The sequence below is a fragment of the Streptosporangium sp. OZ121 genome, from assembly GCF_051918885.1.
In the GTDB taxonomy this organism is placed as follows: domain Bacteria; phylum Actinomycetota; class Actinomycetes; order Streptosporangiales; family Streptosporangiaceae; genus Streptosporangium.
On record NZ_JBPXMC010000046.1, the window covers coordinates 1 to 49284 of the forward strand.

45 protein-coding genes and 4 pseudogenes are annotated in these 49284 nt (G+C 70.6%); 27 read left to right on the plus strand and 22 right to left on the minus strand.

The features are described from left to right. Window positions 1-1125: IS607 family element RNA-guided endonuclease TnpB (gene tnpB / locus ACTOQ1_RS40635; RefSeq protein WP_440073677.1), on the minus strand; the 1125-nt coding region annotated here is incomplete at its 3' end. 619 nt (window positions 1126-1744) lie between these two features. Between tnpB and ACTOQ1_RS40640 the strand changes: the two genes are divergently transcribed. Then, window positions 1745-2305, plus strand: a complete 561-nt coding sequence (locus ACTOQ1_RS40640; RefSeq protein ID WP_440073679.1) for a YciI family protein — start codon at window positions 1745-1747, stop codon at window positions 2303-2305. A gap of 119 nt (window positions 2306-2424) precedes the next feature. Here ACTOQ1_RS40640 and ACTOQ1_RS40645 read toward each other — a convergent pair whose 3' ends face one another. After that, entirely contained in the window at window positions 2425-3225 is an 801-nt protein-coding gene (locus tag ACTOQ1_RS40645) for an IclR family transcriptional regulator (RefSeq protein ID WP_440073680.1), read from the minus strand. Between the two features lie 130 nt (window positions 3226-3355). Between ACTOQ1_RS40645 and betA the strand changes: the two genes are divergently transcribed. Beyond that, the gene (betA, locus tag ACTOQ1_RS40650; RefSeq protein WP_440073681.1) at window positions 3356-5002 is read left to right on the plus strand and encodes a choline dehydrogenase; all 1647 of its coding nucleotides are present in this window, start codon (window positions 3356-3358) and stop codon (window positions 5000-5002) included. A 128-nt stretch (window positions 5003-5130) separates the two neighbouring features. Here the strand turns inward: betA and ACTOQ1_RS40655 are convergent, their stop codons facing one another. Beyond that, complete coding sequence (locus ACTOQ1_RS40655) at window positions 5131-5484, minus strand: MerR family transcriptional regulator (protein ID WP_440073682.1); 354 nt, start codon at window positions 5482-5484, stop codon at window positions 5131-5133. Window positions 5485-5544: 60 nt separating this feature from the next. Between ACTOQ1_RS40655 and ACTOQ1_RS40660 the strand changes: the two genes are divergently transcribed. Further along, complete coding sequence (locus ACTOQ1_RS40660; RefSeq protein ID WP_440073684.1) at window positions 5545-6327, plus strand: alpha/beta fold hydrolase; 783 nt, start codon at window positions 5545-5547, stop codon at window positions 6325-6327. A gap of 51 nt (window positions 6328-6378) precedes the next feature. Continuing rightward, window positions 6379-6630, plus strand: coding sequence for a sigma factor-like helix-turn-helix DNA-binding protein (locus ACTOQ1_RS40665; protein ID WP_440073730.1), 252 nt, complete (start codon window positions 6379-6381; stop codon window positions 6628-6630). A 41-nt stretch (window positions 6631-6671) separates the two neighbouring features. On the opposite strand, the gene ACTOQ1_RS40670 is transcribed toward ACTOQ1_RS40665, so the two are convergent. From ACTOQ1_RS40670 to ACTOQ1_RS40690, 5 genes are all read right to left on the minus strand, one after another. Further along, on the minus strand, window positions 6672-7097 hold the full coding sequence (locus tag ACTOQ1_RS40670) for a tautomerase family protein (RefSeq protein ID WP_440073685.1): 426 nt from the start codon (window positions 7095-7097) through the stop codon (window positions 6672-6674). Between the two features lie 142 nt (window positions 7098-7239). After that, window positions 7240-8670, minus strand: a complete 1431-nt coding sequence (locus ACTOQ1_RS40675; RefSeq protein ID WP_440073686.1) for a vanadium-dependent haloperoxidase — start codon at window positions 8668-8670, stop codon at window positions 7240-7242. Window positions 8671-8908: 238 nt separating this feature from the next. Continuing rightward, on the minus strand, window positions 8909-9544 hold the full coding sequence (locus tag ACTOQ1_RS40680; RefSeq protein WP_440073688.1) for a pyridoxamine 5'-phosphate oxidase family protein: 636 nt from the start codon (window positions 9542-9544) through the stop codon (window positions 8909-8911). Window positions 9545-9581: 37 nt separating this feature from the next. Beyond that, on the minus strand, window positions 9582-10103 hold the full coding sequence (locus tag ACTOQ1_RS40685; RefSeq protein ID WP_440073689.1) for an HPP family protein: 522 nt from the start codon (window positions 10101-10103) through the stop codon (window positions 9582-9584). A gap of 184 nt (window positions 10104-10287) precedes the next feature. Then, a complete protein-coding gene (locus ACTOQ1_RS40690) occupies window positions 10288-10830 on the minus strand; it encodes a carboxymuconolactone decarboxylase family protein (RefSeq protein WP_440073690.1) in 543 nt (180 codons plus the stop codon). Window positions 10831-10943: 113 nt separating this feature from the next. On the opposite strand from ACTOQ1_RS40690, the gene ACTOQ1_RS40695 reads away from it, so the two are divergent. After that, window positions 10944-11576 (plus strand): CGNR zinc finger domain-containing protein, encoded by a 633-nt coding sequence (locus tag ACTOQ1_RS40695; RefSeq protein ID WP_440073692.1) that lies wholly within the window; start codon window positions 10944-10946, stop codon window positions 11574-11576. Between the two features lie 73 nt (window positions 11577-11649). Here ACTOQ1_RS40695 and ACTOQ1_RS40700 read toward each other — a convergent pair whose 3' ends face one another. Next, entirely contained in the window at window positions 11650-12216 is a 567-nt protein-coding gene (locus ACTOQ1_RS40700; protein ID WP_440073693.1) for a DoxX family membrane protein, read from the minus strand. Between the two features lie 1113 nt (window positions 12217-13329). Between ACTOQ1_RS40700 and ACTOQ1_RS40705 the strand changes: the two are divergent. From ACTOQ1_RS40705 to ACTOQ1_RS40735, 7 genes and pseudogenes are all read left to right on the plus strand, one after another. Further along, window positions 13330-13509: pseudogene (locus tag ACTOQ1_RS40705) on the plus strand (helix-turn-helix domain-containing protein); the annotation flags it as partial. Between the two features lie 48 nt (window positions 13510-13557). Further along, window positions 13558-14292 (plus strand): substrate-binding domain-containing protein, encoded by a 735-nt coding sequence (locus tag ACTOQ1_RS40710; protein ID WP_440073732.1) that lies wholly within the window; start codon window positions 13558-13560, stop codon window positions 14290-14292. A 227-nt stretch (window positions 14293-14519) separates the two neighbouring features. Next, the gene (locus tag ACTOQ1_RS40715) at window positions 14520-14936 is read left to right on the plus strand and encodes a cupin domain-containing protein (protein WP_440073694.1); all 417 of its coding nucleotides are present in this window, start codon (window positions 14520-14522) and stop codon (window positions 14934-14936) included. Window positions 14937-14997: 61 nt separating this feature from the next. Continuing rightward, complete coding sequence (locus ACTOQ1_RS40720) at window positions 14998-15480, plus strand: cobalamin B12-binding domain-containing protein (RefSeq protein WP_440073695.1); 483 nt, start codon at window positions 14998-15000, stop codon at window positions 15478-15480. Next, window positions 15477-16805, plus strand: a complete 1329-nt coding sequence (locus ACTOQ1_RS40725; RefSeq protein WP_440073696.1) for a methylaspartate mutase — start codon at window positions 15477-15479, stop codon at window positions 16803-16805. The genes ACTOQ1_RS40720 and ACTOQ1_RS40725 overlap by 4 nt, the downstream gene beginning before the upstream one ends. A 55-nt stretch (window positions 16806-16860) precedes the next feature. Continuing rightward, window positions 16861-18843, plus strand: a complete 1983-nt coding sequence (locus ACTOQ1_RS40730) for an FAD/NAD(P)-binding protein (RefSeq protein WP_440073697.1) — start codon at window positions 16861-16863, stop codon at window positions 18841-18843. Then, window positions 18840-20495, plus strand: a complete 1656-nt coding sequence (locus ACTOQ1_RS40735; RefSeq protein WP_440073698.1) for an AMP-binding protein — start codon at window positions 18840-18842, stop codon at window positions 20493-20495. The genes ACTOQ1_RS40730 and ACTOQ1_RS40735 overlap by 4 nt, the downstream gene beginning before the upstream one ends. A gap of 251 nt (window positions 20496-20746) precedes the next feature. On the opposite strand, the pseudogene ACTOQ1_RS40740 reads toward ACTOQ1_RS40735, so the two are convergent. Beyond that, window positions 20747-20872, minus strand: a pseudogene (locus ACTOQ1_RS40740) (fasciclin domain-containing protein); the annotation flags it as partial. Further along, entirely contained in the window at window positions 20811-21770 is a 960-nt protein-coding gene (locus ACTOQ1_RS40745) for an RNA polymerase subunit sigma-70 (protein ID WP_440073699.1), read from the minus strand. The pseudogene ACTOQ1_RS40740 and the gene ACTOQ1_RS40745, both read right to left, overlap by 62 nt. Before the next feature lie 223 nt (window positions 21771-21993). On the opposite strand from ACTOQ1_RS40745, the gene ACTOQ1_RS40750 reads away from it, so the two are divergent. The 7 genes from ACTOQ1_RS40750 to ACTOQ1_RS40780 all read left to right on the plus strand — a co-directional run bounded on the left by ACTOQ1_RS40750 (window position 21994) and on the right by ACTOQ1_RS40780 (window position 30505). Further along, window positions 21994-22563: a dihydrofolate reductase family protein gene (locus ACTOQ1_RS40750; RefSeq protein WP_440073701.1), complete on the plus strand. Its 570-nt coding sequence runs from the start codon at window positions 21994-21996 to the stop codon at window positions 22561-22563. 162 nt (window positions 22564-22725) lie between these two features. Continuing rightward, complete coding sequence (locus ACTOQ1_RS40755) at window positions 22726-23529, plus strand: IclR family transcriptional regulator (RefSeq protein WP_440073702.1); 804 nt, start codon at window positions 22726-22728, stop codon at window positions 23527-23529. 86 nt (window positions 23530-23615) lie between these two features. Continuing rightward, the gene (locus ACTOQ1_RS40760) at window positions 23616-25073 is read left to right on the plus strand and encodes an aldehyde dehydrogenase family protein (protein WP_440073703.1); all 1458 of its coding nucleotides are present in this window, start codon (window positions 23616-23618) and stop codon (window positions 25071-25073) included. A 40-nt stretch (window positions 25074-25113) separates the two neighbouring features. Next, window positions 25114-26412: a quaternary amine ABC transporter ATP-binding protein gene (locus ACTOQ1_RS40765; RefSeq protein WP_440073704.1), complete on the plus strand. Its 1299-nt coding sequence runs from the start codon at window positions 25114-25116 to the stop codon at window positions 26410-26412. Further along, window positions 26412-28406 carry an ABC transporter permease gene (locus ACTOQ1_RS40770; protein WP_440073705.1) on the plus strand — a complete coding sequence of 665 codons (1995 nt, stop codon included), beginning with the start codon at window positions 26412-26414 and terminating at the stop codon, window positions 28404-28406. The genes ACTOQ1_RS40765 and ACTOQ1_RS40770 overlap by 1 nt, the downstream gene beginning before the upstream one ends. Before the next feature lie 133 nt (window positions 28407-28539). Continuing rightward, the gene (locus ACTOQ1_RS40775; protein WP_362694387.1) at window positions 28540-29535 is read left to right on the plus strand and encodes an ABC transporter substrate-binding protein; all 996 of its coding nucleotides are present in this window, start codon (window positions 28540-28542) and stop codon (window positions 29533-29535) included. A gap of 622 nt (window positions 29536-30157) precedes the next feature. Beyond that, entirely contained in the window at window positions 30158-30505 is a 348-nt protein-coding gene (locus ACTOQ1_RS40780; protein ID WP_440073706.1) for a hypothetical protein, read from the plus strand. Between the two features lie 195 nt (window positions 30506-30700). Here ACTOQ1_RS40780 and ACTOQ1_RS40785 read toward each other — a convergent pair whose 3' ends face one another. After that, window positions 30701-31201 carry a hypothetical protein gene (locus tag ACTOQ1_RS40785; RefSeq protein WP_440073707.1) on the minus strand — a complete coding sequence of 167 codons (501 nt, stop codon included), beginning with the start codon at window positions 31199-31201 and terminating at the stop codon, window positions 30701-30703. Window positions 31202-31418: 217 nt separating this feature from the next. Here ACTOQ1_RS40785 and ACTOQ1_RS40790 point away from each other — a divergent pair, with 217 nt between their 5' ends. The 6 genes and pseudogenes from ACTOQ1_RS40790 to ACTOQ1_RS40815 form a co-directional block, all read left to right on the plus strand. Beyond that, a complete protein-coding gene (locus ACTOQ1_RS40790) occupies window positions 31419-31541 on the plus strand; it encodes a hypothetical protein (protein WP_440073708.1) in 123 nt (40 codons plus the stop codon). Window positions 31542-31671: 130 nt separating this feature from the next. Beyond that, window positions 31672-34098: a GcvT family protein gene (locus ACTOQ1_RS40795; RefSeq protein ID WP_440073709.1), complete on the plus strand. Its 2427-nt coding sequence runs from the start codon at window positions 31672-31674 to the stop codon at window positions 34096-34098. A gap of 129 nt (window positions 34099-34227) precedes the next feature. Next, complete coding sequence (locus ACTOQ1_RS40800; RefSeq protein ID WP_440073710.1) at window positions 34228-35448, plus strand: sarcosine oxidase subunit beta family protein; 1221 nt, start codon at window positions 34228-34230, stop codon at window positions 35446-35448. A gap of 13 nt (window positions 35449-35461) precedes the next feature. Next, on the plus strand, window positions 35462-35740 hold the full coding sequence (locus ACTOQ1_RS40805) for a sarcosine oxidase subunit delta (RefSeq protein WP_440073711.1): 279 nt from the start codon (window positions 35462-35464) through the stop codon (window positions 35738-35740). A 181-nt stretch (window positions 35741-35921) separates the two neighbouring features. Continuing rightward, window positions 35922-38978, plus strand: a pseudogene (locus ACTOQ1_RS40810) (2Fe-2S iron-sulfur cluster-binding protein); the annotation flags it as partial. Window positions 38979-39323: 345 nt separating this feature from the next. Then, a pseudogene (locus ACTOQ1_RS40815) lies at window positions 39324-39707 on the plus strand (sarcosine oxidase subunit gamma); the annotation flags it as partial. 84 nt (window positions 39708-39791) lie between these two features. Here the strand turns inward: ACTOQ1_RS40815 and ACTOQ1_RS40820 are convergent. From ACTOQ1_RS40820 to ACTOQ1_RS40840, 5 genes are all read right to left on the minus strand, one after another. Next, complete coding sequence (locus ACTOQ1_RS40820) at window positions 39792-41231, minus strand: MFS transporter (protein WP_440073713.1); 1440 nt, start codon at window positions 41229-41231, stop codon at window positions 39792-39794. 569 nt (window positions 41232-41800) lie between these two features. Continuing rightward, on the minus strand, window positions 41801-42142 hold the full coding sequence (locus ACTOQ1_RS40825) for a VOC family protein (RefSeq protein ID WP_440073715.1): 342 nt from the start codon (window positions 42140-42142) through the stop codon (window positions 41801-41803). A gap of 252 nt (window positions 42143-42394) precedes the next feature. Continuing rightward, window positions 42395-43210 (minus strand): S1 family peptidase, encoded by an 816-nt coding sequence (locus tag ACTOQ1_RS40830; protein WP_440073716.1) that lies wholly within the window; start codon window positions 43208-43210, stop codon window positions 42395-42397. A 148-nt stretch (window positions 43211-43358) separates the two neighbouring features. Next, the gene (locus tag ACTOQ1_RS40835) at window positions 43359-43493 is read right to left on the minus strand and encodes a hypothetical protein (protein ID WP_440073717.1); all 135 of its coding nucleotides are present in this window, start codon (window positions 43491-43493) and stop codon (window positions 43359-43361) included. A gap of 155 nt (window positions 43494-43648) precedes the next feature. Further along, window positions 43649-44101 carry a winged helix-turn-helix transcriptional regulator gene (locus tag ACTOQ1_RS40840; protein WP_440073718.1) on the minus strand — a complete coding sequence of 151 codons (453 nt, stop codon included), beginning with the start codon at window positions 44099-44101 and terminating at the stop codon, window positions 43649-43651. Between the two features lie 78 nt (window positions 44102-44179). Here ACTOQ1_RS40840 and ACTOQ1_RS40845 point away from each other — a divergent pair, with 78 nt between their 5' ends. Together ACTOQ1_RS40845 and ACTOQ1_RS40850 are read left to right on the plus strand one after the other, a co-directional pair. Beyond that, entirely contained in the window at window positions 44180-44335 is a 156-nt protein-coding gene (locus tag ACTOQ1_RS40845; protein ID WP_440073720.1) for a hypothetical protein, read from the plus strand. After that, window positions 44304-45587: a molybdopterin dinucleotide binding domain-containing protein gene (locus ACTOQ1_RS40850; RefSeq protein WP_440073721.1), complete on the plus strand. Its 1284-nt coding sequence runs from the start codon at window positions 44304-44306 to the stop codon at window positions 45585-45587. Before ACTOQ1_RS40845 ends, ACTOQ1_RS40850 begins: the two co-directional genes overlap by 32 nt. Window positions 45588-45745: 158 nt before the next feature. On the opposite strand, the gene ACTOQ1_RS40855 is transcribed toward ACTOQ1_RS40850, so the two are convergent. The 5 genes from ACTOQ1_RS40855 to ACTOQ1_RS40875 all read right to left on the minus strand — a co-directional run bounded on the left by ACTOQ1_RS40855 (window position 45746) and on the right by ACTOQ1_RS40875 (window position 49207). Beyond that, window positions 45746-47029: a M28 family metallopeptidase gene (locus tag ACTOQ1_RS40855; protein ID WP_440073722.1), complete on the minus strand. Its 1284-nt coding sequence runs from the start codon at window positions 47027-47029 to the stop codon at window positions 45746-45748. Further along, window positions 47026-47277: a hypothetical protein gene (locus ACTOQ1_RS40860; protein WP_440073724.1), complete on the minus strand. Its 252-nt coding sequence runs from the start codon at window positions 47275-47277 to the stop codon at window positions 47026-47028. The genes ACTOQ1_RS40855 and ACTOQ1_RS40860 overlap by 4 nt, the downstream gene beginning before the upstream one ends. A gap of 156 nt (window positions 47278-47433) precedes the next feature. Beyond that, window positions 47434-47556 carry a hypothetical protein gene (locus tag ACTOQ1_RS40865; protein WP_440073726.1) on the minus strand — a complete coding sequence of 41 codons (123 nt, stop codon included), beginning with the start codon at window positions 47554-47556 and terminating at the stop codon, window positions 47434-47436. Window positions 47557-47603: 47 nt separating this feature from the next. Then, entirely contained in the window at window positions 47604-47945 is a 342-nt protein-coding gene (locus tag ACTOQ1_RS40870; RefSeq protein ID WP_440073727.1) for a metalloregulator ArsR/SmtB family transcription factor, read from the minus strand. 32 nt (window positions 47946-47977) lie between these two features. Then, window positions 47978-49207 carry an MFS transporter gene (locus tag ACTOQ1_RS40875; protein ID WP_440073728.1) on the minus strand — a complete coding sequence of 410 codons (1230 nt, stop codon included), beginning with the start codon at window positions 49205-49207 and terminating at the stop codon, window positions 47978-47980. Window positions 49208-49284 lie beyond the last annotated feature (77 nt).

Genomic DNA, 49284 nt, shown 5'->3' on the forward strand with positions numbered 1-49284 from the left:
GGACAGGGCGAGCTTGGCTGTCACCGCGCCGCAACCCGAACAGGTCTTACTGGAGGGATACCACCGGTCGGCGACGACGAGCCTGCCGCCGTTCCATGCGGTTTTGCAGGACAGTTGCCGCCGCACCTCGGCCATGGCGACGTCGGAGACGGCGCGGGCCAGGCGACGGTTACGGACCATCCCGGAGATGGCGAGGTCTTCGACCACCACCGTGCCCCAGGTGGCCGCCAGGCGGGTGGTGAGCTGGTGGAGGCCGTCGCGCCGCTGGTTGGCCACCCGGGCGTGTGCCGTGCCCAGCGCGGCCTTGGTCTTGGCCCAGCGGGCGGAGGCCTCGCGCCTGCTACCGTCCGGGGCGCGGGGGCCGACGCGGCGGGCGAGCTGCTTGTTCAACCGGCGCAGCCGCCTGAGCGCCGAGCGGTGATGCCTGGGGTTGGCGACGACCTCGCCGCTGGACAGCACCGCGAGGTCTTTAACCCCCAGGTCGACGCCGACGACGGCGTCCGGCCGGGCCGGGGCGCGGTCGGGGCGGTCGAGCTCGCAGGTGAACGCGACGAACCACCGCCCTCCCTCGCATCGGACGGTGGCCGACAGGATCCGCCCCGTGCCGCGCTCCAGGTGGCGGGCGAGTTTCCGGGTGGATTCGTGGGTGCGGATGGTGCCCAGGCGGGGCAGCGTCACGTGGCGGCGGTCGGCCTCCACCCGGATCGCGCCGGTGGTCAACCGGCACGAAGGGGTGGTGCGGTGCTTGGACCTGAACCGGGGAAACCCCATCTTCTTGCCCGCCCGCGTGCCGTTGCGGGAGGCCGCCCAGTTCTTCAACGCCCGCGCCAGGTTGTCCAGGCCGCTGGTGTAGGCCTCTTTGGAGTGCTCGGCCCACCACGGCGCGATGTCGCCCTTGGCGGTGTTCCACGCCCGGCGCAGGCCGTACAGCGACCACGCCACCTCGGTCAGGTGTTCATCGGGCACCCCGTAGGACTGCTCGGCCGCACGCTGGTCCATCGCGGCCTTGACGTGGGCCAGGCCCCAGTTGAAGGCGAATCGCGCCGCGCCGCAGTGGGAGGCGAGCAGGCGCGCCTGCTCGGGGGTGGGGTCCAGGGCGTAGCGGTAGGCCTGGTGGACCCGCATCAACCCTCCCTCTCACGCTACGTCGCCGACCGTCAACGTACCGTAGGAGCCATGATCAATGACTCCCCGATCGGCAAGAGACGCCCGCCTCGGGAGCGCAGGAAGCCGCAGAAGGAGCCGGTAGCCTTGCCAGCGGTGTCAGTAGCTGTGGCGGTGGCGTCGAGTTGGATCTCGTAGCCGCCCGCGACCGCCGAGGTGGGGCGGTGGAGGTGGGCACGCCGAGGAAGACGCCTCCACAGAAGAGACGCAGGCCTGCCCCACGGTGGTCGCGCCGTGCCAGGCGACGGGATCGACGTCTGCGACCAGGCTCAGCCGTCCGACCTTACGAGCGGGCACAGGCAAAATGCCTTCCCGATACCACCGGTAAGCGGTGATCGGATGGACACCCCTGCGCCTTAACCCACTCCTTCAAGCTCACTCACACATCCTGATACACGCTCCACCACCAACCGCTTCCAACCCCCAGCCGTAGCCCGGGGCCGGCCGTCGGCGCCGAAAGTGATCACGACTCGGCCTGCCCCCGCGCCCGGATCGGCACCGACCGGCCTCGCGTACGCCGGTGGCGAACCCACCGGCGTACGCGAGGGGCCGCCGCCACGATCATCTAGGCTGCACGGTCGTGGAGTATTTCGTATACGGTCGTGACCGCCCCGGCGCCTTCGAGCTCAAGATGAGCCTGAGCGAGGAGCACTGGTCCTTCATGGACGGGTACGGGGAGACGCTGGTCGCCCGCGGCCCCACGTTGACCGGCGACGGCGACGAGGCCGTGTCGACGGGCAGCCTGCACATCGTCGACCTTCCGGACGCGGACGCCGCCCGCACGTTCGCCTACGCGGAGCCCTACCACCGCGGCGGCGTCTTCGAGTCGGTGCTGCTGTGCCGCTTTCGCAACGCCCTGGGCCGCACCATGTGGGACTTCACCGAGGCCGTCGCCGGCTACGGCCGGTTCCTGGTGATCACCATGGGCGGGTCCGGCCCCGTGCCGGCCCCGTCGAGGCACATGATCGTGTGCGGCGAGCTGCTCGCCCTCGACGGCGAGGCGCGGATCGGCCGGGCGGCCGCGGTGGAGGCGCCGGACCGCGAAGCCGCCGCGGCACTGCTGCCGGCCGGCGGCGGCCGCACGGAGGTCCATCCCTGGCGCTTCGGCGGCAGACCCGCCCAGCGCTCGCCCGGCCGGTGAGACGGCACGCCGCCGCGACGGCACGGCGGCGCCGCGGCTCACCCGATTCGCGGCGAAGCGGGGCTCGGGGCCGCCGGGGTCCCTGGGGTCGCGCACGGCGACCAGGAAGGACCGGGCGCTCAGATCCGTTCGGTGTGGCCCAGGCGGTGGCTGATGTCCAGGGCTCCGGCGATCATGACCGGCGCCAGCTCGTGCAGCCGCTCCTCGCTGAAGCGGTAGGCCGGGCCGGACGCGCTGACCGCGGCGACGATCTCGCCGTCATGGGAGCGGATGGGGGCCGCGACGGCGTTCAGGCCGATCTCGTACTCCTCGACGGTGACGGCGTAGCCACGCTCGCGTACCTGGAGAAGCTGCGCCTCCAGCGCGGCGGCCGAGGTGATCGTGTGCGGGGTGTACGGCTTCAGGCCGCCCGCCGCGACCAGCCGGGCCCGGTGCAGGTCGTCGAGGTGGGCCAGCAGGACCTTGCCGCTGGAGGTGGCGTGCAGCGGGGTGAGCTCCCCGACCCAGTTGTGCGTGGTGACCGCCGCAGGGCCGCGTACCTGGTCCAGGTTGACCGCGTAGTGGGAGCGCAGCACGGCGATGTTGACGGTCTCGCCGATCTCCTCGGCGAGACGGCGGCAGACGGGGCGGCTCTGCTGGGTGAGGTCGAGCCGGGAGGCCACCCCGCCCGCGAGTCGGATGATCCCGAAACTGAGGCGGTACTTGCCCCGCTCCTCGGCCTGCTCGACCAGGCCGCGTGACTCCAGCGCGCCCAGCAGCCGGAACGCCGTCGACTTGTGCACCGATATCTCCTGGGCTATCTCGCTCACCCCGGCCTCGCGGCGCTCGGCGAGGATCTCCAGGATGGTGATGGCCCGGTCGACGGACTGGACTCCGCCACTGCTGTCGGCGGTACGGCCGCCGAGGGGATCGTTGCCCATAGCGGGACTGTAGGCGCTGGGGGGCAGCGAATGCCACCGGAGGAACAATCGCCGTTGCGAATGGTGCAGCTTATTGCGCTATTCGCTACAATTTTGGCCATTACCTCCTGCTGAACGAGGCGAGGCAGACATGTACGACTTCGTCATCGTCGGGGGCGGCTCGGCGGGAAGCGCCCTCGCGAACCGGCTGTCCGCCGATCCCGCCAACCGGGTGCTGGTGCTGGAGGCGGGCCGCCCGGACTATCCGTGGGACGTCTTCATCCACATGCCCGCCGCGCTGCCCTTCCCCATCGGGAGCCGCTTCTACGACTGGAAGTACGAGTCCGAGCCCGAGCCGCACATGAACGGCCGCCGGATCTACCACGCCAGGGGCAAGGTGCTGGGCGGCTCCAGCAGCATCAACGGGATGATCTTCCAGCGCGGCAACCCGATGGACTACGAGCGCTGGGGCGCCGACGAGGGCATGAAGACCTGGGACTTCGCCCACTGCCTGCCGTACTTCAAGCGCATGGAGAACTGCCTGGCCGCCGACCCCGCCGATTCCTGGCGCGGGCGGGGCGGCCCCCTGGTGCTGGAGCGCGGGCCGGTGCGCAACCCGCTGTTCGGCGCCTTCTTCGAGGCGGTGCAGCAGGCCGGATACCCGCTGACCGACGACGTCAACGGCTACCGCCAGGAGGGCTTCGCCCGCTTCGACCGCAACATCAGCAGGGGTCGCCGCCTGTCGGCCGCCCGCGCCTACCTGCACCCGGTCATGAACCGCCCCAACCTGGAGGTCAGGACGCGGGCGCACGTCACCGGCATCCTCTTCGAGGGCAGGCGCGCCGTCGGCGTCGAGTACGACGGCCGGACGGTCCACGCGGGCGAGGTGATCCTGTGCGGCGGCGCGATCAACACCCCGCAGCTGCTGCAGCTCTCCGGGGTGGGCAACGCCGCCGAGCTGGACGCCCTCGGCGTCGACGTCGTGCACGACCTGCCGGGCGTCGGCGAGAACCTTCAGGACCACCTGGAGGTCTACATCCAGTACGGCTGCAAGCTGCCGGTGTCGATGCAGCCCGCGATGAAGTGGCGCAACCGGCCGCTGATCGGCGCGCGGTGGCTGTTCCTGCGCAGCGGCCCCGGCGCGACCAACCACTTCGAGGCGGGCGGCTTCGCCCGGAGCAACGACGACGTCGACTACCCCAACCTGATGTTCCACTTCCTGCCCATCGCGGTTCGCTACGACGGCTCCGCGCCGGCGGGCGGGCACGGCTACCAGGTTCACATCGGGCCGATGTACTCCGACTCGCGCGGCTCGGTGAAGATCACGAGCACCGACCCCCGGGTCCACCCGGCGCTGCGCTTCAACTACCTGTCCACCGACCAGGACCGGCGCGAGTGGGTGGAGGCCGTCCGGATCGCCCGCGACATCCTGAACCAGCCCGCGATGGACGCGTTCAACGCGGGGGAGCTGTCACCGGGCCCCGGCGTCGAGACCGACGAGGAGATCCTCGACTGGGTGGCCAGGGACGGCGAGACCGCGCTGCACCCCTCGTGCACCGCCAGGATGGGCGTCGACGCCATGTCCGTGGTCGACCCGCTGTCGATGCGGGTCCACGGTCTCGAGGGGCTGCGCGTGGTGGACGCCTCGGTGATGCCGTACGTGACCAACGGCAACATCTACGCGCCGGTCATGATGGTGGCGGAGAAGGCGGCCGACCTCATCCTGGGCAACACCCCGCTCGCCGCCGAGCACGCGGACTTCTACCGGCACCGCGACGGCACGGCTCAACGGCCCTGACACTCACCGTCACTGTTGCCGCGCAGCTGTTCCAGGACGGCCAGGGGCGGCTCTCCCGTCCACTCCGTCCGTACGGGCGGAGTCTCTCCCCGTGGGACGGCCGGACACGTTGCCGGGCCGAGGGCCTCTCAGTCAGAGGGGCGCAGGGCGTCGGTGTAGGCGGTCAGGGCCTCGTGGCGACGCTGGAGCTCGGCGATGTCCCGGGCGAGGCGGGTGCGGTGGGAGTCCAGCATGTCGGTGTAGCGGGTGCAGCCGGAAGGTTCCGGCCCGTTCTCGGCACAGGGCAGGAAGTCGCGAATCGTGTCGGTGGGAAGGCCCGCGGCGAGTAACTCGCGGATGCGCCCGACCCGCTCGACGGACTCGGGGCGGTAGCGGCGGTAGTCGTTGCCGTCCCGCTCGGGATGCAGGAGGCCCTGCTCCTCGTAGTAGCGCAGCAAGCGAGTGCTCACACCGGTCAGCCGGGACAGTTCGCCGATCCACATCGCATTCCCTCCAGGAAGGACTTGACCTTCACACCGATGTGAAGCCTCAACCTCATACGCATGAAACGGATTCCTGATCTCGTCACCACCGTCGTCGGCTCCGGCCCCGGCATCCTGCTCGCACACGGCGCGAGCGGCAGCGTCGCGGACAACTACGGGGCGTTGATACCGGTCCTGGCCGAGGGCCACACCGTCGTCGGCTCCGACTACCCGGGGTCGGGCGCCACCCCTCGGGCGGCCGCGGGCCTCACCTTGGACGAGCTGACCGACGCGGTGGTGTCCCGCGCAGTCGACGCCGGGGTGGAGACCTTCACCGTGATCGGCTTCTCCCTGGGCACCACCGTCGCCGTGCGGGCCGCGGCCCGTCACCCGGAACGGGTGCGGGGGCTCGTGCTGACGGCGGGCTTCGCCAAGGCCGACAACCAGATCGACCTCTCCCTGGGGCTCTGGGAGTACTTGCTGAACCGCGGCGACGCCGAGGGGTTCGCCAGGATGCGTACGGTGAACGGTTTCAGCGTCGAGTTCCTCAACGGGCTGCCAGAGGAGCAGCTCGCCGAGTTGCTGGAGCCGGGCCCGGCCGGACCGCCGCTCGGGGTGGTGGAGCAGGCGGCCCTGGGCCGGTCCGCCGACACCCGGGAGGACCTGGCCGGGATCACGGTGCCGACACTGGTCATCGCGGCGACCCGCGACATCCTGGTCGACCCGGCCAACTCCCGCTACCTGGCGGACCACATCCCCGGGGCGCGATACGCCGAGGTGGACGCGGGGCACGTGGTGATGGCCGAACGGCCCGCCGAGTGGCAGGAGATGATCGAGAGGTTCCTGGCCGAGCACGGGCTCTGAGGAAGCAGTCGGTGAGGTCGCCGAGCACGCCGTCGGTGGGATCCGCGCTTGGTGGCCACCACTTCGGGGAGGTGGTGCCGGGGCGCCCTGGCCGACCAGGACGCCGAAGGACACCAGCAGGCGCAGGGCATCGACCCCGCGCTGATGGCGGCCCTGCTGCGCTCGCCCAGGCGGCAGCGGGAGGTGGTGGCGCTGCGAGTCTTCCTCGACCTGGACACCGAGGCCACCGCCAAAACCCTCGGCATCGCTCCGGGCACCGTAACCGCACGGTCCCCCGGGCCCCGGCGTAGAGCAGGACGGTGAATCCACAGCACGCGGGCGGTTTCGGTGGTGGGTGTACTCGACTACTGTCCGTGCCTCTCTGGGGCGGAGGCAAGATGCGGGGGCAGGTGGTAGGCGAACTGGGCTTCACCGTTGCCGAAGGAGAAGTTCTCCGCCGATGCCTCGACCAAGGTCACGAAGATGTCTTGGGGGCGGATGCCGGGAGTCTCGGCGAGGAGCTCGGCGATGCGAGCGAAGAGTGCGGTTTTGAGTTGACGGCTGCGCCCGGTGGCGAGTGTGATCTGGATCATGACGATCCCGTCAGTGCGGTCAATGCCGAGAAAAGAGGGATCGTAGACGAGTTCGCCGCTGCTGTGTTCGGTGAGGATCTGAAACTTGTCGTCAGCAGGGATATTGAGGGTCTCGACCATGGCCTGGTGTACGCGGTCGCCCACTTGGCGGGCACGGCCGTGCCGGCTGCGATACAGCGAGATCTGGACGAACGGCATGGCCTGCTCCTGATCGTGCTCAGGTTGGGTAAGTGGTTACGGCGGTTTGTTTTCAAACTGTCATGACCGAGGGGAAACACGGTGTCCGCTCCCGCCGGGTGGGCGAAAGCGGACACAGGGCAGGCATCGCGGGGTGCGATGGTCAGCCGAGCGGGCGGGCGTTCCAGACGTAGGCGGAGATCTTCTGCCCGCCGGCGACACCCGCGACGGTGTCGAAGCGGTAGTGGACGCCGTTATAGACGCGGCTGATGGCGTTCTCGGCCGCGGCGGAGCTGAAGGAGACGACGTTCCGGGTGACGCCGCTGGCGTTCGGGTCGTCGGTGGTGCCCTTGTAGGGCATGGTGTCGGTGCCGAACCAGTTCTTCATGATGCCGGCCCAGGTCGCGCCGAAGGTGGAGTGGCCGGACTGGTAGGCCGCGAACGGCGGCGAGAAGTTGACGCCGTTGGCGTTGGAGGACAGGGGCAGCCAGTTCGGGTCGCCGACGGTCTTGTCGTTGTAGTCGTTGTCGGCGAGGGTCACCGCGCTCTGCGGGCGCCAGAGGTCGAAGTTGGTGTTCCACTTGGAGTCCCAGGCGACGATCGCGGCGTCGGCGAGGGCGACGGACAGCACTCCGAAGAGCTTGGCGGTGTAGAAGGAGCTTGCCTTCGGCTTGTAGGTCTTCAGCACGACCAGCGTGTGGTCGTACTGCTGGCCGGTGGGCTTGTAGGTGCCGTCCAGGTCGTTGGCCCAGAACCGGGCGATCTGGGTCTGGTCCGCGGTACGGACGGTGGAGTTCGCGGCGCCCAGGGCCTTGACCTCATTCAGGTTCTCGGCGTAGATGTCGCTGGGCAGCAGGGTCTCAGGGGTCTCCAGGCCACCCGGCTTGGCGGGGCGGAACTGGTCGGAGGAGGCGATCACCCAGGGCTTGACCTTGCCCCAGTTGGGGGCGCCGGGGGCGACGCCCGGAGTGGTCGGACGCCAGTGGCCGGGGGCCAGGTTCGGGACGTAGGGGGTGGTGTCGGCCGAGCCGTCGTTGGCGCGGTGGGCGATCAGTGCCCTGGCGATGCGCGTGCCCTGGACCTTGCCGAGCTCACGGTCGCCGGCACTGGCCGAGCTGGGCAGGGCGAGGGCCGCGGCGAGGTCGTCGTCGAGGTTGACGGTGGGGAAGGCGGCCTTGAGGGCGTTGTAGGCGGCGTAGTCGATCGCCGAGTCGAGGGCGCCGAAGCGACGGAACAGTTCGCGGGAGCGGCTGAGGTACGGCTTGCCGACCGGATAGATGGAGTTGACGGTGTCGTAGACGGCGATGTTCATGAGGGCGCCGGCGCGGGTGATCGGGCCCACGATGCCGCCCGCCTCCCGGGTGGCCTGGAGCATGGCGCGCTCCCAGAACAGGACGTGGTCGGGGCCCGCCTTCTTCGCCACCTCGGTGGGAACCGACTCCACCGGGTTGATCGTGTGGTAGCCGGGCGGTTCGGTCGGGTAGTCCGCGGCGAGAGCCGCCTGGCCGGGGATGGCGGCGGTGAGGGCGGCGAGGAGGATCGTCGCTGTCAGGGCTTTCCTGCCGTTGAGGCGGGAGGGGGAGGAGCTGGGCATGCCGGGTCCTTTCCGGAGCCGGAAGAGGGGCCACGCGCCGGTCGGCGGGTGTGGGCGGGGACGATCGCCGGGCTGTGCCTCGGGTGTCGTCCCGCAACCGAAGTTAGTTGTCCGGGGGGGTGGGTGACGGTCGCCTCCTCGATGCGAGAAATCGGCATTCTTGATGAGGTGCCGAGGAGTGCGGGCATGCCGAAAGGGGCCCCGCGCGGTCGGCGCGGGGCCCCTGGGTGGCGTCGTCTCAGCGTGCTGCGGCGCGCAACCTCGTGTTCTCCGCCTCGAGGTCGGCGATTCGCCGTTCGAGGTGGACGAGGTGAAGGTGGAGTGGCTGTGCCATGGCCTCCACCTCCTGCAGGCTGTAGCGGGGAGTGATGTGCTGGGGGCAGTTCCAGTCGTAGGCCTCGACGGTGATGAGGATGACCCGCTCCACGACGCCCCGGTAGTCGGCCGGCTTGACGACGCTCAGGAGGTCGGGGGCCGGGTCTTCCTCGGAGGCGGCGGTGCCCAGGATCTTCAGCCGGCTTCGGTTGGGATAGTCCATGAGCAGCAGTGCCACCCGGTCGTTGCCGTGGAGGTTGCCGGTGGTGATGTACTGCCGGTTGCCGCGGAAGTCGGCGAAGGCGAGGGTGGCGCCGTCCAAAACGTGAAGGAAGCCCGGCGGGCCGCCGCGGTGCTGCACGTAGGGCCAGCCGCTCTCGCCGGTGCTGGCGAGGTAGAAGCTGTCTCGGGAGGCGATGAAGTCGGCCTCCTGGTAGGTGAGCCGGTCGGCCTCGGAGGGTCCTTGTTCGGTTCGCGCGTACGCGGTGCGGCTGCCGTGCCGCACCTGTCGGGCGCGTACCGGCGGAGTGAACGCGAGCTGGGCGTAGCGGCTGGTCACTGTAACCCTCCTGGCTGGACGGCGAGGTCGGCGTTGTTCACCACCAGTAGGTGGGGTAGCGCGCTGTCACCCCGGTGCGTCCGGCGAGGAGGCCGACGACCACGAGGACGAGGGTCGCGGCGGCCAGGATCGGCAGGAACGGCACCGGGGACGACTGCTGGACGACCACGATCACCGCGGTGGCGGCGGCGGGTGAGTGCGGCGTCCGGGCGAGCGTCATGACACCGAGGGCCAGGCCGCCGGCGACGGCCGCGGCCCAGAGGGAGTGACCGAACAGGGCCAGGACGGTGAATCCGGTGAGCGCGGACAGCAGCTGGCCGCCGATCACGCTGCGTGGTTGCGCCAGTGGCAGGGCGGGCGCGCCGAAGACCAGGGCGGCACTGGCGGCCAGCGGGGGGATCAGCCAGGCCTGGTCCAGCAGGGCACCGAATGCGACGAGGGCGAGCAGGGCCAGGACGGCCCCCAGGGTGGCGACGGTGGTGACGGCCATCTTGGGCCGGGCGGGTGCCCGGCTCGCGAGCTTGTGCCTCGCGGCCGCCGTGACGGTCTGGTCGGACATCGGCTTTCCTTGTCGAGGCGAGGGCGATGAGGCGGAGAAGTGCCCGCGAGCACCCTGCCGAGACGGCAGCGGTGCTCGCGGGCGGGCGGTCTGGCCGGTACGGGGGGAAACCGGCCGACCCGGCCCGGAGAAAAGCCGTCCGGTCCGTGGAACGCGACGGTTGACCTTTCCGGCGTCGCGGGGCTCAGCTGTTGTGGCTGACCAGCGGCCAGTCGATGGCGACGTCGGTGGCCTTGTTGAAGTAGTTGGTGAAGATGTTGAGCGCGACGTTGGCGATCACCTCGGCGATCTCGGCGTCGTCCAGACCGGCCGCCGCGGCGGCCTTCAGGTCGGCGTCGTCGAGGCTGCCGCGGGTGCGGACCAGGGTGGTGGCGAGCTTGAGGGCCGCGGTGGTCTTGGGGTCGGCGGACCTGGCATGGCGCGCGTCCTGCGCCTCGGCCGTGTTCAGGCCCGCCAGGTTGGTGGCGATGTAGGTGTGCGCCGACAGGCAGTAGTCGCAGGAGTTCTCCTGGGCGACGGCGAGCGCGATGCCCTCACGAACGCCCGCCGGCAGGACGCCCGCGCCGAGCGCCCCCGAGAACTCCAGGTAGGCCTTCAGGACGGCCGGGCTGTTGGCCATCACCTTGGTCATGTTCGGAGTGACGCCGAGTGCCTTCTGGACCGCGGCGAGCAAGTCCGCGGCAGGGCCCTTGGCGGTCTCGGGGTCGATGATCGGCAGGTGGGACATACGGTCCTCCGGGGAGTTGGCAACCGCCTGAATATAACGGTTGGTCGGCCTTCTATTCGTTAGAAGCATGACACACCTTTCTCATGCCTGCAAGGCAGGCGTACCATTAGAAGATGAGAGTGGAAAGGCTTGAGGGCGGGGGCGCCCCGATGTTGGGCGAGCCGCTGCCGATCGAATTGGCGAACGCGAGCTATGCCGTGCGCGGCACCCTCGTGGACGGATTGCAGCGGGTGGAGCATGTGGCCGCCTGGTTCCGGGACCAGCGGGATCGGTTCGCCGTGCCGTTCGACGACCGCGATCTGCTGTCGGTGACCGCCGAGGACCTGGCGGCCACCCGTGCGCTCAGGGACGCCGTCCGCACCCTGATCAAGGCGGCCGTCCAGCGTGCCGAGATGCCGCCAGGGACCACGGGGGCCGTGGGGGTCGCGGAGACCGCGGCGGCCGTCGAGGTGATCAACCGGCAGGTGCGGGTGGTGCCGCGCTGGCGTGAGCTGTCGTGGGGCGAGGGGCCGCAGGCGCTGGCGCGCAGCTCGGCCGACCTGATGGCCACGGCGCGCGCGGAGATCGCCCAGCAGGCCGTCGATCTGCTCGGTGGTTCGGACATCGCCCTGTTGAAGGCCTGTCACGCTCCAGGGTGCGTGCTGTACTTCCTGAAGGACCACCCTCGCCGGGAATGGTGCTCGGCGGCGTGCGGGAACCGTGCGCGGGCCGCACGGCACTACAAAAACGTCAAGCAGACCCGTTGACGCCGTCCGCAGGGTGGGAGCGCACGGTTCCCGCCCCGCCAGGGCCGAGCCGTCCACCTCCGGTGGGCCGCGCTCAGCGCACCGACCGGACCTCTTGCCCGGCCGCCGGCACGCTGTGGTCCGGGTCGACGGCAAGGGGCGGGGCGGGCGTGCCGCCCGAGGCGACGGCGCGCGGTCCCAGCCTGGCCGCGACCGCGAGACAGGCCGACACCAGCACGATGTTCTTGATGATGTACTGCCCCTCCAGCGTGGGCACCAGCAACGTGCCGTGCTCCCAGACCGCGTCGGGCGCGATGACGAGCGTGGCGAAGACGCCGCTCATGTGGACGAAGAACACCGCGAGCGTCGTCCGCAGCAGCAGGCCCGTGATCAGGCCAAGGCCGATGGCGACCTCCATGACGGCCAGCAACGGCAGGCTGACCTCGGCGGGGACCAGCCCGAAGGAAAGCACCCCCATGCACCGGGCGGCGATGTCCTCGGCCGGACTGGCGCCCGGGATGAATTTCAGGGCGCCGAACCACACGAAGACCACCCCCACGCTGATCCGCAGGGCGGTGTCGCTGAAGGGGCGGTAGCGCGCCGCGAGGGCCGCGGCGCCGGACGTCGCGCGCTGGTGGGCATGTTCCATGGCAGAGCTCATGTGACCCGTCCTTCGGTCGTTCCGGGGCCAGCCGGAGACAGGGGCGACCGCACGTTCGACGGCGTGCGGCCCGGGGGAGGCGCGGAAAGGTCCGCGGTGCGGCAGGAAAGACGGGACGCACGAGGGAAAGGCCGCCACATGGTGAGGACGGAGGCCGGCCCGGGATGCGCCACGTGCCCTTGCGCACCCCGGACGTTAGCCGCGTGTCGTGGCCCGCGGCGTCCGCGTCTTCGATATCTGAGATCGGGGTGGCCGATCTGTGCGCGCGGCGCCGGCGTCGTCGGCCGGATCCGACGGTGCCGCTTGGCGCCCGGTCTCCGACGGGTCTCGACGACGCCTCTGGCGCGTCCGGGCCAGATTCACCGCGAGCCGGCCCGCGCCGCCCCTTCGAGGATCGCAAGACGGCGCCTGCCCCATGGGCGTCCGCCGTCGCCTTCCGGGGGACGGCCTTGCCGCATGGCGAACACGCGACGACGCGATGAACTCTTCTTCTCCGCCGGGAAGCCCCAAGGAGGGGTGACCCCCATGGCGAACCGTGCAACCCGGTTCGGAAACGCGGTAGTTCGGCCTGTTCGCACCCCTGAGGCTGAGCGCGCGCTCAGCGTCGCACCCCCGCGATCGCCTCAAACGGTGAAGTTGGCCTCCTGTTTCCGGAAAGGTAATTTCCGGGCGGGGGGTGTCACGGATCGTGACCGTGCGCGGGGTGAGGGGCACCGGATGGTCGTCGTCGCCTCCGGCGAGCCCTCTTCGACCCTGCCCGCCCTCCACGCGCCGAGGAAACCGGGGCGGCGAGAGTTTCCCAGAGGCCGTCCATCGACCGGCCGACGCCGTGACAAGCCTCTTCACTACTAAGGGCCTCGAAGATCGGGCCGCCGCCAGGGGGAGCCGTCGCGGCCGTCTCACATCCGGCCGGGCGCGGCGCCGGCCTCGCGGACGAAAACGGGTCACCAAAAAAGTGATCTTGATGCGTGACTCTCGGTCGACCATTACTCGCGAGGGCGCCCCCTGGGAGCCTATTGCCAAAAGGGTCACCTCGTGCAAACATTCCTAACGGTAGAGAGTCATTACAAGCATTACAAAGAGCTATCAGGTGGCCTTTTGCTACGGGGAGCCATGAACCTGACCCTGTACCAACTCAAAACATTCTGGGACGTCGCCAAAACAGGAAGTCTCACCAGAAGCGCAAAAAACCTTGGATATTCGCAGTCGAGCGTCACCACGCACATACGTGCCATCGAAAACCGGGTGGGCGCACCGTTGTTCTATCGGCTCCCGCACGGGGTGCGGCTCACCACGGCTGGAGAGACTTTCCGGGTTTATGTCGGGAAAATATTCTCAGTCATGGATGAGATGTCTACGGCGATGAGGTCCAGCGGGGAGGCCACCGGCCGGGTCGTGGTCGGCTCCACGGTCTTGCTGATGGAGTACGAGATGAGCGAACTCGTCCGGGAATGCCGTTACCGCTATCCCGGCGTGCAGGTCTCGCCCAAGGTCATGGCCGCGGCCGAGATAGAGAACGCCGTCGCCGCGGGCGACATCGACATCGGCCTCACGCTCACCACCGATCCGGCCGACGAGGTCCCCCGCATTCCCGGTATCAGCCGCCAGTCGCTGTTCAGGGTGCCGCTGGTGCCGGTCGGCCTCTCCTTTTCCCCCTCCTCCCCGGCGTCCCTCCTTCCAGAGCGGCCCGGTCCGTGTGTCGAGCGGGTGCTCGTCGTCGATCCCGACTGCGCCGCCCAGGAGGTGTTGCTGCGCCATCTCAAGATCGAGTACGGCATCGACCCCCCGATCATGGAGACCGGCTCCACCCGCAGCGCGCTCTCCCTGGCCGGGGCCGGGCTGGGAGTCGCCATGGTTCCCGAGACGGCCATCGACGCCGACCTGACCCGAGACGGCCTGACCGTGCTGGAGGATCTGCCGCGCACCGACACCTACGTCCAGGCCCTCTGGGCGGGCAGCACGTGGCTGTCACCCGCGGTCTCCGCCTTCTTGGAATTGGTCCGCAAGGCGCGCGGCACCGTGGCCCAGACCCGTACCGGCGTGCGGACCCTGCAGGCCGAGGCAAGCCTGTCGTAAAAGGCCCACGACTCTTTCGTATCAGCGCTCCATCCGGTCGGCACAGACGATGTGCCGGCCGTCGCTTTTTCCCGGCCCGGCGACCCTGCTGGTCACACCGGGATTTCAAAAACGCCGATGCCTGATATCAACTCCTTGCGAAAACCTGCACCGGAGGCGCTCGTAGAGTATTGAGCGCGGTTTACGCGGCCACGACGCGAAAACCAATTCGACGCGAGGAGAAGAACATGAACGGTGTTCATTACATCCAGAACGTATTCCGTAGTGGTTTCGAGCTTGACACCCTGGAATGGGTACCGTGGACCGAGCCCGGCCGCATCGGCGTCGAGCACCACGTCCTGTGGGCCCCGGACGCCGAGCAGGGGGAGGACTCGGTCGGCCTGCTCCTGCGTTTCCCGCCCGGCGCCCACGGTGACTACCACGAGCACCTCGGTTTCGAGCTCATGCTCGTCCTCGACGGCTCGCTTGACCACAGCGACGGCAGCAGCTACGGCAAAGGCGACCTTGTCGTCGAGGCGCCTGGCACACAGCACCAGATGTCCAGCAGCAAGGGTTGCACCGTCTTGGCCATCCGTACCCGGCCGGCCGCAGCCCGCACCCCCGATCGGCCCATCCGCCCGGTCGGCGCCGCCGCCGGCGCCTGAACTCAAGGCAGCGTTCCCGCGTTCCCGCCGTTTCGTTCCATCGAGCACGTGAGGCCCTGTCATGCACCCACCTGCCATCCCCGCGCCGACGCTGGCCCCTCATACCGGGCGGGTCCGGCGCATCCTGGTGTCGAGTGTCTCCTCCGACTCCCACACCTGGAATCTGGTGTTCCTTCAGCTTCTTCTGGAGGAGACCGGTGCACAGGTCGCCAACCTGGGCGCCTGTGTACCGGACGACCTCCTGCTCGCCGAGTGCCGGCGCCTGCACCCGGACCTCGTCGTCATCAGCAGCGTCAACGGCCACGGCCACCTGGACGGCCGCCGTCTCATCGCCCGGCTGCGGGCCGAGCCCGATCTGGCTGATCTGCCCGTCGTCATCGGCGGCAAGCTCGGAACTCAGGGCGCGGCCAATACGGCCCTGGGGCCGGGCCTGCTCGCCGCCGGCTTCAACGCCGTCTTCGAGGGGTCCGGCGGCGTGGAGGAGTTCCAGCGGTACCTGGCGGCCCCCACACAGGCCCTCGCATCCAGCAACGCCGCATCGTGACCGCTCATCACACTCCCCGTCTCGGGCGCTTCGCCGCTGCGGTGGCCGAGGCCCGTGCCGCCGGTGAGCTCCTCGTCCAGCCACGCATGGGCTTTTCCACACTTACCGAGATGGCCGCCGGCCTGAATGCGGTCGGTCGTGCCCAGGCCCGCACCGTCGGCACCATCACCCTCGACAGTTACACCCGGGTGGGAGACCACGACTCTGCCCGGCGCGCACTGGTCGAAGGCGCCGAGCTCAACGGCTTCCCGATCGTCGCCCACGGCGGTGCCGCCACTCGCGCCATGATCGTCGGCGCCGGAGCAGAAGGCCTGCCCATCCAGGTGCGTCACGGCACCCCGTTGCCGCTCGGCGTCGTCGAGGCCCTGATCGACGCGGGACTGGACGCGACCGAGGGAGGTCCGGTCTCATACTGCCTGCCCTATAGCCGTACTCCTTTGAATGAGGCCGTCCGCGCCTGGGCACACAGCTGTGAAGTCCTCGCCGAGAACGTCCCCGGTGCTCACCTGGAGAGCTTCGGCGGCTGCATGCTCGGCCAGCTGTGCCCGCCCTCGCTGCTGGTGGCGCTCTCGGTGCTGGAGGGATTGTTCTTCCGCCAGCACGGCCTGCACAGCATCTCGCTCAGTTACGCCCAGCAGACCGACTTCACCCAGGATGTGTACGCCATCCGAGCCCTGCGTCGGCTCGCAGCCGAGCACCTGGGCGACACCGACTGGCACGTCGTGCTCTACACCTACATGGGCGTCTTCCCACGCACGCCTCACGGCGCCCTGGAACTGCTGCGCCGCAGCGCCCGACTGGCCGCGCATACCGGCACCGAACGGCTCATCGTCAAGACACCCGCCGAGGCCCACCGCATCCCCACTATCGGAGACAACGTCCAAGCCCTCGAAGAAGCCTGGGCCACCGCGCGCACCACCCCCCGCCCCGCCGTCCCCGCCGACGACGAGGACGGCGACCCAGAACTCGGCCTGGCCGTCCATCAGGAGGCCCGCGTATTGGTCGAGGCTGTGCTCAACCTGCACCCGAACCTGGACCGGGCCCTGCGCGAGGCCTTCCGGCTGGGCATTCTCGACGTCCCGTACTGCCTGCACGCCGACAACGCCCAACGCGCCCGTAGCTACCTCGACGCCGAAGGCCGGCTGCGCTGGCTCACCGTTGGCCGCATGCCACTGCCTGTTGTGCAACGGGCCGGCGCGGCACCGCTGAGAGCGGACGACCTGCTCGGCATGCTCTCTCACCTCCAGCGCACCTTCGACCGCCAGGCGCTCACCGGGCACCACCGCCAGGCCGCCCGCCGACTCACCGCGCCCGGCACGACCTGACCGGCCGCCGCTGCCGCCACGACCAGCCCAGCCTTGGTAAACGAGGGAAACTATCGTGACCAGAGACGCTTATCGAGCGCGTCCGCTCAGTATCGCCATCATCGGTACCGGCCCCCGAGGCCTCTCCGTCCTGGAACGCCTCATCTACCGCCTACGCCGCCTCGATCTTTCCGATCGGGTGGTACGCGTCTATGCGATCGACGCCGTCGAGGTCGGAGCCGGGCGTATCTGGCGCACCGACCAACCCGACTGGTTCACCATGAACACCGTCGTCGGTCAGGTCACCATGTACTCCGGTGAACCAGATGACGGCCCGGCCCGGCCCGGCGCCGGGCCCTCGCTCGGACAATGGATCGCTGAACAGGCCCGCGCCCATGGCCAGCAACCACTCGGCTCCGACGACTATGCCTCCCGGCAGCGCTACGGTCAGTACCTGCGCTCCGTCTTCGACACCATCCGACAGCACCTGCCGACCGGCACTGAACTGCTGCCCATCCACGACCGGGTCACCGCGCTCACTCCCCGGCCCGAGGGCGGCTACCATCTCGAACTCGAGCACGGCCAGAGCCATCTGACGGTGGACAAGGCCGTCCTGGCCACCGGCCACCCCACCAATGCCCCCACCGCGTTCGAGCGGGAGCTGCTCGACTTCACCGCGCGCCACCCGCACCTGCACTACCTGCCGGCCGACTCCGCCGCCGAAATGGACCTGTCCACCACCAGCGTCCCGCCTGGAACCGCCGTCGGCATTCTCGGCATGGGCTTGTCCTTTTACGACGTGATGCTCAGCCTCACCATTGGCCGTGGTGGAACGTTCACCACGGCCGACGGCTCACTGGTCTACCATCCGAGCGGTGCCGAGCCTCATCTCATCGCCGCCTCCCGTAGCGGTCTGCCCATTCCCGCGCGCGGCCGCAACCAGAAAAGCCCCCAGTACAGCCACTTGGCCCGCTTCCTCACCCGCGAGGCCCTGGCCGCCGCCCGCGGCCGCCGATACCTCCTGACCGGCAGCCCCAGACTGGACTTCGACGAGGACGTGCTCCCGCTACTGCTGCGCGAAGTCGAGCACGTCTACTACACAACACATGTGCGCAACCGCTCCGGCGAGGCTGCCGCCGAGACCTTCGCCCGCGGTCATCTCGCTGCGGCGGGCGACCCGCGGGCCGTCCACAAGCTGCTCGCCGACACCGGCCTGACCGATGTGGACCCACTCGATATCTTCGCCCTCGCCCGCCCTTTCGCCCACCGCCACTACCCCACTCCTGCCGCCTTCCGCGCCGAGCTGCTCCAGCACATCCGACACGACCTCGACCAAGCGGAACTCGGCAACCACGACGGCCCGCTCAAGACCGCTCTCGACGTTCTGCGCGACATCCGCAACATAGTCCGCGAGGCGGTCGACTACGGCGGTCTGCTGCCAGACTCCCACCGCCAGGCCTTTCTCACACGTTTCCTGCCCGTCAACGCACTGCTGTCGGCCGGGCCGCCCCGGGATCGGGTACGCCAGATGCTCGCACTGATCGAAGCCGGACTGGTCGAGGTCGTCGGCCCCGACGCCCGTTTCACCCTCGACGAGAAAGCCGCCCACATCCACGTCCACTCGCCGCAGGTCGACGGCTCCGGACGCCACCTCCACACCCTCATTGACGCCCGCATCCCCACCCCGCACCTCGCCAGCGACACCTCCCCGCTCATCCGCCAACTCGTCGCCGACGGCATCGTCAGCGAGTATGTCGTCGAGGACCTGGCCTGCAGCCAACGCCGTGACACCGGAGGGATGGCGGTCACACCCGCCCCGTTCTACGTCGTCAACCACGCCGGCAAGGTGCTCACCGACCTCTACGCCATCGGCATCCCCACCGAGCACACCCGCTGGTTCACCCAGGTCGGCAGCAGCAGGCCCGGCGTCAACACCCTCTTCTACCGAGACGCCGACGCGATCGCCGAAGACCTGCTCACCACCCCAGCACCACATCCGGTCGCCGTTTCCTCGCCACGGACTGCCGTGGCCCTGGCCAGCCGCACGGACCAACGGTGAGCCGCGCCCTGTCGCCGGCCGGACAGGAGTTTCGCAAGGCCCGCGATTTCCTGCTGGCCCAGCGTGACGACCCTGAGGGCGCCTACCGGCAATTCCGCTGGCCCCGGCCGATGTACTTCAACTGGGCTTTGGACTGGTTCGACCCGATGGCGAGGGGAAACCACTGCACCGCCTTGCAGATCACCGGCAACGGTGAGAACCACATCGTGACGTTCGACCAGCTGGCCCGCCGCTCCGATCAGCTCGCCGGCTGGCTGAGCGCCCACGGCGTGCAGCGCGGCGAGGCGATCTTGCTTCTGCTCGACAACCGCGTCGAACTATGGGAAAGCATGCTGGCGGCTATCAAGATCGGCGCGGTCATCGTGCCTACCTACACCACCGCCACCGTCGACGACCTCGCCGACCGGATCAGCCGTGCGGACATCCGTCATGTCATCGCCGACAGCCGCCTCACTGCCCGGGTCGCCGCCGTGCAGGGGGGAGCAGTGACCAAAATCGCCGTCGGACCGCCAGCCCCGGGCTGGCTGGAGTATCACGACTCCCATCGCCACGCCCCAGCCTTCCACCCGCATGGCCGTACCCGCGGCGACGACACGCTCTTCTTCTACTTCACCTCCGGCACCACCTCCCAGCCGAAGATCGTCCGCCACACCCACCTCAGCTATCCAGTCGGCCACCTGTCCGGCATGTACTGGAACGGCCTGCGCCCCGGCGACCTCCACCTCAACATCTCGGCCCCGGGCTGGGCCAAACACGCCTGGAGCTCATTCTTCGTGCCCTGGAACGCCGAGGCGACCATCCTGGCCCTGGCCCCCGGTGCCGACACCCCACCAGACATCCTCGACACCCTGTACCGACACCCTGTCACGGCTTTTTGTGCTCCGCCGACCGTCTGGCGTTCACTCGTCGCCCACGGGCTGCCCGAGCCTCCCGCCCACCTGCGGGAGGCGACCAGCGCCGGCGAACCGCTCGACTCGGCCACCTTCCACGCCGTACGGCACGCCTGGGGCCTGGAGATCCGCGACGGCTACGGCCAGACCGAGACCACCGCCCAGATCGGCAACCCCCCGGGCAGGCTGGTCACCCCCGGCCGGATGGGGCTGCCGTTGCCTGGTTACCGTCTTGCCGTCCTCGACCCGGATACCCGGGAGCCTGTTTCGGACGGGACCGTGGGGGAGCTCTGCATCGATCTCTCAGACCAGCCTGCCGGTGTCATGGCCAGCTACCAGGGGGATAAGGCCCGCACCGACGCGGCCTTCATCAGCGGTCACTACTGGACCGGTGACCTGGTGACCCGTTCTGCCGATGGTTACCTGACCTACGTCGGCCGCGTGGATGACATGTTCAAGTCCTTCGACCACCGCATCTCACCGCTGGAGCTGGAACACGCACTGCGTTCCCACCCGGCTGTGGCCGACGTCGCCGTCGTCCCGGTGCCGCATCCCATCGGTCAATGGGTACCACACGCGTTCTTGGTGCCGGCTACCGGATGGCGAGCTGAGGAGGCCACCACCCGGGCCGTTCTCGCCGCGGCCCATGCCCGCCTTCCGGTCGAAAAGCACATCCATTCCGTGACCTTCACCGACAGCCTGCCTAAAACACTCTCCGGCAAGATTCGCCGAGCTGAACTACGTAACACGGCGACCTGTTGACCTGGGGTACCGCCAAGAAACCGGAAACAGCCGCTTACCTCCTGCCGGAGGGGTGGGCCGGCCGGTGTAACGGCTCGAGCTGCTTGGCCTGCAGGTCGGTCACGTACCTCCTCCCGAGTCGGTGGACGGCGATCGTGCCGCGCGGCGGAGGTGAAGTCGAGGTGGCCGGGTTCGCCGCAGGCGTGCGGCGAACCCGGCCACCGGGGACCACTCTTGGGCATCAGCACGGTGTCGATGATGTAGACGGTGTCCAGCGTCTCCTTCGGAATCTTGGCGAAGGCGTCGTTGGTCGGGGCGAAAACGGTGACGCCCCGGTCACAGGGCGGCGGGCAGGCCGAAGGCCGGGAACATCGACGGTTGTTCGAAGGCGGTGATATCGGTCAGCCGGCCGTGCTCGACGTGGAGGACGGTGAGGACGAACGGACGGAACGCCTCGTCGCCGGGCCGGCGCAGGTAGCCGGCCGCGCCGGGCCGGCCGTTGGCGGTGATCGGCAGCAGCCGCCAGTCGCCGAGGGCGTTCATGCCGGCCCGCAAGGCGCGGGCGGTCTGCTCGCGGCCCGTCCACTGCCCGATCGCCGGGGAGATGGACAGCCGGACGTCCTCGTGCAGCACCGCGATCAACGCCTCCGGGTCGGCCTGTTCGTGGGCGGCGATGTAGCGCTGGAGCAACCTGCTCTGGTCCGCGTCGGGTTCGGCGGCCGGGGCCCAGTCCAGTCGGCCGCCGGGCCAGTGCCGGTGCAGCGTGGCGTGGGCGCGCTGCAGGGCGCTGTTGACCGCGGGCACGGTCGTCTCGATGAGGGCGGCGACCTCGCCGGCGGGCCAGGTCAGCACGTCGCGCAGGATCAGCACCGCTCGCTGCCGCGGCGGCAGCACCTGGATCGCCGCCAGGAACGCCAGCGACATCGTCTCCCTGCTCACCGCCGTCGCCTCCGGGCCTGGCTGGTCGGCGGCCGGCTCGTCCAGCAGGGCGTCCGGATAGGGCTGCAGCCATGGCATGGTCGCGACGGACGGTTCGGTGCCCGACGGCGCCCCGGTCGCCCGGCGGGCGTCGCGGCGCAGCGTGTCCAGACAGGCGTTGGTCGCGATCCGGTACAGCCAGGTACGCGCGCTAGACCGGCCCTGGAAGCTCCCGCGCGAGCGCCAGGCCCGCAGGAACACCTCCTGGACATGGTCCTCGGCCTCGTCGAACGAGCCGAGCATCCGGTAGCAGTACACGTGCAACTCGCGCCGGTGGCGGCGGGTGAGATCGTCGAAGTCCGGCTCGTCGCCGCTCACTGTGCTCCTCCTGTCCGGGGCCCGGGCCAGGCCCATTCTGGCGCGGCCGGATGTGCGGGTGCTCGCGTGTTCGCGTGCCGGGGGCCGGGGGAGTGGCGGGCCGGCGAGCGACCGATGAGTTTCGCCGGTCCGCACGTCTGTACGGATGAACGGCCTCACGGAGGACGACTGTACGGATGAACGGCCTCCGGATGACGACGCGACGACGGAAGGGAGCAAGACGATGACGCTTGTGGAGGCGAACATCTCGATGTCGCTGGACGGCTTCGTCACCGGCCCGAACCTCGACCGGTACCCCGGACTGGGCGAGGGGGGCGACATCCTCCACGCCTGGATCGAGGAGGACCGGAGCATGGACTTCGCCATCGGGGAGGAACGCCAGATCGCCGGGGCGGTCATCACCAGCCGGAAGGTCTACGACGAGACCGGGGGCTGGGACGCCGAGGACGGGTTCTACCGGTTGCCGGTGTTCGTGGTCACCCACCGCCCGCACGACGTGGTCGTGAAGGGCGAGACCACGTTCACGTTCGTCACCGGGGGCGTCAAACACGCCGTCGAGCAGGCGATCGCGGTCGCCGGGGACAGGCGGGTGCACATCATGGGCGGAGCCGGCATCATCCGGCAGGCGCTGGCGGCCGGGCTGGTCGACGAACTGTTCCTGCACGTCGCCCCGGTGATCCTGAACGGCGGGACCCGGCTGTTCGATCACCTCGGCGGTCCGATCCGGCTGGAGCGGGCCGAGGTGATCGAGTCCCGCCACGCCACTCACCTGCGGTACCGGGTCCTGAACTAGCGCGCCGGCCGAGCCCGGGTCCGCCGGTGCGGGTGACGCCGCGGCGAGATCATGACGTGCCGCGGCGGCTTCAAGGGGCGCCCGGGAGGTGCGACGGGGCGCGGCGGCGTCAGGGAACGCCCGGGAGGCGGGCCTCGTGCGTGACCCGCTTAAAGTTGTGTCATGAGCAACGAGCTGGAGAGAGATGGCGCTGCGGTGCAGTCCGTCGACCGCGCGCTGTCCGTCCTGCGGCTGCTCGCCCGGCACGGCGACCTGGGCGTCAGCGAGATCGCCGCGGAGCTGGGGGTCCACCGCTCCACGGCGTTCCGCCTCGTCATGACGCTGGAGCTGCACGAGCTCGTCGAGCAGACCGTCGACCGGGGAAAGTACCGCCTGGGGGTGGGGATCGTCCGGCTCGCGGGCGCCGCGACCGTCAGGCTCGACGTCGTCCGCGAGAGCCGCGCCACCGGCGAGCGGCTCGCGGCGGCGGTCGGCGAGACCGTCAACGTGGCCATCCTCGATCGCGACGAGGCCCTGTACGTCGACCAGATGGCGGGCCCCTCGGCCCTGCAGGCCTACAACTGGGCGGGACGGCGGGTGGCGCTGCACGCGACGTCCAACGGCAAGGTGCTGCTGGCCCACGCCCCGAGGGAGCGGTTCGAGCGGCTGTCCGCCGGGCCGCTGCGCCCGTTCACCGACCTGACCGTCACCGACGCCGGGCTGCTGCGCGAGGAGCTCGACGCCGTCAGGAGGCGCGGGTACGCCACCGCCGCCGACGAACTGGAGATCGGCCTGACCGCGGTGGCGGCGCCGATCTTCAACGTCGAGGGCGCGGTCGTCGCCTCGATGAGCGTGTCCGGGCCGACCTTCCGGCTGCCGTCCGAGCGACTCCCCGGGGTGGCCGAGCAGGTGATGGCCGCCGCGAGTGAGGTCTCCTCACGATTGGGCTGGCACGGTAATGAAGACCGCAAAGCCTTGACTGCATGAACAAAAAGGGTCGATTCTGTTCCTCGTTAAGCATTCTGATGCGTCATACGCAACGGATCATGCGGTGACCGGAAGGACGGCCGCTCGTGTCAGATCTCTACCTCGGTGGCACCTGGAGGGATCCCGTCGCGGGCGGCCACCGTGAGATCCGTTCACCGGCCGACGGCGGTCTGGTGGCGACCGTGTCGGAGGCCACCCGGGCCGACACCGAGATCGCGATCGCCGAGGCCCGCGCGGCCTTCGACGAGGGCACCTGGGCGTCCACCCCCGAACGCGAGCGCGGCGCGCTGCTGCTGAGAGTGGCCGACCTGCTCGAACGAGACGTCAAGAACGTGGCCAGGGCCGAGTCGCTCGACACCGGCAAGCGGCTCGCCGAGAGCGAGTACGACGTCGCCGACGTGGTGGCCTGCCTGCGCTACTTCGGCGGCATCGCCGGGACCGACGCGGGCCGCGTGATCGACACCGGCCGCGACGACGCGATCAGCCGCGTCGTCCACGAACCGGTCGGGGTCTGCGGCCTCATCACCCCGTGGAACTACCCGCTGCTGCAGGCCTCCTGGAAGGTCGCCCCCGCGCTGGTCGCGGGGAACACCTTCGTCCTCAAGCCCAGCGAGCTCACCCCGTCCACCGCGATCCTGTTCATGCGCCTGCTGGAGGAGGCCGGGCTGCCCCCGGGCGTCGGCAACCTCGTCCTCGGGGCGGGCGCCGAGGTCGGCGCCCCGCTGGCCGAGCACCCCGACGTGGACATGGTGTCGTTCACCGGCGGCCTGGCGACCGGCCGTACGATCATGGCGTCGGCGGCGGCCACGGTGAAGAGAGTCGCGCTGGAACTCGGCGGCAAGAACCCCAACATCGTCTTCGCCGACGCCGACGTCGAGACCGCCCTCGACTTCGCCCTCACCGCCGTCTTCCTCCACTCCGGGCAGGTCTGCTCGGCCGGCGCCCGCCTGCTGGTCGAGGACTCCCTGCACGACACCTTCGTCGACGAGCTCGTACGCCGCGCCGCCCGCATCCGCCTCGGCGGCCCCTTCGACCCCGAGGCCGAGACCGGCCCGCTCATCTCCGCCGCGCACCTGGCCAGGGTCGAGGCGTACGTCGCGTCCGGCGTCGCGGAGGGCGCGGTGCTGCGGTGCGGCGGGGAGAGACTCCCCGGCTCGGGCCACTTCTACCCGCCGACCGTCCTCGACGAGTGCCACCGGGGCATGCGGGTGGTCCGCGAGGAGTCCTTCGGCCCCGTCCTCACCGTCGAGCGCTTCGGCGACGAGGACGAGGCGGTCCGCCTCGGCAACGACACCGACTACGGCCTGGCCGGGGCGGTGTGGACGCAGGACGCGGGGAAGGCCCAGCGGGTCGCCGGGCGGCTCAGGCACGGCACCGTCTGGATCAACGACTACCACCCCTACGTCCCGCAGGCGGAGTGGGGCGGTTTCAAGCAGTCGGGCATCGGCCGCGAGCTGGGCCCGGCCGGCCTGGCCGAGTACCGGGAGACCAAGCACGTGTGGCAGAACGTCCGCCCCCGCCCGCAGCGGTGGTTCCGCAGCTGACGGACGACCCCCCCGTCCCCAGACGACCCGTGAGGTGGTCATGACCATGACATCACCGACCCAGCAGGCGCGGCCCGGAGCCGCCGCGCGGAACGAGGACCGGGCCGTCCTTGACGTGCGAGGTCTCTGGAAGGTCTTCGGCCCGCGTCCCGACCGGGTCGTCGGGACCCCGCTCGCGGAACTCTCGCGGAGCGAGCTGAGGGCGAGAACGGGCTGCGTGACCGCCGTCCGCGACGTCTCCTTCACCGTGCGGTCCCAGGAGGTCTTCGTCGTCATGGGCCTGTCCGGCTCCGGCAAGTCCACCCTCGTACGCTGCCTGACGCGGCTCGTCGAGCCGACGGCCGGAGAGGTCCTGTTCGACGGCGAGGACATCCGCAAGGCGGGCGACAGGCGGCTGCGCGAGCTGCGCCGGCACCGCTTCGCCATGGTCTTCCAGAACTTCGGGCTGCTGCCGCACCGGCGGGTCCTGGACAACGTGGCCTACGGGCTGGAGATCCGCGGCATGAGGAAGGAGGCCCGCTACGAGCGGGCCGGGGAGATGGTCGAGCTCGTCGGCCTCTCCGGTTCGGAGAACTCCTACCCCGACCAGCTGTCCGGCGGCATGCAGCAGCGCGTCGGGCTGGCCAGGGCCCTCGCGGTGGACCCCGACGTGCTCTTCTTCGACGAGCCCTTCTCCGCGCTCGACCCGCTGATCAGGCGGGACATGCAGAACGAGGTCATCCGCCTGCACCGCGAGGTCGGCAAGACGATGATCTTCATCACGCACGACCTGAGCGAGGCGCTCAAGCTCGGCGACCGCATCCTCATCATGCGCGACGGCGAGCTCGTCCAGATGGGCACGCCGGACGAGGTCGTCGGGGCGCCGGTGGACGACTACGTGCGCGAGTTCGTCAGCGACGTGCCCCGCGCGAACGTGCTCACCACCCGCTGGATCATGCGCCCGCCCCGGCCCGACGAACCGCTGGACGGTCCCGAGGTCGGGCCGGACGTCGTCGTCCGTGACGTCGTGCACACGGTCATGCGCGCGACGCGCCCGGTCAAGGTCGTCGAGGGCGGCGAGCTGCTGGGGGTCGTCACCGCGGAGGAGGTCCTGGGCGTGCTCGCCGAACCGTCCCCGGGCGGGGTCTCGGCCAGGCCCGCCGAACGGCCAGCGGCCGCTGAGCCGTCTCCTGACGGGACCTCGGACAGGCCCGCCGAGCGGTCTCCGGACGCGACCCCCGGTGAGCCGTCTTCGGACGCGACCTCGGGTAAATCCACTGAGCGGTCTTCGGACGCGACTCCCGGTGAACCGGACGGGCCCGGTGAACCCGGCACGGCCGGGTCCAAGGAGCAGGGGTGATGGCCACCCAGGCCACCCCGGCCGGCGGCCTGCGGCGCCTGCCCGCCTGGCCCCGCCGCTACCTGCTCGCCACCGTCGTGGCGGCGTGGGTGCTGATCTGGGTGTTCGTCCAGGGCCGCGACACCTTCCAGCTCGGCGGCGCGGAACTGACCCCGCTGCACGTGAGCATCAACGAGGCCAGTGAGGTCATCGACAACAGCAGGAACGAGAACCCGTTCTTCCTGTACTTCGTCAACTACATCCGGCTCTTCCTCGACGAGTCCGTCACGTTCGTCCAGGCGCTGATCAGCCAGCCGTCCTTCGGGCGGCCGCTGCCGGTCGTCGGCTGGCTGGGCGTGGTCGCCGTCGCCACGGCGGCCGCGCTGCTGTGGGGCAACCTTCGGGTCGCCCTGCTGACCGCGGCCGGCTTCGCCTCCTTCGGCCTGCTGGGCCTGTGGCAGGAGAGCATGGACACCCTCGCCCTCACCCTGGCCGCCGTCGTGCTCTCGCTGCTGATCGGCATCCCGCTCGGCGTCTGGGCCGGGGTGAACGACCGGTTCAACCGTCTGGTCACCCCGCTGCTCGACTTCATGCAGACGATGCCGACGTTCGTCTACCTCGCGCCGCTCACCCTTTTCTTCCTCATCGGCCCCGCGAGCGCCACCGTGGCGACCGTCATCTACGCCGTCCCGCCCGCGATCCGCATCACCGCGCACGGCATCCGCGAGGTGCGGCCCGCGATCCTGGAGGCGAGCACCTCCCTCGGCTCGACCGCCTGGCAGTCGCTGCGGAAGGTACGGCTCCCGCTGGCCAAGCGGACCATCGTCGTCGGCGTCAACCAGACCATCATGGCCGCGCTGTGCATGGTCACCATCGCCGCGCTGATCGACGCCCCCGGCCTGGGCAAGACCGTCGTCAAGGCGCTGGAGACCCTCGACGTCGGCAGCGCCTTCAACGCGGGCCTGGCCATCGTCGTGATGGCCATCGTGCTCGACCGGGTCACCTCCGCCGCCGGGCGCCGCGTCGAGGCCCGGCACCGGGCCGGACGCTCGCGCGGACCCGGCCGCCGCCGCGCGGAGATCGGCGCGGTCCTCGCGGTCACCGGCGTGCTGGTCTACCTCTCCCACGTCTACGTGTGGGCCGCGGAGTTCCCGAGCGAGGCGAACCTGGGGCGCTACGTCCGCCAGGGGGTCGACGCGGCCACCCTGTGGACGCAGGACAACCTCGCGGTCTACACCGGCGCGTTCAGGAACGCCGTCTCCTACGGCCTGCTCAACCCGTTCGAGGCGCTGCTCACCGGCTCGCCGTGGTGGCTGGTCGGCGCCGTGCTCGTCGCGTTCGCCGCGATCCTGGCGAACGTCAGGATCGTGCTCGTCACCGCGGTCTGCGTCGCCCTGCTCGTCGCGCTCGGCCTGTGGCAGGACAGCATGGTGACGCTGGCCTCGACGCTGGTGGCCACCGTCCTGGTGATGATCCTCGGGGTGGTGCTCGGCGTCTGGATGGGGCGCAGCGACCGCGTCGACCAGCTGGTGCGGCCCGTTCTCGACGCCGGGCAGACCATGCCGCCGTTCGTCTACCTGGTGCCGATCCTCGGGCTGTTCGGCGCCACCCGGATCACCGCGATCATCGCCGCGGTCGTCTACGCGGCCCCGGTGGCGGTCAAGCTCACCGCGGACGGCATCCGCGGCGTGGCGCCGAGCGCGGTGGAGGCCGCCACGGCCGCGGGTTCCAGCACCTGGCAGCTCATCACCAAGGTGCAGCTGCCGATGGCGCGCAGCGCGCTCACCCTCGCGGCGAGCCAGGGGCTCATCTACGTGCTCGCCATGGTCGTCGTCGGCGGCCTGGTCGGCGCGGGCGCGCTCGGCTACGACGTGGTGGCCGGCTTCTCCCAGCTGCAGCTGCGGGGCAAGGGGCTCGCCGCGGGCGTGGCGATCGTCGTACTCGGGATCATGCTGGAGCGCATCACCCGGACGGCGGCGCGGCGGGCCGACGCCGAGACGCACGGCGCCCATTGAGAAGCATCGAGAAGCGGGGCGAGGCAGGGCGGGACCAAGAGAGAACACCGGAGAACGAGAGAGAACCGGGCGTGGCCGGACACCCGCCGGGCGGAACCGAACAGGGCACACGAACCCAATACAGGAGGACCTGGTGACAGTTTCGAGGATCGGGCGACCGCGGGCGGTGGCGCTCCTGGTCGCGACCGGCCTCCTCGTCTCCGCGTGCGGCGGGGCGAAGGTCGGCGAGAGCGACGGCGGGGCCGCCCCGGCGGCCTCCGGCGCGGACGGGAAGAAGGCCTGCGGCGCGGTCAACATCGCCATCAACCCGTGGGTCGGGTACGAGGCGACCGCGGCGGTCATCGCCCACGTGGCCGAGAAGGACCTCGGCTGCTCGGTCACGAAGAAGGATCTCAAGGAGGAGGTCGCCTGGCAGGGCTTCGCCACCGGCGAGGTCGACGCCATCGTGGAGAACTGGGCCCACGACGACCTGAAGAAGAAGTACATCGAGGACCAGAAGGTCGCCGTCTCGGCGGGCCCGACGGGCAACAAGGGCGTCATCGGCTGGTACGTGCCGCCGTGGATGGCCGAGAAGTACCCCGACATCACCGACTGGAAGAACCTCAACAAGTACGCCGACCTGTTCAAGACCTCCGAGTCGGGAGGCAAGGGGCAGCTGCTCGACGGCGACCCGTCCTTCGTGACCAACGACGCGGCCCTGGTGAAGAACCTGAAGCTGGACTATAAGGTCGTCTACGCGGGCAGCGAGGCGGCGCTCATCACCGGCTTCAGGCAGGCGGAGAAGCAGAAGACCCCGATGCTCGGCTACTTCTACGAGCCGCAGTGGTTCCTGTCGGAGGTCAAGCTCGTCAAGGTCAAGCTGCCCGAGTACACCGAGGGCTGCGACGCCGACGCCGAGAAGGTGGCCTGCGACTACCCGCTCTACGACCTCGACAAGATCGTGAGCAAGAAGTTCGCCGACTCCGGCAGCCCGGCGTACGACCTGGTCAAGAACTTCACCTGGACGAACGAGGACCAGAACCTCGTGGCCAAGTACATTTCCGAGGACAAGATGACGGCCGAGGAGGCCGCGGAGAAGTGGGTCGGCGACAACCCCGACAAGGTGAAGGCCTGGCTTCCCACCTCCTGAGCGCCCACCCGGGAGTCAAGGGGGCGTGAGGTGCCCCCGTAGCCCGGCGAGGGTGCCACCCGAAAGGGAGGCACCCTCGCTTCGGTTCTGGGTGACCGACCGGGTGACCACGGTGCCCGTCATGTGGGGAGCCGGTCCGTCGCCTCCGTCTCCCGTGACAGGGCGACGCGTTTCGTCCGGTAATCCAGCTGTAGATGATGACGGCAGCCGCGGTCCTGCCAGTGGTCGCACATCCCTGTCGCCACCTGACACGGCAAACGCGAAGATCAGGCACTGACAAACCGAGTCGTCTGTCGCGACGTGCCATGGCATCGTATGTGACGTGAGCGCAGACCCCCGTCGGTTCTCCGATCGCGGCGACCCCGGACAGTACCTGCGTACGACCCGGGTCTTGGTGCGCTGCCCGCGCTGTGCGGATTGCGCTGTGGTCGGTAGCGGTCGTGTGACCTGCCTGTCCTGTGGATACGCCAAAGGGGTGCGTGGAGACGGCTGGTCGGGCCGGATCGCGGTTCATGTCGGCGGACGATGTGGCGGCTGCGGTCGTGACGTCCACCGCCGCAGCTCACGTTCAAGTGGCCCGCCACCGTCGTCGATGCCGGTGAGATGTCCTGGCTGCCGGACGGTGACCAGCCTTCCCTCGCGCTGGTGGCCCGAGAGCCGGTCGGACGCGACCTGCTACGCCGGACTCGATCTGTGGCTGCAGACGCCGTGCGGAAATCACGTGCTGTGGGCCTATGACGCCGAGCATCTGGATTTTCTGGAGCGATATGTCCGCGCATTCATCCGTGAGCGGGAGCCCAACCGCAACGCAAGCCTGGCCAGCCGGCTCCCGGCATGGGTGAAGAACGCCAAGAACCGTGACCTGGTTCTCGCCCGCTGTGCCACTCTCCGTGCCCGCCTGCCCAAGGAATCCCGCCACCCGTTGGACGCCCGTCAACGCCGGGTCACCGACGGCGACCTCATGTGCTGAACCATCACCGTCCACGACGAGCGCGGCCACAAATGCTGATCATGTCTCTTGAGCGGATTGTCACCGACAACGGCGCGCTGGAATGGCAGGAGGGGTCCGACCCCCGGCTACGAAGCATTCGGCATGGCGAGATGACGCTCGGTGAGAACGCGAGCGGCTGGGATCTGGATAGGGGATCCCTGGTAGTTTTGAACTTCATCCCGTCTGGGTCAAAGACATGATCAGATATGACTTCTGTTTGCCCGGATCTTCGCTGATTTTCTTCTTCGTCTGTGAATCCAGAGGGTCGCCGTATGCATCGTAGCTCTCGAGCGAGTCTATTCTGAGGACGGTGTGCTCCCACTTGGCCGACTCCATCCGGATGGAACGGTAGCCACCTTCGGTGGCTTTCCATCCACGATTTTGCAGGTGACCGCGTGCCCTGGCCCGCGCCTCGTCGAAATTCGAGGATCCGACGTCCATCAGCAAGAAATCATCGACATGGGTGGTGCCGTCATAGTAAAACTCTTGTTTGGTGTGCGCCAGTACCTTGCCGATATCGCGCACCTCGCTGACAGCAGCCGGATCGACCTCGAATGTCTCGAAATACAATTGTGTTACGCAAACGTAGAGCATGGTCAATCCGCCCAGGATGGCGAGCACGGGTTTGATCGCCGCGATAACGCGCTGCGGGCGAGTGGAACGGGTGGGATGCATCGCGGGAGACCTCCGGCGTCTGAGGTGGTCTGTCTCGTGGTCGACGGTCGTGTGGACCAACGGTGTTTCGGGCCCACCATGGTGTCACCGAAGTGGTCAAGCCCGTGATGATCGCTCACGGTTCTCCATCAAGAATCCGATTTCGGCCGCTCCACCGGCCCCAACCGCTTCGCGCTTCATGCGGGAACCGGCCGCCCCTGCCGGAGGCGGAACCGCCATGGTCGTTGGGCGGAGGCGGCGCCGCTTTCCCGGGCGCACCGTGCCGATCGACCTCGAACCCGCGTCGGCCCTGCTCGGTTTCACCGCGCGGCACATCCACCCGGTCTCCGCCGAGGACTGATCACCCGCCGTTTTTACCCTCCGTCCCCGGTGAAGGACCGTCGGTCCGTCCTTGACAGCGTTATCGACGGGAGGACAATCTGTTGCGGGAAGCGCACTTCGTTTCGGACTGCGCAACGACGGAGGTGGGTATGGCGGGCCGGCGCGTCGTCGTCATCGGAGCCGGGGTCGTCGGGGCGGCCCTCGCCGACGAGCTCTCGGCCAGGGGCTGGGACGACATCACCGTCGTCGACCAGGGGACCGTGCCCGCCGCCGGGGGGTCGTCCTCCCACGCGCCGGGGCTGGTGTTCCAGACCAACCCGTCCAAGACCATGACGGAGCTGGCCCGCTACACGGTCGAGAAGCTCGTCGACCTCGACTGCTTCCTCCAGGTGGGCGGGCTGGAGGTGGCCACCACGCCCGAGCGGCTCGCCGAGCTGCACCGCCGCCACGGCTGGGCGACCTCCTGGGGGGTCGAGGCGCGCCTGCTCACCCCCGAGGAGTGCGTGGAGCGTCACTCCCTGCTCGACGGGGACAGGGTCCTCGGCGGGTTGTTCGTCCCCACCGACGGTCTGGCGAAGGCCGTGCGCGCCGTCGAGGTCCAGCTGGCGCGCGCCCGGGAACGGGGCGTCCGCGTCCTCGACCGGCACGAGGTGCTGGACATCCGCGTCGAGGACGACCGGGTCGCGGCCGTCGTCACCGACCGGGGCGAGATCCCCGCCGACCTCGTGGTCTGCTGCGCCGGGATCTGGGGCCCCAAGGTCGCGGGCATGGTCGGCATGGCACTGCCGCTCACGCCTCTCGCCCACCAGCTCGCCTGGACCGGCCCGGTTCCCGCGCTCGCCGGGCAGGCCGAGGAGGCCGTCCGGCCGATCCTGCGCCACCAGGACGCCGACCTGTACTACCGGGAGCGGTTCGAGCGGCTCGGCATCGGCTACTACGGCCACCGCCCGATGCCGATCACCGCCGAGGAGATCCTCCCGATCGCCGACGCCGAAGTCATGCCCTCGGTGCTGCCGTTCACCGACGACGACTTCGCCCCCGCCTGGACCGAGACGAAGGCGCTGCTGCCCGCCACCGGGGAGGCCGAGCTCGAAGCGGGGATCAACGGCCTGTTCTCCTTCACCACCGACAACATGCCGCTGCTCGGGCAGTCGCGCGACGTGCGGGGCTTCTGGGTGGCCGAGGCCGTGTGGGTCACCCACTCGGCGGGGGTGGGCCGCGCCATGGCCGAGTGGCTGGCCGACGGCCACTGCTCGTCCTTCGACCTGCACGAGTGCGACGTCAACCGGTTCGAGGCCCACCAGCTGGCCCCCGAGTACGTCCGCACCCGCGACTGCCAGAACTTCGTCGAGGTCTACGACGTCATCCACCCGCTCCAGCCGGCCGAGAACCTGCGCCGGCTGCGCACCAGCCCCTTCCACGCCCGCCAGCGCGAGCTGGACGCGTACTTCCTGGAGGCCACCGGCTGGGAGCGCCCCCAGTGGTACGGCGCCAACGCGCCCCTGCTCGACGGCCGCGACATCCCCCGTCCCAACGACTGGGCCGCCCGCCACTGGTCGCCGATCGTCGGCGCCGAGGCCCAGGCCTCGCGCGAGACCGTGGCCCTGTACGACATGAGCGCGCTCAAGCGGATCGAGGTCGCGGGCCGCGGGGCCGCCGCCTTCCTCCAGCGGGTCTCCACCGGAGACGTCGACAAGTCCGTCGGCTCGGTGACGTACTGCCTGCTGCTCGACCACGACGGCGGCATCCGCAGCGACATCACCGTGGCCCGGCTGGGCCGCGACCTGTTCCAGGTCGGTGCCAACGGCAACCTCGACCTCGACTGGCTGCACCGCCACCTGCCCGCCGACGGGTCGGTCACCGTCACCGACATCACGCCGGGAACCTGCTGCGTCGGCGTCTGGGGCCCCCGGGCCCGCGAGGTCGTGGCCCCGCTCGCCGGACCCGCCTTCGGGCCCGGCGGCTTCCGCTACTTCCGCGGCGCCCGCGCGTACGTCGGCACCGTGCCCGTCACCGCGCTGCGGCTCTCCTACATCGGGGAGCTGGGCTGGGAGCTCTACACGACGGCCGACATGGGCGCGAAGCTGTGGGACACCCTCTGGGAGGCGGGCCAGGAGCACGGGATCATCGCGGGGGGCCGCGGCGCCTTCAACAGCCTGCGGCTGGAGAAGGGCTACCGCTCCTTCGGCACCGACATGACCTACGAGCACGACCCGTACGAGGCCGGGCTCGGTTTCGCCGTGCGCAAGGCGGACAGGGGCGACTTCATCGGCCGCGCGGCCCTGGCCGAGCGCGGCGCGGCCCCCCGGCGCAGGCTGACCTGCCTCACCGTCGACGACCCCGCCGCCGTGGTCATGGGCAAGGAGCCGGTGTACGACGGCGCGTCCTGCGCCGGATACGTCACCAGCGCCGCCTACGGCTACACGATAGGCAAGGGCATCGCCTACGCCTGGCTGCCCGCCGCGCTGTCCGTGCCGGGGAGGGAACTGCACATCGGCTACTTCGACCGGCGGGTGGCCGCCGTCGTCGCCGAGGAGCCGCTGTACGACCCGGCGATGGAGCGCCTGCGTGGCTAGCGGACCGGCGGGACGGAAGGACACGCCGACGCGCCCCGTGACTCCCGCGGATCCGGAGTCCGTGGCGTCGGCGTCCATGACGGGACCCGCGACGCCGGAGCCCGCCGGCGGGATCGAGAGGGGACGACGATGAGCACCGAGGAGTTGCCCGAACACCCCGACCGGCTGTGGAGCAGCCCCGAGCCGAAGGCCTCCTACGACGTGGTGATCGTCGGCGGCGGAGGCCACGGTCTGGCCACCGCCTACTACCTGGCCAAGAACCACGGGATCACCAACGTGGCCGTGCTGGAGAAGGGCTGGCTGGCGGGCGGCAACATGGCCCGCAACACCACCATCATCCGGTCCAACTACCTCCTGGACGAGAGCGCGGGCATCTACGAGCACTCGCTCAAGCTGTGGGAGGGGCTGGAGGAGGACCTCGGCTACCCGATCCTGTTCAGCCGGCGCGGCGTGCTCAACCTCGCGCACAGCCCGCAGGACGTCAGGGAGAGCGTCCGCCGGGTCAACGCCAACCGTCTCAACGGCGTCGACGCCGAATGGCTCGGCCCCGAGGAGGTGAAAGAGGTCTGCCCGATCGTCGACGTCTCGCCCGACGCCCGCTACCCGGTCCTCGGCGCCACCTACCAGCCGCGCGCGGGGATCGCCAAGCACGACTACGTGGCCTGGGGGTTCGCCCGCGCCGCCTCGGCGATGGGCGTCGACCTGATCGAGCACTGCGAGGTCACCGGCATCGACGTCGTGGACGGGCGGGTGGAGGCCGTACGCACCACCAGGGGCCGCATCGCCGCGGGCAGGGTCGCGATGTGCGCGGCCGGGCACTCCTCGGTCGTCGGCCGGATGGCGGGGGTGGAGCTGCCGGTGCAGAGCCATCCGCTGCAGGCCCTGGTCTCGGAGCTGCTGGAGCCCGTACACCCCACGGTGGTCATGTCCAACGCGGTGCACGTCTACGTCAGCCAGGCCCACAAGGGCGAGCTGGTCATGGGGGCGGGCATCGACGCGTACAACTCCTACCGGCAGCGCGGCGCGTTCCACATCATCGAGCGGCAGATGGCGGCGGCGCTGGAGCTGTTCCCCGTCTTCGCGCGTGCCCACGTGCTGCGTACCTGGGGCGGGGTGGTCGACGTCACCCCCGACGCCTCGCCCGTCGTCGGGCTCACCCCCGTCGACCGTCTCTACGTCAACTGCGGCTGGGGGACCGGCGGCTTCAAGGCCACCCCGGGCGTCGGGTGGTGCTACGCGCACACGATCGCCCACGGCGAGCCGCATCCTCTCAACGCCGCCTTCACCCTCGAACGATTCACCACCGGCGCGCTCGTGGACGAGCACGGCGCCGCCGCGGTGGCCCACTGAAGGAGCCCGACCGATGCTGCTGATCCCCTGTCCGTGGTGCGGTCCACGGGACGAGGCCGAGTTCCACCACGGCGGGCAGGCCCACGTCGCCTACCCCGGCGACCCCGCCGCGCTCTCCGACGAGGAGTGGGCCCGGTACCTGTTCTTCCGCGACAACCCGAAGGGGCCGTTCGCCGAGCGCTGGCAGCACGCGGCCGGATGCCGCCGCTGGTTCAACGCGGTCCGCGACACCGCGACCAACGAGTTCCACGCCGTGTACCGCGTGGGCGAGCCGGGGCCGGTGGTCGCGTGAACCGCCGGACGGCCGGCGCGGCGGCTGACCCGCCGCTCCCGGCCGGCGTGAACGTGCGCGCCACTGGCGGCGTGGTTCGCCCGGCCACCGGTGACGTGAACGTCCACGCCACGCGCGGCGCGAGTCGCCCGGTCACCCGCGGCGCGGATGTTCCGGCCGGTGGCGAGAGCGTGGTGCGCCGGTGAGCGGGCAGCCGTTCCGCCGGGCGGGCCGTCGCGGGGAGGTACTGCCGTTCCGGTTCGACGGCCGCGACTACGAGGGGTACCGGGGCGACACGCTCGCCGCCGCGCTGCTCGCCAACGGCGTCCGCACGGTCGCGACGAGCGTCACGCTGGGCCGCCCCCGAGGGATCTTCGCCGCCTGGACCGAGGAGCCCAACGCCGTCGTCCAGATCGAGCACCCCTTCCCCGAGCCGATGCTCCAGGCCACCGTCGTCGAGCTGTACGCGGGGCTGGTGGCCACCGGCCTGCCGGGCAGGGGCAGGCTCGCCGCCGAACCCGACCCGGCGCGCTACGACGGCGTGTACGCGCACTGCGACGTCCTGGTGGTCGGCGCGGGCCCGGCGGGCCTGGCGGCGGCGAGCGCGGCGGCCGGGTCGGGCGCCCGGGTGATCCTCGCCGACGACCGGCCCTCGCCCGGCGGCAGCCTGCCCGACACCGGTGAGAGCGTCGACGGCGTCCCGGGCACGGCGTGGGCCGCCACCGCGCTGGCCGCGCTGGAGAGTCACCCGGAGACGCGGGTGCTCACCCGTACCAGCGTGTTCGGCTACTACGACGACAACTACCTGGTCGCCGTGGAGCGCAGGGGAGAGAACGCCTCCTCCCGCGAGCGTGTCTGGCGCATCCGGGCCCGCCGCGTCGTCCTCGCCACGGGCGCGCACGAGCGCTCGATCGCCTTCGCGGGCAACGACCTGCCGGGCGTCATGCTCGCCGGCTCGGCACGCGCGTACGTGAACCGGTACGGGGTCCTGCCCGGCCGCCGCGCGGTGGTGTTCACCACCGGGGACGGCGCCTACGCCGCGGCCCGCGACCTGACCGCCGCGGGCGTCGAGATAGCCGCCGTCGTGGACACGCGTGCCTCCGGCGATCCGGGACGGAACGGCCTGGGCGGCCTGGACGGTGCGGGTGGCCTGGGTGACGCCGAGGTGCTCACCGGTCACTTCGTCACCCGCGCGAACGGCGAGCACGGCGTCACCTCCGTGACCGTCTCGGAGAGACCCGTCGCGGGCGGCAGGCCTTCCGGATCGGCCGCTTCCGGATCGGCCGCTTCCGGGGCGGCGCGTTCCGGGGTGATCGGTTCCGGGTCGGCCGCTTCCGGGGCGGTTCCTTCCGGCGGGCGTGAGATCGAGGCCGACCTGCTGCTCGTCTCGGGCGGCTGGAACCCCGCCGTCCACCTGTTCAGCCAGGCCGGGGGGACGCTCCGCTACGACGAGGCGCTCGGTTCCTTCGTCCCCGGGAGCATCCGCCAGGCCGTCGAGGTCGCCGGGGCCGCCCGAGGGCTCCGCACCCTGGCCGCCTGCCTGGAGGACGGCGCCGCCGCCGGGACGCGGGCCGCCGGGGCGGCCGGTCTCCGAACCCCTTCCACCTCCGGCGCGTCCGTCAGGGAAGCGGGGGAGGCCCCGCGGCCGGGGGAGACGTCACCGGGCGCGGAGACTCCGCGAGCAGGGAGGGCGTCCCCGGACACGGAGATCCCGCAGGCCGGGGGAGCGCGGGAGCCGGGGGCGGTCTCGCCCGGCGGAGAGCCTTCCGGGACCACCCCCGCCGAGCATGTGTGGCTCGTTCCCGCCGACGACTACCGAACCCACTTCGTCGACCTGCAGCGCGACGTCACCGTCGCCGACGTGATGCGCGCCACCGGGGCCGGGCTCCGCTCGGTCGAGCACGTCAAGCGCTACACCACCGCCGGGACCGGGCACGACCAGGGCAAGACCTCCGGCGTGCTCACCAGCGGTGTCGTCGCCCACGCCCTCGGCGTGGACGTCTCCGAACTCGGCACCACCACCTTCCGCGCCCCCTACCTGCCGGTCTCCTTCGCCACCCTCGCCGGGCGCGACAGGGGGGCGCTGCACGACCCCGTCCGGGTCACCGCGCTGCACGAGTGGCACGTGGCGTACGGAGCGCCGTTCGAGAACGTCGGCCAGTGGAAGCGGCCCTGGTACTACCCCCGCGAGGGCGAGGACATGGAGGCCGCCGTCCTGCGCGAGTGCCGGGCCGTGCGGGAGGCCGCCGGGGCCATGGACGCCTCCACACTCGGCAAGATCGACATCCAGGGGCCGGACGCCGCGGAGCTGCTCGACCGGCTCTACACCAACATGATGAGCACCCTGAAGGTCGGCTCGATCCGCTACGGCGTGATGTGCCGCCCCGACGGCATGGTCTTCGACGACGGCACGGTGATCCGCCTGGCCGAGGACCGTTTCCTGGCGACCACCACCACCGGCAACGCCGCCGCCGTCCTCGACTGGATGGAGGAGTGGCTGCAGACCGAGTGGCCCTCGCTGCGGGTCTACTGCACCTCGGTCACCGAGCAGTGGGCGACGGTCGCGCTCGCCGGGCCGCGCTCCCGCGAGGTGCTGGCCGGGCTCGCCCCCGGCCTGGCCGTGGACAACGCGAGCTTCCCGTTCATGACGTGGCGCGACACCCGGGTGGCGGGCCTCGACGCGCGGGTGTGCCGGATCAGCTTCTCCGGCGAGCTGGCGTACGAGATCAACGTCAGTTCATGGGACGGGCTCGCCCTGTGGGAGGCCGTCCAGGCCACCGGCGCGGTCACCCCGTACGGGACCGAGACCATGCACGTGCTGCGGGCCGAGAAGGGCTACCCCATCGTGGGCCAGGACACCGACGGCACGGTCACCCCCGCCGACCTCGGCATGGAGTGGGTGGTGTCCAAGAAGAAGGCCGACTTCGTCGGGAGGCGTTCCTTCGCCCGCGCCGACACCGCCAGGCCCGACCGCAAGCACCTGGTCGGCCTGCTGCCGCTCGACCCGGACGTCCTGCTGCCCGAGGGCTCCCACCTGGTGGCCGCCGACCGGCTGCCCGAGCCGCCGGTCCCCATGCTCGGCCACGTCACCTCCAGCTACCGCAGCGCCGCGCTCGGCAGGACCTTCGCCCTCGCCCTCGTCAGCGGCGGGCGCGAACGCGTCGGCGAGCGGTTGTACGTACCCGTCGGAGGGGAACAGCTGCCCGTCACCGTCACCCACCACGTCCTCTACGACCCCGAGGGAGCGCGCCGCGACGGTCCACCGGCCGGGACGCGACCGGGCGTGCCGTACGGAACGGAGCCGCCCGCGACGGAGCTCTCCGGGACGGCGGAACCCTCCGGAACGAAACCGCTGGGAACGAAACCGCGGGGAACGGAGCCGCGGGGAACGGAGCCGTCCGGGCGGTCGAGCCCGGCGGCCCGGCTGGAGCCGGTGTCGAGTCCGGGCCTCCGCATCGAGGAACTGCCCTTCCTCACCCAGATCGACCTGCGGGTGGAGCCCGGGAGCGACACCGCGGCCGACATCGCCCTCGCCCTCGGCGTCCCGCTCCCCACCGAACCCGGCACCTTCGCGAGCACCGGCACCGATGTGTCACCGTCCGGTACGGCCGCGAACGACACCCGGGTGCTGTGGCTCGGCCCCGACGAGTGGCTGGTCGTCGGGCCCGCGGGCGGCACCGGCCTGGAGGCCCGCCTGCGAGCCGCCGCCGGAACCGGTCACGCCGCCGTCACCGACGTCTCCGCCCAGCGCACCGTACTGCTCGTGACCGGCCCGAGGGCGCGCGACCTGCTCTCCCACGGCTGCGCCCTCGACCTGCACCCCCGCGCGTTCGGCCCCGGCCGCTGCGCCCAGACCGTGCTCGCCCGCGCCCAGGTCGTCCTCGCCGCCCGCGAGAACGGCGGGTTCCACGTCTTCGTACGCCCGTCCTTCGCGGACTACCTCGTGGCCTGGCTCCTCGACGCGGCGGGGGAGTACCTGGGCGGTTGAGGTGATCGCCGGGGGCCTGGGCGGACACGGCGGAAGGGCCGGTCCCGGCGTGCGCCGGGACCGGCCCTCGAACGTGCGAAAGACCTACCGGCCGGCCACGGGGGCGGGCTTGGTCTCCGGGGCGGAGGCCGCGGGAGCGTCGGGAGCCGGCTTGCGCACCGACGGCACGACGGTCGCGGAGACGATCGCGATCACCACGGAGAGCGCGGTGGAGAGCCAGAACGCCGTCTGGATCCCACCGATGGAGATCCCCTGCCCGGACCCGGCGGCCAGCGACGCCACCGCCACCGCGATACCGAGGCACAGCCCGACCCCGAGCTGGCGGTTCGAGTTATAGAGGCCCGACGCCAGGCCCATCTGGGCACCGGCCACACCGGACGTGGCCGCCACCGCGGTGCTGATCATCATGACCGTCACACCGACGCCGATCAGGATGCCGCCGGGCAGCACGTTCAGCAGGTACGAGCCGTCTGCGGGCGCGAGGGCCAGCACCAGTGAACCGGCCACCAGGAACAGGGCGCCGACGGTCAGCACCGGACGAGCCCCGATCCGTGCGGTCGTCTTCGCCACCGGCAGCGACGCCAGCACGACCACGAGGGCCTGGGGGAAGAACGCGAGGCCGGTGAGGATGGCCGAGAAGCCCAGGATCTGCTGCATGTAGAGCGTGATGAAGAACGTCGAGATGGACATGACACCACCCGACAGGAACGCGACCAGGTTGCCGCCCGTCACCCCGCGGTTACGGAAGATCGAGAGCGGCACCAGCGGCGCGGACACGCGGGTCTGCACGAACAGGAACACGGCCAGCAGCACGAGACCGGCGATCAGCGGGGTCAGCACACCGGCGGTGCCCCAGCCCTCGTCGGACGCGATCGTCAGTGCGTAGGCGATCGAGCACATGCTCGCGGTCACCAGGATGGCACCGGGCACGTCGATGCGCGCGGACCTGGTCCGCACACTGTCGTCGTCGAGGCGGATCGCGGCGCGCACGACCATCGCGATACCGACCGGGACGTTGATGAACATGACGGCCCGCCAGCCGAAGATCTCGGTCAGCACGCCGCCGGCGAGCACGCCGCCGGCGAAGCCCACCGAGGACACGGCGCCGAACACGCCCATGGCCTTGGCCCGCGCCTCTCCCTCGGGGAAGCCCGCGCCGATCATCGCCAGCACGGCAGGGGCCACCGCCGCGGCCGAGAAGCCCTGCAGGGCACGGGCGATGATCAGCACGATGGAGCTGGTCGCGAAGCCACCCACCAGGGACGCGATCGTGAAGATCGCCAGGCCCCACACGAACATGCGCTTGCGGCCGATGATGTCGCCCACGCGTCCACCCAGCAGCAGGAAGCCGCCGTAGAACAGCGCGTACGCTCCGACGACCCACGGCAGGGCGCCGGCGGTGAAGGACAGGTCGGTCTTGATCCACGGCAGAGCGACGTTCACGATCGCGAAATCGAGTGTCAGCATGAACTGGGCGAGGCACAACAGAAGCAGTGGTGGTGGCTTCTTGACCTGAGAGTCCATGGTTTTTTCTCCTGTCTCCTGGTGCGGCTTAAGTCATTCTCAGCATTGATTCCGGGCCGAATGAATTCGTGACCGACGACGGCCTGGGCGGCTGGTTCGAGCGCCACGGCCTCGACGGCCATCCGCGGACCACGGGCGAATACGCGCGTCCACCGGCGGGCGAAGCACGGCCAGGGCTGACAATTTTCGCTCCCCTCGACGCCGACATAATTGTTCCTGATGTAAATCAATTATGTGGTCGTGGCCAAGGGGCAGCCAGAGCATCAATCATCAAAAGGGCGTGCATCTTTCACGCCGGTCAAGATGAATAATTCAGCAATCGGACGTAGCGGCAGGAACCGCTTGGCGGGCGGGCGGGCGGGTGGCGCGCCGCCTCAGGCGGCTCCGGCGAACCGCGGCCCGATCACATCGCGCGGCCTCCGCGCGATCGGCCATGGAGGCCGTGGAGGCCATGGAGGCCGTGGCGGCCACGGCGGTCCGCAAGGCACGGGGCGGCCACGGCGGCCATAACGGTCCGCAAGGCTCGGGGCGGCCTGACGGTTACGGGGTGCCGCGCCGGCCCGGGGCGGTCACAGCGGGGCGCCGCCGAACCCGATCTCGTTCCCGTCGGGGTCGCGGTAGGTGACCTTGCGCACGCCGTTGGAGAAGGTCTCCCGCTTCGCGGGGTCGAGCCCTTGCTCGGCGATCTGCGCGACGAGCGCGTCGAGGTCGTCGACGAAGACCGTGTGCATTGCGTGGCCGGCGTGCTCGGGCAGCTGCTCGATGAACACGGACCGATGTTCCGCGAGCTCCCACACGGCCTCGGTGTCGCTCGCGACGAACGTCGGCGGGGAGCCCGGCAGCCGTTCGTACCACTTCAAGGCCATCGTGTATTCGGTGACCGGGATTCCCGCGTACAGGTCGAGGGCCATACCGTGATCATATGGACTTCGTCCGGTTCCCGCGGCCCCGCGGATCCGGACGCGCCCGCCTCGCCGCGCGCGCTCGGCTCGGCTGACGCCGCGACCACCGTAGACGCCCGCGCCCCTGGCCCGGCGGTTCCTCCGGCCGGCCGCAAGCCGTCGGCCCGGGCCGGCGGGTGACCTCTTGGGGCGGGGGTCCGCCGGGGCGATCACCCGTTCAGGGACGTGGCGGGGCGGGGGTTCGCCGGGGCGATCACCTGTTCAGGGAAGCGTGACGAACTTCTTGAGGAAGGACCGGGCCTGGGGGGTGTCCAGGCGATAGTCGTAGTTGGTCATCCTGCACGCGTCGTCGTCTCCGCTGATGGTCGTGGCCACGAGCAGGTCCGAGGTGGGTCCGCCCAGGAAGTTCGGACCGCCCGAGTCGCCGAAGCAGGTGCTGCCGTCGCCCTTGGAGGAGAGCGACAGTTTGAGCCACCTGCGGGTGAGGTCCTCGAAGGAGATGGACGCCTGGTGGCGGGTGTCGGTGTAGGTCAGCCGCACCTTGTGCTTCCCCCTGGCGGAGACGTGCTTCCCCTTGGCCGAGGCCTTGGTCGAGACCATGGCACCGTACCCGACCGGGGTGAACCGCGTTATTTTCAGGGCGTTGGCGGCTTCGAGGCGGTCGAGCAGACCTTCGGTGGGCAGTCTGGCGGGCTTGATGCCCGGGACGGCCGTGTCGAAGACGACAACGGCCATGTCATGAAGATCGGACTTGTCCTTGTAGCGCGAGTCGATGACGTAGCGGCCGGTGTAGATCTTGTCCCCGTGCCGGTAGCGGCTGGAGAAGGAGACCCGGGCGGTCTTCTGCCCCTTTTCCGCGCAGTGGGCGGCGGTGAGGAAGACGGTGGGCGAGATGAGGGTGCCGGTGCAGTAGGACCATGTGCCGTCATCGTTTGGCTTGTCGCCGATGACGGCTCCCACCTGCGGGTGAGCGGTCAGGTCGGGTGATCCGTTCGTGATGGCCCAGGCGGGGGAGGCGGGGAACGCGGTGGTAGCGGCGAGGGCGAGGGGAATCATGACAAAGGGGATGAAACGCACGCAGGAACTGTAACCGCCCAAGGGTTACATTTGATACAGGGCTCGGAAAGATCTACGGATCCGATGTGCTGAACGGCAAGCCGGCCGCGATCATCGGCTTCCCGATCACATTCCCCCGGGGCGGGTGACCGCGCGTGAGCGGGTCCGCTCACGCCGTGCCCGGCTCGATCGTGCGGATCATCGGTGCGGAACTGCCCGCCGCGACGACGTTCGCCGGAAGATCGCGGGTGGCCACCGCTCCGGCGCCCACGACGGTGTTCTCCACGATCGTGACCCCGGCCAAGACGACCGCCGCCGGGTCTTCGGGGTGCGCCGCGCCGCCACGGCGAGTCCGCCGGCCACCGGTGTCGTGCGGAGAAACCGTCAGCAGGTCTCGCGCCGGATGCCGGCCCCTGCTCTCCTGGGTTCGCGCCGCGCGAGGCGCCGCCGAGGAGGCTCTCAGGGTGACGCCGTCCGGCTGACCGGGGTCATCTGCCGGGGGTCGATTCGTTCGCCGCAGCAGGGGCAGGTCAGGGCCGGGGCGATGATCTCGCCGCAGCTCCGGTGGCGCAGGGGGAGCGGCGGGCCGTCCTCGCCCGCCATCCAGCGGTCGCCCCAGCCGGCGATCGAGATGATCACCGGATAGAGGTCGAGGCCCTTGGCGGTCAGCCGGTACTCGTGCCGGAGTGGCCGCTCGCTGTAGGGGCGCCGCTCGAGGATCCCGTGCTCGACCAGGGTGCCCAGCCGGTCGGCCAGCAGGTGCCGGGAGACTCCGAGGTCGTTCTGGAATTCCTCGAAGCGCCGCACGCCCAGGAAGGCGTCGCGCAGCACGAGCATGGTCCAGCGGTCACCGATCACCGACAGGGTGCGGGCGACCGAGCAGTCGACGTCCCCGATGTCCTTCCAGCGCATGCCATGAGTTTATTTAGTTCTTTTCTGGAACTGACTAAGTTCCAAAAAAGAACTCACAGAGCATCAAGGGGATCGATCATGGGCGAGTGGCGGCCGAGCGCCTGCATCCTGTGCGAATGCAACTGCGGGGTCGAGATCCTGGTCGGCCGGTCCGGGGCGTTCGACAAGATCCGTGGAGAGGGCAACCACCTGGGCGGGACCTATGCCACGGCGACGATGGCCGATCGCCCGTGACCGCGGGCACAAGGTCGGCGAGGGGCCGGTCAGCCCGGTCGCCGGAGCGAAGATCATCAGGGGGCTGGTGCCCTGCAACGTGATAGCCGAGGAGATTCTCACCGACCACCCGGCCCGCTACCGGGCGATGCTCGTGGAGAGCGCGAACCCGGCACACTCCCTGGCCGACTCGGTGGCCATGCGTTCCGCACTGGAGGCCCTGGACCTGCTGGTCGTCATCGACGTCGCGATGACCGAGACCGCGCGGCTCGCCGACTACGTGCTCCCGGCGCCGACCCAGTTCGAGAAGTGGGAGGCGACGTTCTTCACCTTCGATTTCCCGCGCAACATCTTCCATCTCCGCCGGCCGGTCGTGGACCCGCCGGACGGGCCGCTGCCCGAGCCGGAGATCCACGCGCGGCTGGTGGAGGCCTCGGGCGCGCTGCCCCCGGAGGTCGTCGAGCCGCTGAGGGAAGCGGCCGCCCAGGGCCGTGCGGCGTTCGCCGAGGCGTTCCTGAACGTGCTCGGCTCGCGACCGCAGCTCGCCCGGCTGGCTCCGGTACTGCTCTACCGGACGCTCGGGCCGACATTGCCCGACGGTGCCGCGGCCGCGGCCGTGCTGCGGGGCGCGGCGCACGGCTTCGTCCAGGAGAACCCCGCGGGAGTGAAGCGGGCAGGCCACGGCGAGGGCGTGGAGGCCGGTGAGCGGCTCTTCGACGCGATCATCTCCAGCCCGCACGGTCTGGTCACCACCGACGACGTGCAGGAGGAGACCTGGCGGCGCCTGAAGGGCCGGCGCGTCCAGCTCCACATCCCCGAACTCCTCGCCGAGGTGGCCGGACTCGCCGACCGGCCCGAACCGGCCGGCGACGGGGAATGGCCGTTCGTGCTGTCGGCCGGCGAACGGCGTGCCTTCACCGCCAACACGATCATCCGGGACCCGGACTGGCGCAGACGCGACATGGGCGGGGCGCTGCGGATCGGGATCTCCGACGCCGAACGCCTGGGAGTGACCACCGGCGACCGGGCGATGCTGACCACCCCGCGCGGCAGCGCCGAGGTCGTCGTGGAACTGACCGACCGGATGCGCCCCGGGCACATCTCGCTGCCCAACGGGTTCGGGGTCGACCATCTGGATCCCGAAGCCGGCCGGGTCGTCACCGGGGTCGCGCCCAACGAGCTCACCTCGAGCCAGGACCGCGACGCCTACGCGGGAACGCCCTGGCACAAGCACGTACCCGCACGGCTCGTGGCGCTCGCCGGGTCCCGGTGAGGTCGCTCGCCGGGACCCGACGGGCGACGTGGGCCGCACCCTGCGGGACGGCCGCCGGCTGAAGGTCCTGGAAGAGGCCGGACAGCCGAGCCGGGCCCGCGTGCCCGAACGCCTGGACGCGGGCCCGCACGCCGGCGGTCCAGGTCCGACGGCCCCGCTCAGGGGCGCGTGCCGGCCAGCAGCCAGACGGTGGAGACGAGCAGGCGGGCGGCGGCCACCAGGGTGGCCGGCTCGACGCGGTCGGGGGTCTCGGCGGGGGTCTGGTAGCCGGGCATGCCCATGCCGATGCCGATCGCGGCCAGTCCCGCCGCGGCGTAGCGGCGATTGTCCGAGGCCATCGCTCCGGCACGCAAGGCCGTCCCGGTGCGGCGCCCGGCCTGGTCCAGGGCTGCCAGCAGGGCATGGGCCGGGCCGCCCGCCTCGACCGCGGCCGCCTGGTGCAGCTGCGCGGCCCCGTCCAGGTTGACGACCTGGGTGCCCGGCGCCACAGCGGGGGCGTGGTGAGCCGAACCCCAGGCGCCGACCTCCTCGGCGTCCAGGAAGGACACCCTCAGATCCACCGGCACGGTCAAGGTGGCGGTGAGAACGCGGGCGGCCTCCAGGACCGCGGCCACCCCGGAGGCGTTGTCGGCCGCGGCGGGCAGGCGGCGGTCCGGGTCGTCGCCCACTCCGTCGAAGTGCGCCGTCAGCAGCACCTGCGGCCCGCCCGCCGCCCCTTCCCCCGATCCCTCGTACGGCACGCCCGGCCCGATCGGCAGGTGGCCGTGAACGTTGACGCCGCCGGCGCCGACCGCGCGAAGCGGTGCCGACGCGGTCACGGTCACCTCCCCGGCGGCGAGGGCGTCGGCCAGCCGCCGGTGCAGGTCGGCGCGTACTCCGAGGACCGCCACCGATCGCCGGGCGGGCCCGGCGATCATTTTGGGCATCCATCCCTCGTCGTCGGTGTTTCGCGCCGTCAGCACGCCGAGGGCGCCGTCGGCTTCGGCGCGCCGGCAGATCCGCGCCCATTCGCCGGCCGGAGCCAGCACCCAGTGCCCGCCGAGATCGGCCGTGCCCGTGTCCGCCAGCGGCGCCGAGCGCGGATCGGGCAGTTCGGCCGAGGCCGGGTGCTCGGCGAAATCGCGGCGATGCTCCAATCGCAGGGTCGACCGGCCGGTGCTCCACCGCAACACCGGTGTGCGATACAGCTCTCGCACCTCGGCGACGTCGAACGGGTCATGCCGGACATCGGCGCCCAGCGCGCGCAACCGGCCGGCGAGCCAGGTGGCGGCGGCGCGGCCGCCGGGGGTGCCCACCCGGCGGCCCGCGTAACGGTCGGCGGCCAGCTCCGCGACGCAGTCGAGCATCCGCCGCGCGCTCACCTGCTCCAGGGCGGACGCCAGGCCGGGGACCTCGGCCGCCGCTGATGGCACGGGCGAGGAGACGGGGGCCGGGGAGCTCATCCGCAGCACCCGCCGGAGGCGTCACCGGCAGCGGCGGCGGCCGGAGTGGCCGGTGCCTGGCCGCAGCACCCGGTCTGGGCGGCCTGCCCGGCCTCGGCCGTACCTCCGCAACACGACACGGCCACGGAGACGGCGTCGTCGGACGCGGCGGGAGCGGGGCCTCCGCAGCATCCTCCGGCCGCGGGCGGGGTGAAGGCTTCCCGCAGGTCCCCGATGAATCCGCCGGTGCTCTCACTTGCCATGGTCATTGAGATTCCTTTCGGATCGGTGGCGCACGTTCTCGCGCCGCACCGACCTTCGGATTTGACGGATATCTAAGTAGGCTCAGCGTTCCATCTTGATTAGATCGCTGTCAAGTTAGAGAAGCATCTAATCAGAACGGCGAGGCGTGCTCGCCGCTCGGGTCAAGCGTGCCGCTCGGCCCCGCCCGGCTGGTCCTGGGCGTCGAGGATGACGAAATCGGCCTTCGCCCGGCGCGGGTGGTTGCCCGCCGCCGACCAGGCCTGCCCGCCGCCGGGCACCGGCATGTCGATCCGCCGCGGCGAAGGCGACAGTGCGGTCGCCTCCGTCGGGCTCACATGTTCGCGGGCTCGGTGAGCGGGGTGAACGGCGCGCCCAGCCGGGCCACCGCCGAGGGGACGATCCGGTAGTGGACCCAGGTGCCGCGCCGCTCACTGTCGATCAGCCCGGCCGTCCGCAGGATCTTGAGGTGGTGGGAGATGGTGGGGGTGCTCAGGTCGAAGGCGGGGGTCAGGTCGCACACGCACGCCCCGCCGCCCGCGTGGGAGCCGATCATCGACAGCAGGCGCAGCCGAACGGGGTCGGCGACCGCCTTGAGCGCCGTCGCGAGTTCGGCCGCGTCGGCCGGTGAGATGGGTTCGCAAGCGATCGGGGCACAACACCGGGTGGCGGTCATGCGACGACCCCTTGATTCGACATTTGTCTAAATCATGTGCGGTGGTAGGCGACCAGCGCGAGCGCGGCGACGGCGCAGGCCACCGCCACCGCCGCCATCACCCACGTGTAGCCGGCCGCCTGGGCCAGCGCGACCGCGCCCAGCGGGGCCAGCGCCTTGTCGGCGACGGAGAAGGCGGCGACGCGGCCCGACAGCGAGGCGTAGGCGCTCGTGCCGTAGCGCCGCAGGAGCAGGTGCGGCAGGGTGATGGAGGCGATGCCGAAGCCGAGCCCGAACCCCAGCACGCAGCCGACGGCGCCCGGCACCGTGCGCCCGGCCAGCGGGAGCAGCGCGGCGGCGACACCCTGCAGGGTGAAGATCGCGGCGGCGATGAGATCGGCGGGCAGGCGGCGTTGCAGGCCGGCGGTGAGCAGGCGGCCGGTCACCGACAGCACCCCCAGCAGCCCGGCCAGCGTGGCGGCCAGGACGGGTGAGTGACCCAGATGGATGAGGTAGGTGATGAGCAGGACGGACATCACCGCCGCCGCGCCGCCGTTGGCGGTGAAGGCGATCACCAGCAGCCAGAACGGCCGTCGGCGGGTGGCGGCCCTGACGATTTCGGCCCGCTCCCGGGTCGTGACCGGCCGGTGCCCGGTGCGGGCGGGGCGGCGCACGACGAGCGCGTGCAACGGGATCGCCGCCGCCGCGTAGATCACGGCCAGGATCACCAGGGCGGTGCGCCAGCCGTAGGAGTCCACCAGCAGCCCGGTCAGCGGCAGGAAGACGGTGGAGGCGAACCCGGCGACGACGGTGAGCGCGAGCAGGGCGTTGGCCCGGCCGTGGCCGGGACCGTCGAACCAGCTGACGATGACGGCGAAGGCGCTTTCGTACAGCACCATCGCGCACGCGATGCCGATCGCGGCGAAGACCGCGTACAGCTGGGGCAGGTTCTCGACCCGTGACCAGGCCAGGACGGCGAGCGCGCCGATGACCGACCCCGTGGTCATCAGGCCCCGGCCGCCGTGGGCGTCCAGCAGGCGGCCGACCAGCGGGGCGCACAGCGCGGCGATCAGGATCGAGCCGGTCAGCGCGGCGGTGATCTGGGTGCCGGTGGCGTGCAGGTCGGCCGCCATGGGGGTGAGGAAGACGGAGAAGGCGTAGTAGAGCACGCCGTAGCCGATGGTCTGCGTCACGGCCAGGGCGGCGACGACGCGCCGGCCGTGACGTGCCGGTGCGTCGTCGCCGCCGGCCGACGGCCGGTGTTCGGCCTCAGCAGCCGTCAACGTCACCGCCGCCGACGGTGGCCAGCGGGAGCGGGGTGGCGAGCAGGCCGCCACCGATGCCGGTGGCCAGGCCGACC

Bases quoted from the DNA above. Each gene is read 5' to 3' on its own strand.
- ACTOQ1_RS40675 (WP_440073686.1), bottom strand. From the start codon at position 8,670: ATGCCCAGCTCCTCCCCCTCCCGCCTCAACGGCAGGAAAGCCCTGACA.
- ACTOQ1_RS40710 (WP_440073732.1), top strand. From the start codon at position 13,558: ATGGATGAGATGTCTACGGCGATGAGGTCCAGCGGGGAGGCCACCGGC.
- ACTOQ1_RS40795 (WP_440073709.1), top strand. From the start codon at position 31,672: ATGGCGGGCCGGCGCGTCGTCGTCATCGGAGCCGGGGTCGTCGGGGCG.
- ACTOQ1_RS40820 (WP_440073713.1), bottom strand. From the start codon at position 41,231: ATGGACTCTCAGGTCAAGAAGCCACCACCACTGCTTCTGTTGTGCCTC.
- ACTOQ1_RS40850 (WP_440073721.1), top strand. From the start codon at position 44,304: ATGCCACGGCGACGATGGCCGATCGCCCGTGACCGCGGGCACAAGGTC.
- ACTOQ1_RS40765 (WP_440073704.1), top strand. From the start codon at position 25,114: ATGACCATGACATCACCGACCCAGCAGGCGCGGCCCGGAGCCGCCGCG.
- ACTOQ1_RS40800 (WP_440073710.1), top strand. From the start codon at position 34,228: ATGAGCACCGAGGAGTTGCCCGAACACCCCGACCGGCTGTGGAGCAGC.
- ACTOQ1_RS40755 (WP_440073702.1), top strand. From the start codon at position 22,726: ATGAGCAACGAGCTGGAGAGAGATGGCGCTGCGGTGCAGTCCGTCGAC.
- betA (WP_440073681.1), top strand. From the start codon at position 3,356: ATGTACGACTTCGTCATCGTCGGGGGCGGCTCGGCGGGAAGCGCCCTC.
- ACTOQ1_RS40860 (WP_440073724.1), bottom strand. From the start codon at position 47,277: ATGACCATGGCAAGTGAGAGCACCGGCGGATTCATCGGGGACCTGCGG.
- ACTOQ1_RS40840 (WP_440073718.1), bottom strand. From the start codon at position 44,101: ATGCGCTGGAAGGACATCGGGGACGTCGACTGCTCGGTCGCCCGCACC.
- ACTOQ1_RS40720 (WP_440073695.1), top strand. From the start codon at position 14,998: ATGCACCCACCTGCCATCCCCGCGCCGACGCTGGCCCCTCATACCGGG.
- ACTOQ1_RS40700 (WP_440073693.1), bottom strand. From the start codon at position 12,216: ATGAGCTCTGCCATGGAACATGCCCACCAGCGCGCGACGTCCGGCGCC.
- ACTOQ1_RS40715 (WP_440073694.1), top strand. From the start codon at position 14,520: ATGAACGGTGTTCATTACATCCAGAACGTATTCCGTAGTGGTTTCGAG.
- ACTOQ1_RS40870 (WP_440073727.1), bottom strand. From the start codon at position 47,945: ATGACCGCCACCCGGTGTTGTGCCCCGATCGCTTGCGAACCCATCTCA.
- ACTOQ1_RS40685 (WP_440073689.1), bottom strand. From the start codon at position 10,103: ATGTCCGACCAGACCGTCACGGCGGCCGCGAGGCACAAGCTCGCGAGC.
- ACTOQ1_RS40855 (WP_440073722.1), bottom strand. From the start codon at position 47,029: ATGAGCTCCCCGGCCCCCGTCTCCTCGCCCGTGCCATCAGCGGCGGCC.
- ACTOQ1_RS40660 (WP_440073684.1), top strand. From the start codon at position 5,545: ATGAAACGGATTCCTGATCTCGTCACCACCGTCGTCGGCTCCGGCCCC.
- ACTOQ1_RS40805 (WP_440073711.1), top strand. From the start codon at position 35,462: ATGCTGCTGATCCCCTGTCCGTGGTGCGGTCCACGGGACGAGGCCGAG.
- ACTOQ1_RS40770 (WP_440073705.1), top strand. From the start codon at position 26,412: ATGGCCACCCAGGCCACCCCGGCCGGCGGCCTGCGGCGCCTGCCCGCC.
- ACTOQ1_RS40655 (WP_440073682.1), bottom strand. From the start codon at position 5,484: ATGTGGATCGGCGAACTGTCCCGGCTGACCGGTGTGAGCACTCGCTTG.
- ACTOQ1_RS40695 (WP_440073692.1), top strand. From the start codon at position 10,944: ATGAGAGTGGAAAGGCTTGAGGGCGGGGGCGCCCCGATGTTGGGCGAG.
- ACTOQ1_RS40865 (WP_440073726.1), bottom strand. From the start codon at position 47,556: ATGCCGGTGCCCGGCGGCGGGCAGGCCTGGTCGGCGGCGGGCAACCAC.
- ACTOQ1_RS40645 (WP_440073680.1), bottom strand. From the start codon at position 3,225: ATGGGCAACGATCCCCTCGGCGGCCGTACCGCCGACAGCAGTGGCGGA.
- ACTOQ1_RS40690 (WP_440073690.1), bottom strand. From the start codon at position 10,830: ATGTCCCACCTGCCGATCATCGACCCCGAGACCGCCAAGGGCCCTGCC.
- ACTOQ1_RS40845 (WP_440073720.1), top strand. From the start codon at position 44,180: ATGGGCGAGTGGCGGCCGAGCGCCTGCATCCTGTGCGAATGCAACTGC.
- ACTOQ1_RS40790 (WP_440073708.1), top strand. From the start codon at position 31,419: ATGGTCGTTGGGCGGAGGCGGCGCCGCTTTCCCGGGCGCACCGTGCCG.
- ACTOQ1_RS40670 (WP_440073685.1), bottom strand. From the start codon at position 7,097: ATGCCGTTCGTCCAGATCTCGCTGTATCGCAGCCGGCACGGCCGTGCC.
- ACTOQ1_RS40785 (WP_440073707.1), bottom strand. From the start codon at position 31,201: ATGCATCCCACCCGTTCCACTCGCCCGCAGCGCGTTATCGCGGCGATC.
- ACTOQ1_RS40750 (WP_440073701.1), top strand. From the start codon at position 21,994: ATGACGCTTGTGGAGGCGAACATCTCGATGTCGCTGGACGGCTTCGTC.
- ACTOQ1_RS40825 (WP_440073715.1), bottom strand. From the start codon at position 42,142: ATGGCCCTCGACCTGTACGCGGGAATCCCGGTCACCGAATACACGATG.